38 protein-coding genes (1 of these 38 running past the window's edge) are annotated in these 57671 nt (G+C 46.7%); 34 read left to right on the top strand and 4 right to left on the bottom strand.

Annotation, left to right across the window (positions count from 1 at the left end):
* The 5 genes from WMO65_RS09195 to WMO65_RS09215 all read left to right on the top strand — a co-directional run.
* A partial coding sequence (locus WMO65_RS09195; protein WP_343310041.1) for an RpnC/YadD family protein occupies nucleotides 1-725 on the top strand: 725 nt, incomplete at its 5' end.
* 92 nt (nucleotides 726-817) lie between these two features.
* Entirely contained in the window at nucleotides 818-1018 is a 201-nt protein-coding gene (locus tag WMO65_RS09200; RefSeq protein WP_148392044.1) for a hypothetical protein, read from the top strand.
* Nucleotides 1019-1055: 37 nt separating this feature from the next.
* Complete coding sequence (gene pyrG / locus WMO65_RS09205) at nucleotides 1056-2687, top strand: CTP synthase (RefSeq protein WP_148392043.1); 1632 nt, start codon at nucleotides 1056-1058, stop codon at nucleotides 2685-2687.
* Nucleotides 2674-7215, top strand: a complete 4542-nt coding sequence (gene gltB / locus WMO65_RS09210; RefSeq protein WP_148392042.1) for a glutamate synthase large subunit — start codon at nucleotides 2674-2676, stop codon at nucleotides 7213-7215. The genes pyrG and gltB overlap by 14 nt, the downstream gene beginning before the upstream one ends.
* Before the next feature lie 3 nt (nucleotides 7216-7218).
* Complete coding sequence (locus tag WMO65_RS09215; RefSeq protein ID WP_033140690.1) at nucleotides 7219-8703, top strand: glutamate synthase subunit beta; 1485 nt, start codon at nucleotides 7219-7221, stop codon at nucleotides 8701-8703.
* A gap of 148 nt (nucleotides 8704-8851) precedes the next feature.
* Here WMO65_RS09215 and WMO65_RS09220 read toward each other — a convergent pair whose 3' ends face one another.
* On the bottom strand, nucleotides 8852-10117 hold the full coding sequence (locus tag WMO65_RS09220) for a uroporphyrinogen decarboxylase family protein (protein WP_033140689.1): 1266 nt from the start codon (nucleotides 10115-10117) through the stop codon (nucleotides 8852-8854).
* Between the two features lie 210 nt (nucleotides 10118-10327).
* Here WMO65_RS09220 and recQ point away from each other — a divergent pair, with 210 nt between their 5' ends.
* The 24 genes from recQ to ftsH all read left to right on the top strand — a co-directional run bounded on the left by recQ (nucleotide 10328) and on the right by ftsH (nucleotide 46998).
* Nucleotides 10328-12646, top strand: coding sequence for a DNA helicase RecQ (gene recQ / locus WMO65_RS09225; RefSeq protein ID WP_349064031.1), 2319 nt, complete (start codon nucleotides 10328-10330; stop codon nucleotides 12644-12646).
* A gap of 349 nt (nucleotides 12647-12995) precedes the next feature.
* Complete coding sequence (locus WMO65_RS09230) at nucleotides 12996-13409, top strand: prepilin-type N-terminal cleavage/methylation domain-containing protein (RefSeq protein ID WP_148392040.1); 414 nt, start codon at nucleotides 12996-12998, stop codon at nucleotides 13407-13409.
* Nucleotides 13410-13572: 163 nt separating this feature from the next.
* On the top strand, nucleotides 13573-13887 hold the full coding sequence (locus WMO65_RS09235) for a hypothetical protein (protein ID WP_033140688.1): 315 nt from the start codon (nucleotides 13573-13575) through the stop codon (nucleotides 13885-13887).
* A 167-nt stretch (nucleotides 13888-14054) separates the two neighbouring features.
* A complete protein-coding gene (locus tag WMO65_RS09240) occupies nucleotides 14055-14834 on the top strand; it encodes a prepilin peptidase (RefSeq protein ID WP_033140687.1) in 780 nt (259 codons plus the stop codon).
* Nucleotides 14835-14849: 15 nt separating this feature from the next.
* A complete protein-coding gene (locus WMO65_RS09245) occupies nucleotides 14850-16049 on the top strand; it encodes a type II secretion system F family protein (RefSeq protein ID WP_148392039.1) in 1200 nt (399 codons plus the stop codon).
* 14 nt (nucleotides 16050-16063) lie between these two features.
* Nucleotides 16064-17542 (top strand): hypothetical protein, encoded by a 1479-nt coding sequence (locus WMO65_RS09250; RefSeq protein ID WP_148392038.1) that lies wholly within the window; start codon nucleotides 16064-16066, stop codon nucleotides 17540-17542.
* Nucleotides 17539-18240: a hypothetical protein gene (locus WMO65_RS09255; RefSeq protein WP_148392037.1), complete on the top strand. Its 702-nt coding sequence runs from the start codon at nucleotides 17539-17541 to the stop codon at nucleotides 18238-18240. Before WMO65_RS09250 ends, WMO65_RS09255 begins: the two co-directional genes overlap by 4 nt.
* 11 nt (nucleotides 18241-18251) lie before the next feature.
* Nucleotides 18252-19937: a GspE/PulE family protein gene (locus tag WMO65_RS09260; RefSeq protein ID WP_207727852.1), complete on the top strand. Its 1686-nt coding sequence runs from the start codon at nucleotides 18252-18254 to the stop codon at nucleotides 19935-19937.
* An 11-nt stretch (nucleotides 19938-19948) separates the two neighbouring features.
* On the top strand, nucleotides 19949-21013 hold the full coding sequence (locus tag WMO65_RS09265; RefSeq protein WP_279238048.1) for a type IV pilus twitching motility protein PilT: 1065 nt from the start codon (nucleotides 19949-19951) through the stop codon (nucleotides 21011-21013).
* 83 nt (nucleotides 21014-21096) lie between these two features.
* Complete coding sequence (locus tag WMO65_RS09270) at nucleotides 21097-30876, top strand: prepilin-type N-terminal cleavage/methylation domain-containing protein (RefSeq protein WP_148392036.1); 9780 nt, start codon at nucleotides 21097-21099, stop codon at nucleotides 30874-30876.
* A gap of 27 nt (nucleotides 30877-30903) precedes the next feature.
* Nucleotides 30904-33081: a hypothetical protein gene (locus WMO65_RS09275; RefSeq protein ID WP_148392035.1), complete on the top strand. Its 2178-nt coding sequence runs from the start codon at nucleotides 30904-30906 to the stop codon at nucleotides 33079-33081.
* Nucleotides 33082-33105: 24 nt separating this feature from the next.
* A complete protein-coding gene (locus WMO65_RS09280) occupies nucleotides 33106-33774 on the top strand; it encodes a hypothetical protein (RefSeq protein ID WP_033140682.1) in 669 nt (222 codons plus the stop codon).
* The gene (locus WMO65_RS09285) at nucleotides 33737-34108 is read left to right on the top strand and encodes a hypothetical protein (protein ID WP_033140681.1); all 372 of its coding nucleotides are present in this window, start codon (nucleotides 33737-33739) and stop codon (nucleotides 34106-34108) included. The genes WMO65_RS09280 and WMO65_RS09285 overlap by 38 nt, the downstream gene beginning before the upstream one ends.
* A 36-nt stretch (nucleotides 34109-34144) precedes the next feature.
* On the top strand, nucleotides 34145-35320 hold the full coding sequence (locus tag WMO65_RS09290) for a pilus assembly FimT family protein (protein ID WP_033140680.1): 1176 nt from the start codon (nucleotides 34145-34147) through the stop codon (nucleotides 35318-35320).
* 206 nt (nucleotides 35321-35526) lie between these two features.
* On the top strand, nucleotides 35527-36858 hold the full coding sequence (glnA, locus tag WMO65_RS09295; protein WP_033140679.1) for a type I glutamate--ammonia ligase: 1332 nt from the start codon (nucleotides 35527-35529) through the stop codon (nucleotides 36856-36858).
* A gap of 18 nt (nucleotides 36859-36876) precedes the next feature.
* Nucleotides 36877-37428 carry an ANTAR domain-containing response regulator gene (locus WMO65_RS09300; protein WP_033140678.1) on the top strand — a complete coding sequence of 184 codons (552 nt, stop codon included), beginning with the start codon at nucleotides 36877-36879 and terminating at the stop codon, nucleotides 37426-37428.
* Nucleotides 37429-37475: 47 nt separating this feature from the next.
* The gene (locus tag WMO65_RS09305; protein ID WP_148392034.1) at nucleotides 37476-38690 is read left to right on the top strand and encodes an LL-diaminopimelate aminotransferase; all 1215 of its coding nucleotides are present in this window, start codon (nucleotides 37476-37478) and stop codon (nucleotides 38688-38690) included.
* A gap of 84 nt (nucleotides 38691-38774) precedes the next feature.
* Complete coding sequence (gene aspS, locus WMO65_RS09310; protein ID WP_148392033.1) at nucleotides 38775-40106, top strand: aspartate--tRNA(Asn) ligase; 1332 nt, start codon at nucleotides 38775-38777, stop codon at nucleotides 40104-40106.
* 18 nt (nucleotides 40107-40124) lie between these two features.
* Nucleotides 40125-40421: an Asp-tRNA(Asn)/Glu-tRNA(Gln) amidotransferase subunit GatC gene (gatC, locus tag WMO65_RS09315; protein WP_033140675.1), complete on the top strand. Its 297-nt coding sequence runs from the start codon at nucleotides 40125-40127 to the stop codon at nucleotides 40419-40421.
* Nucleotides 40422-40434: 13 nt separating this feature from the next.
* Complete coding sequence (gene gatA, locus WMO65_RS09320) at nucleotides 40435-41904, top strand: Asp-tRNA(Asn)/Glu-tRNA(Gln) amidotransferase subunit GatA (protein WP_148392032.1); 1470 nt, start codon at nucleotides 40435-40437, stop codon at nucleotides 41902-41904.
* Nucleotides 41904-43370, top strand: a complete 1467-nt coding sequence (gatB, locus tag WMO65_RS09325; protein WP_033140673.1) for an Asp-tRNA(Asn)/Glu-tRNA(Gln) amidotransferase subunit GatB — start codon at nucleotides 41904-41906, stop codon at nucleotides 43368-43370. Before gatA ends, gatB begins: the two co-directional genes overlap by 1 nt.
* Nucleotides 43371-43526: 156 nt before the next feature.
* Nucleotides 43527-44309, top strand: coding sequence for an RNA polymerase subunit sigma-70 (locus WMO65_RS09330; RefSeq protein ID WP_148392031.1), 783 nt, complete (start codon nucleotides 43527-43529; stop codon nucleotides 44307-44309).
* Between the two features lie 15 nt (nucleotides 44310-44324).
* Nucleotides 44325-44990 carry an MBL fold metallo-hydrolase gene (locus WMO65_RS09335; RefSeq protein WP_103732290.1) on the top strand — a complete coding sequence of 222 codons (666 nt, stop codon included), beginning with the start codon at nucleotides 44325-44327 and terminating at the stop codon, nucleotides 44988-44990.
* A gap of 136 nt (nucleotides 44991-45126) precedes the next feature.
* On the top strand, nucleotides 45127-46998 hold the full coding sequence (ftsH, locus tag WMO65_RS09340) for an ATP-dependent zinc metalloprotease FtsH (RefSeq protein ID WP_033140670.1): 1872 nt from the start codon (nucleotides 45127-45129) through the stop codon (nucleotides 46996-46998).
* A gap of 175 nt (nucleotides 46999-47173) precedes the next feature.
* Here the strand turns inward: ftsH and WMO65_RS09345 are convergent, their stop codons facing one another.
* Nucleotides 47174-48505, bottom strand: a complete 1332-nt coding sequence (locus WMO65_RS09345) for a uracil-xanthine permease family protein (protein ID WP_148392030.1) — start codon at nucleotides 48503-48505, stop codon at nucleotides 47174-47176.
* A 287-nt stretch (nucleotides 48506-48792) separates the two neighbouring features.
* Between WMO65_RS09345 and WMO65_RS09350 the strand changes: the two genes are divergently transcribed.
* Nucleotides 48793-49749: a 3'-5' exonuclease gene (locus WMO65_RS09350; RefSeq protein WP_033140667.1), complete on the top strand. Its 957-nt coding sequence runs from the start codon at nucleotides 48793-48795 to the stop codon at nucleotides 49747-49749.
* A 75-nt stretch (nucleotides 49750-49824) separates the two neighbouring features.
* On the opposite strand, the gene WMO65_RS09355 is transcribed toward WMO65_RS09350, so the two are convergent.
* A complete protein-coding gene (locus WMO65_RS09355; protein WP_148392029.1) occupies nucleotides 49825-51342 on the bottom strand; it encodes a response regulator in 1518 nt (505 codons plus the stop codon).
* A gap of 20 nt (nucleotides 51343-51362) precedes the next feature.
* Nucleotides 51363-53105: a cache domain-containing sensor histidine kinase gene (locus WMO65_RS09360; RefSeq protein WP_148392028.1), complete on the bottom strand. Its 1743-nt coding sequence runs from the start codon at nucleotides 53103-53105 to the stop codon at nucleotides 51363-51365.
* Between the two features lie 294 nt (nucleotides 53106-53399).
* On the opposite strand from WMO65_RS09360, the gene WMO65_RS09365 reads away from it, so the two are divergent.
* From WMO65_RS09365 to WMO65_RS09380, 4 genes are all read left to right on the top strand, one after another.
* Nucleotides 53400-54728 carry an ABC transporter substrate-binding protein gene (locus tag WMO65_RS09365; protein WP_148392027.1) on the top strand — a complete coding sequence of 443 codons (1329 nt, stop codon included), beginning with the start codon at nucleotides 53400-53402 and terminating at the stop codon, nucleotides 54726-54728.
* Between the two features lie 82 nt (nucleotides 54729-54810).
* Entirely contained in the window at nucleotides 54811-55698 is an 888-nt protein-coding gene (locus WMO65_RS09370) for a carbohydrate ABC transporter permease (RefSeq protein ID WP_148392026.1), read from the top strand.
* A complete protein-coding gene (locus WMO65_RS09375; RefSeq protein WP_018595299.1) occupies nucleotides 55699-56541 on the top strand; it encodes a carbohydrate ABC transporter permease in 843 nt (280 codons plus the stop codon).
* A 4-nt stretch (nucleotides 56542-56545) separates the two neighbouring features.
* Nucleotides 56546-57671, top strand: partial view of a glycoside hydrolase family 65 protein gene (locus tag WMO65_RS09380; protein ID WP_148392025.1) — the 5' end (the start) only. 1214 nt of this gene lie beyond the right edge of the window; the window shows 1126 of its 2340 coding nt (coding positions 1-1126); the start codon lies at nucleotides 56546-56548; its stop codon lies beyond the right edge, outside the window.

The raw sequence follows: 57671 nt of genomic DNA on the forward strand, positions 1-57671 counted from the left end.
TACATTATGCCATGCCGGTCCGCTGTATGCTCTATGATGCAATGGATTATACAAGGCAGGTAGAGCGTATGGTAAAAAAGAGAAGAGAGGAGGGAAAGCTGGAAAAGGGAGCAGAGTATCTATCCGGAATGAAGAGGGAAGACAGGCTGCTGCCGGTAATCACGATTGTATTTTATTATGGGGAGGAACAGAGCTGGGATGGGCCGCTGTGTCTTCATGATATGCTGGATATTCCGCCGGAGCTGGAACCGTGGGCAGCGTGTATCCAGGATTACCGGGTTAACCTGGTATGCAGCGGTACGGTGGAGAGCAGTCATTTCAGGACCGGACTTCGGGAGGTCTTTGAACTGCTTCCGCTTCTGAAGGATAAAGAAGGGATGAAAGAATTCCTGGAGACCAGAAAAAGGGAGTTCATACATCTGGATGCAAAAAAAGGCTGGCTGGTGTCAAAGTTTCTGAATGTTCCTGCTTTGAAGGAGTTAAAAGAAAATGAGAAGGGAGAGGTTAATATGTGTACTGCAATTGAGGAGATGCTGGAGGAAAGAGAAACGCAGGGAATTGAGAGGGGAATTGAGAGGGGTATTGAGCAGGGAGAAATACGAGTGAACCAGTTGATTGAAGTATTGCTGCGGCAGTCAGAACTGGATGAGGCTTATAAGCAAATCAAGAGGGCTGTTACGGATCGGGATTATCAGAAGAAGCTGTTTGATAAATATGGTATATAGGAGGATTTATATCCGGACCCACACGGGCTGTATGTCAAAAGGCATCTGCAAAATGAGAGGAGGCTGCAGAAAAGTCCTCCGGAGACCCTCTGATGAAAAAAAATAATTTGGGGATTTACAAACGCGGAGAAATGAGATATAGTAATTCCATAATTTTTGCAGTGTTTCATTTGAAACAGGCAAAAAGGAATGGAAGAAGTAAAAAGCATATTGGAAAAATAACGACAATGGCGTCGGTAAACCTTATATATCAAGGTTACCGGCGCCTTTTTGATGTGTGGAAAATGTTGTAATTATTCCATAAGTCAGGCAACGCAGGAGGAAAATGTGATGGCAGTAAAGTATGTATTTGTTACAGGCGGCGTGGTGTCGGGATTGGGAAAGGGGATTACAGCGGCGTCACTTGGGCGGCTTTTAAAGGCCAGAGGATATCAGGTGACCATGCAGAAATTTGACCCCTACATCAATGTGGACCCCGGTACTATGAATCCGATCCAGCATGGGGAGGTTTTCGTAACAGATGATGGGACAGAAACGGATCTGGACCTGGGACATTATGAACGGTTTATAGATGAAAGTCTGGATAAGAACTCCAATGTGACCACGGGTAAGATATACTGGTCGGTTCTGCATAAGGAACGCCACGGAGATTACGGCGGCGGGACAGTGCAGGTGATTCCTCATATCACCAATGAGATAAAGGGATGCTTCTACCGAGCTAAGACACCGGATGAAGAGAGAATCGCTATCATTGAGGTGGGAGGAACGGCAGGTGATATTGAGAGCCAGCCTTTTTTGGAGGCAATCCGGCAGTTCCAGCATGATGTGGGACATGAGAACGCGGTTTTGATCCATGTTACCCTGATTCCCTATTTGAAGGCTTCCGGGGAGCTGAAGACAAAACCTACCCAGGCAAGCGTGAAGGAGCTTCAGGGTATGGGACTGCAGCCGGATATTCTGGTGTGCCGGTCAGAATATCCTATTTCCCGGGAAATCAAAGATAAAATTGCGCTGTTCTGTAATGTACCGGGAAGTCATGTACTGCAGAACCTGGATGTGGAATATCTCTATGAAGCACCTCTGGCAATGGAAAAAGAAAATCTGGCTCAGGTGGTTTGTGAATGTCTGCGCCTGCCCTGCCCTGAACCTGATCTGGATGACTGGAAAGCCATGGTTGAAGACCTGCGGCATCCGAATACAGAGGTTGAGATAGCCATTGCAGGTAAATATATACAGCTTCATGACGCCTATTTAAGTGTTGCGGAGGCGTTAAAGCACGGTGGTATCGCAGGGCATGCCAGCGTGAAGATCCGTTGGGTGGATTCTGAAGATATCACGGAGAACAGTTGTGAAGAACTGCTGGGCGGTGTGGATGGAATCCTGGTTCCGGGCGGTTTTGGAACCAGGGGGACAGAAGGAAAAATACTGACAGTGAAATATGCCAGAGAGAACAAGATTCCCTTTTTGGGAATCTGTCTGGGAATGCAGACCGCGATCATTGAATTTGCCAGAAATGTGCTCGGTTATCATGATGCCAACAGCATGGAGCTGAATCCTGATACCCTGCATCCGGTCATTGCGCTCATGCCGGAACAAAACGGAGTGGAGGACCTGGGCGGGACCCTGAGACTTGGGTCTTACCCCTGCAGGCTGAAAATAGGAACAAAATCCTATTCCCTGTATGGGAAGGAGGAAATCACAGAGCGCCACAGACACCGCTATGAGGTAAACAATGACTACAGGGAGAGGCTGGAGGAGAAGGGAATGACATTGGCAGGCCTTTCACCTGACGGAAGGATCGTGGAGATGATTGAGATCACGGACCATCCATTTTTTATCGGAACACAGGGACACCCCGAATTAAAATCCAGACCGAATCATGCGCATCCCCTTTTTGCGGGACTTGTGTGTGCGGCTGTTGAATATAAGAAAGCAGAGGGATTTGACTATGAGAAAAGATGAAGGACTGTATCGGCAGCAATTTGAACACGACAACTGCGGTATCGGAGCCGTAGTGAACAGCAAAGGCGTTAAGAGCCACAAAACCGTGGAAAATGCATTGAAGATTGTGGAAAACCTGGAGCACAGGGCAGGAAAGGACGCAGAGGGAAAGACCGGTGACGGCGTCGGTATTCTGCTTCAGATTTCTCACAAATTCTTTGAAAAAGCCTGCAAAAAAGAGGGGATTGCGATTGGAGGAGAACGGGAATACGGAATTGCCATGCTGTTCTTCCCCCAGGATGAACTGAAATGCAACCAGGCAAAGAAAATGTTTGAGATCATTGTGGAGAAGGAGGGGCTGGAGTTTCTGGGATACCGCAAAGTGCCTGTATGTTCCCGGGTCCTGGGTCACAAGGCACTGGAGTGCATGCCGAATATAGTGCAGGCATTTATTAAAAAACCGGATCATGTGGAGAAAGGGCTTCCTTTTGACAGAAAACTATATATTGCCCGCCGTGTGTTTGAGCAGAGCAATGACAATACATACGTGGTGTCCATGTCCAGCAGGACCATTGTGTATAAGGGCATGTTTCTGGTAAATCAGCTTCGCACATTTTTCTCGGATCTGCAGGATACGGATTACGAATCAGCCATTGCCATGGTGCATTCACGTTTCAGTACCAATACTAACCCGAGCTGGGAGCGGGCACATCCGAACCGGTTTATTGTGCATAACGGGGAGATCAATACAATCCGCGGAAATGCTGATAAAATGCTGGCAAGAGAGGAGACCATGGCGTCAGATTATCTAAAGAATCAGCTCCACAAGGTGCTTCCGGTGGTGGACACCAGAGGATCTGACTCTGCCATGCTGGATAATACACTGGAATTTCTTGTGATGAACGGCATGGATCTGCCGCTGGCAGTCATGGTGGCTATTCCTGAACCCTGGGCTAACAATAATACGCTTTCCCAGGAGAGAAGGGATTTTTACCAGTATTATGCCACCATGATGGAGCCATGGGACGGTCCGGCTTCTATCCTCTTTTCCGATGGCGATGTGATGGGCGCCGTTCTTGACAGAAACGGGCTTCGCCCGTCCAGATATTATATTACAAAAAACGGGGATGTTATTCTCTCCTCAGAGGTGGGGGTCATGCCTGTGCCGGAGGAGGAGATCGTACTGAAGGAACGTCTGCATCCCGGCAAAATTCTGCTGGTCGATACGAGAAAAGGACAGATTTTCAGCGATGATGAAATAAAGGAGATTTACGCAAAAAAACAACCTTACGGTGAGTGGCTGGACAGTAACCTGGTGGAACTGCACGACCTGAAGATTCCCAACATCCGGGTGGAGGAGTATGAAGGGGAAGAGCTCACCAGAATGCAGAAGGCATTTGGATATACTTATGAGGACTACAGAAAATCTATTTACAGCATGGCCCTGAATGGTTCTGAGGGGATCGCGGCAATGGGAACAGATACACCACTTGCTGTGCTCTCGCAGAAGCATCAGCCTCTGTTTAACTATTTCAAACAATTGTTTGCACAGGTGACAAATCCGCCGATTGACGCTATTCGTGAAGAAATTGTCACCAGCACCACCGTATATGTGGGAAAAGACGGAAACCTGCTGAAGGGGCAGCCGGAAAACTGCCAGGTATTGAAGGTTAACAATCCGATTCTGACCAATACAGATATGCTGAAGATCAAAAACATGAAGGTGGACGGCTTCAAGGTAGCAGTGGTGCCGATCACGTATTATAAAAGCACCCGTCTGGACAGAGCCATTGACAGGCTGTTTGTGGAGGTGGATAAGGCGTACAAGGATGGTGCCAATATACTGGTTCTCTCCGACAGAGGAATTGATGAGAATCATATGCCGATTCCGTCACTTCTGGCAGTCTCCGCAGTGCATCAGTATCTGGTAAAGACAAAGAAGAGAACGTCCCTTGCCATTATTCTGGAATCCGGTGAGCCGAGAGAGGTGCATCATTTCGCAGCACTTCTGGGGTATGGAGCATGTGCGGTCAACCCCTATCTAGCACAGGATACCATAAAGGAGCTGATCAATAATAAGCTTCTGGATAAAGATTATTATGCGGCTGTGGATGACTATAACAATGCCATTCTGCATGGGATTGTCAAGATCGCTTCCAAGATGGGTATTTCCACCATTCAGTCTTATCAGGGATCTAAGATATTTGAGGCGATTGGTATATCAGAGGAAGTGATCGGGAAGTATTTTGCAGGGACTGTGAGCCGCGTGGGCGGAATCACGCTGAAGGATATTGCAGATGATGTGGAGGTGCGCCATTCCAAAGCGTTTGACCCGCTGGGACTGCCAACGAATCTGGAGCTGGAGAGCATGGGAATCCATAAGATGAGGAGTGAGGGGGAGAAGCACCGCTATGATCCCCAGACCATCCATATGCTGCAGGAATCCACAAAACGCGGTGATTACGAAATGTTCAGACAGTATACGGAACTGGTAGACAGGGAACAGAGCGGATATCTGCGGAGTCTGATGGACTTTCGGTATCCGGAAAAGGGAATTCCCCTTGAGGAAGTGGAAAGTGTTGACGATATCGTAAAACGCTTTAAGACAGGTGCAATGTCCTATGGATCTATTTCCGAGGAGGCACATGAGACCCTTGCTGTTGCCATGAATATGCTGCATGGCAAATCCAACACCGGTGAGGGTGGAGAGAGTGATGAGCGTCTGGACAGTGCGGGAAGTGCTGTGGACCGCTGTTCCGCGATCAAACAGGTGGCATCCGGGCGTTTTGGCGTTACCAGCCGTTATCTGGTAAGTGCAAAGGAGATTCAGATTAAAATGGCGCAGGGAGCAAAGCCCGGCGAGGGAGGACACCTGCCTGCAAGGAAAGTCTATCCCTGGATTGCAAAGACCAGGCATTCCACGCCCGGCGTAAGCCTTATCTCTCCCCCGCCGCATCATGATATCTATTCCATTGAGGATCTGGCAGAGCTTATCTATGACTTGAAAAATGCCAATAAATATGCCAGGATATCCGTGAAACTGGTGTCTGAGGCAGGTGTGGGAACCGTGGCAGCAGGTGTGGCAAAAGCCGGTGCGCAGGTGATCCTGATCTCCGGATACGACGGCGGTACCGGAGCAGCGCCGCAGAGTTCTATCCATAATGCAGGGCTTCCCTGGGAGCTTGGTCTTGCTGAGACTCATCAGACACTTCTTAAAAACGGGCTTCGCAGCCGGGTTGTGATCGAGACGGACGGCAAGCTGATGAGCGGTCGTGATGTGGCAGTGGCAGCACTGCTGGGCGCGGAGGAGTTTGGATTTGCAACTGCCCCCCTGGTGACCATGGGATGTGTCATGATGCGTGTCTGCAATCTGGATACATGCCCTGTCGGTGTGGCTACACAGAACCCGGAGCTGAGGAAACGTTTTAAGGGCAGACCGGAATACGTGGTAAACTTTATGCGTTTTATAGCAGAGGAACTGCGGGAGTACATGGCAAAACTGGGTGTCCGTACACTGGATGAAATGGTAGGACGCACGGACCTGCTGAAAGTGAAGGAGAATGCCGAGAATCCAAAGGCTTCTCAAATTGATTTAAGTGCAATTTTGAATAATCCGTATATGAAAAAAGGCGCAAAGGTCACATTTGATCCGGCACAGGTGTATGACTTTAAGCTGGAAGAGACAAAGGATGAAAAGGTGCTGCTGAAAAAGCTGGGAAAAGCGGTTGAGAAAGGTGAGAAAGCCGGTGTGGAGATCCAGGTGACCAACACGGACAGGGCATTTGGAACTATTCTGGGTGCGGAGATCACAAGGCAGCATAAGGACGGACTTCCCGAGGATACCATAACTGTTTCCTGTAATGGAGCCGGAGGGCAGAGCTTTGGAGCATTTATTCCAAAAGGACTTACCCTGACGCTGTGCGGGGACTGTAATGACTACATGGGCAAGGGTCTGTCCGGTGGAAAAATTGTACTGTATCCGCCGAAAAAAAGAAACTATAAGGCAGATGAAAATATTATTACCGGTAATGTTGCACTCTATGGGGCGACCAGCGGAACTGCTTATATCGGCGGTGTGGCAGGGGAACGTTTTGCGGTCCGAAACTCAGGTGCCTGTGCTGTAGTAGAGGGCGTGGGAGAGCACGGCTGTGAATATATGACCGGTGGACGTGTGGTCGTGCTGGGAAAAACGGGCAAGAACTTTGCTGCAGGAATGAGCGGTGGTATTGCCTATGTGCTGGACGAGAAAAATGATCTGTACAAAAATTTGAATAAAGAAATGATTTCCATTGAAAAGGTGGAGACAAAGCCGGATATTCAGGAGCTGCACCATATGATCAAAGCTCATGTGGAGGCTACCGGCTCCGGGAAGGGACAGGAAGTGCTGGCGCATTTTCAGGAGTATCTGCCTAAATTCAAAAAGATCATTCCGGATGACTATAAAAAGATGATCACTCTGGCTGCGAGAATGGAAGAGCAGGGTATGTCGCCGGAACAGGCAAAACTGGAAGCGTTTAACGAGAATTTTAGTCAGAAAGGGGCAGAGTAAGTCATGGGAAAGCCTACAGGATTTTTAGAATATAACAGAGAAAATGCCCGGATGGAGGAGCCAAAAGAGAGGATTAAGCATTTCAGAGAATTTAAAAAATATCTGTCCAGAGAAGAACAGCAGAAACAGGGGGCGCGCTGCATGGAGTGCGGCATTCCCTTCTGTCAGTCAGGTGCTATATTGGGAGGTATGGCTTCCGGGTGTCCGCTGCACAATATGGTGCCTGAGACAAATGATCTGGTATATACGGGAAACTGGGAACAGGCATATCTGCGCCTTTCAAAAACACATAGTTTTCCGGAATTTACGTCCAGAGTATGCCCTGCGCTGTGTGAAGCTGCATGTACCTGTAACCTCAACGGGGAGCCTGTGGGGACTAAGGAAAATGAACACGCCATCATTGAGACGGCATATGAAATGGGATGGGTAAAGCCACAAATTCCAAAAGTGAGGACAGGAAAAAAGGTGGCTGTCATCGGAAGCGGGCCCTCGGGTCTGGCGGCTGCACAGCAGCTCAACCGGAGAGGACATCAGGTGACTGTGTTTGAAAGGAACGACAGAATCGGAGGGCTGCTGCGCTACGGCATTCCGAACATGAAGCTGGATAAGTCTGTAATTGACAGAAGAGTGAGGCTGATGGAGGAAGAGGGCGTTGTCTTCAAAACGGGCGTGGATGCAGGGAAGGATATTAAGGCGTCCGAGCTGCAAAAAGAGTATGACAGGGTTGTGCTCTGCTGCGGGGCTTCCAACCCCAGGGATATAAAAGTTCCGGGAAGAGATGCGGGTAATATTTATTTTGCGGTGGATTTTCTTACTTCCGTGACAAAGAGTCTGCTGGATTCTGATTTAAGAGATAATAAGTTTATATCTGCAAAGGGAAAACATGTGCTGGTGATCGGCGGCGGCGACACGGGAAATGACTGCGTGGGAACAGCCATCCGTCTGGGTGCCAAATCTGTGACACAGCTTGAAATGATGCCGAAGGCGCCTGATACAAGGGCTGACAGCAATCCCTGGCCCCAGTGGCCCCGCGTCTGTAAGACGGACTATGGACAGCAGGAGGCAATCGCTGTGTTCGGGCATGACCCCAGGATATATCAGACAACAGTGACGGAGTTCCTTAAGGATGAAAAAGGGGATGTGCAGAAGGCTGTGACCGTTAAGCTGGAGAGTAAGAGAGATGAGAAGACAGGCCGCATGAATATGGTTCCTGTTAAGGGGACAGAGGAGGTAATCGAGGCACAGCTTGTCCTGATCGCAGCGGGATTTCTGGGGAGCCAGAAGTATGTGACGGAAGCCTTTCGCGTGTCTGTGAACGAGAGGAGCAATGTGGCCACAAAGCCGGGCGAGTATGAGACCAGTATACCCGGTATATTCACTGCGGGGGATATGCACAGGGGGCAGTCCCTGGTCGTCTGGGCTATCCGGGAAGGACGGAAGGCGGCGGAGGCAGTGGATGCCTCGCTGATGGGGTATTCTAATCTGTAGATAGTATGTAAATGATTCTGTGAAACGCCGCACCGGGAACGGCAGTATACCCGGTGCGGCATTATATTTCTGCAGACTGCAATTTTCTCATTTTTTTATTGTATCAGCGGGCCTGCTGTGTTATGATAAATGCATCTGAAAGGACGTTTTACTTCTTGCCGTAGGTAAGTACGGTGTCATACATCGCTTCTATATTTTCGCGTTTCGCATTGTCAATACTTCCATTTGTATCAAAAATATACCCGCCGCCTGGGGCACAGGTGTCTATGAGTGATTTGCAGGCGTCAATGACCTGTTGCCTGGTTCCGTGTTCCAGCAGATAAATGGACATGTTGCCGGAGATGCATGCTGTGCTGCCCAGAACCTTTTTCGCCTGTGCCATATCCACACTCTCAAAGTGATAAATAACCTTGCCGGCCGGAACGTCCGCAAGCTGTTCCAGGCGGCTGTTGTATTTTCCTTCTGTGTAGATAAAAGGCGTGACACCCATATCTATGAGAGCGAGCATGATCTTTTTCAGCGGATTCCAGTAAAGTTTTTCATATTGTTTGGGGCTCATGAATCCGTCCATGCCTTTGTGGAGCGGGAAGAAGACACGTTTCACAGGGAGAGGAGCAGTTTTAAAATACCCGTAGGAGGCTATCTGTATGTCTGCCAGCATATCACAGGCCTTTTCTATCATGTCCGGGCATTCAATCTGGTCCGTAAGCGCTCCCAGGGTCCCCCTGTAATAATCCCCGATAATATCAAAGGGAGCTTCCCCGACTCCTGTCATCATAGGAGGGATTCCCATGGCTGCAATCCGGGCTGAGAGGGCATTGCTGGCCGCAGCAGCTTTTGCATCCTCTTCCCCAATCTTCGCCAGAATGGAAAACGCCTCCTGTACATCCGGGGAATAGAAGGAAGCCAGGGGTGTGGTGCTCAGTACAATGGAAGGAACAAAGTGAATGCCGGAAAGGCCTTTCAGATTGGGAAACGCGCGCGGGATGTATTTGCGCAGGGTAAATCCCATAAAATCATTGATAAACTCCGGATACTCGTCCTGAGACATATATTCGTGTTCGATCACCTGATGGGTGGAAAAGTCAGGCACTCTTGTTCCGGGCCTTCCGGGCCAGTCAATCATGGTGGAACCGGCAAGTTCGTTGGACCTGCCGCTGGTGAATGCCAGGTGGATGTCTGCATCGGGCTGGAAATCCTGATAGAAGCGGAGAATACACTGAGATGCTTTTTCGTAGTCATACATGCTGTCACGGAAGGTGCCGCCATAGAGGAAATAGGGAAGTGCGCTGTTGAAGGGGGCGAATGGAACCCTGTCACCTTCCTGCAGTGCAATGGCATCGTCTACCCTTTTGATACGTTCCCGGAACAAGTCCTGAGGGTTTTGTGATGATGAGGGTGTTTCATTAGTCATAGAGACTCCTTTCCCACATTTTATCTGCTTTTTGTGGAAAACCATGTCCATTTGGCAGTAGAATGTGTATAAACAGGTTCCGTGCAAAGTTTATAACTTTATTATAATAAATTGTATGGAAAAGTAAATGGAAACAGGCGTTTTTGCTTGCATTTTTATCGGCTGAATGATATGGTTTGCGGGCATGTACAGATAACAGGAGGATACAGTATGGATAAATATCAGATACTGAAAAAATATTTTGGTTACGATACATTTCGGGAGGGGCAGGAGCCGCTGATCGACAGTATTTTGTCCGGAAGGGACGTACTTGGGATATTGCCGACAGGTGCCGGAAAATCACTCATATATCAGATTCCGGCTATGCTTATGGATGGCATTACGTTGGTGATCTCGCCTCTGATCTCTTTAATGAAGGACCAGGTGGGGTCTCTGAATCAGGCGGGGATTCATGCGGCCTTTCTGAATAGTTCACTGACAACCGGTCAGTATTATAAGGCTCTTGAATTTGCCAGGCAGGGGAGATATCCGATTATTTATGTGGCACCGGAGAGGCTGGTGACAGAGGAATTTCTGGATTTTGCCCTTCATGCAAAGATAGCTATGGTGGCTGTTGATGAGGCGCACTGCGTTTCCCAGTGGGGGCAGGATTTTCGACCAAGTTATCTGAAAATCGTAGAGTTTATTAAGAAACTGCCCAAAAGGCCGGTGGTGAGTGCCTTTACTGCTACGGCCACCAGGGAGGTGCGGGATGATATTATGGATATTCTGCTGCTGGAAAATCCGGAGGTTCTGACCACGGGATTTGACAGGCCCAACCTGTATTTTGGAGTGCAGTCTCCGAAGGATAAGTATGGAGTGCTGAAAAATTATCTGGAGATGCATCCGGGCGAATGCGGCATTGTGTACTGTCTCACCAGAAAAGGGGTGGAGGAGGTGTGCGGGAAACTTAAGGAAGATGGATTTTCCGTTACACGGTACCATGCAGGCCTTGGGGACGCGGAGAGAAAGAAGAACCAGGACGATTTTATATATGACAGGTATCAGATCATTGTGGCGACAAACGCGTTTGGTATGGGAATTGACAAGTCCAACGTGAGATTTGTAGTGCATTACAATATGCCGAAGAACATGGAGAGCTATTATCAGGAGGCAGGACGTGCCGGGCGTGACGGGGAGCCGGCGGAATGCATTTTACTCTATGGGGGACAGGATGTTGTGACAAACCAGCTCTTTATTGACAACAGCCAGGAGAACCAGGAGCTGGACCCGGTGTCCCGGGAGCTAGTGGCAGAGCGGGACAGGGAGAGGCTTCGTAAGATGACATACTACTGTTTTACCAATGAGTGTCTGCGGGATTACATACTGCGGTATTTTGGAGAGTATGGGGAAAATTACTGTGGGAACTGCTCCAATTGTCTGAGCCAGTTTGAGTCCGTGGATGTGACGGAGATTGCCAGAGCGCTTGTTGGATGTGTGAAAAGCAGCAGGCAGAGATATGGGGTAAACGTTATTATTGACACTGTACACGGTGCGAATACGGCAAAAATCAGGAATTACAGGATGAATGAAAATCCCAATTACGGGGAACTGGCAAAAGTTCCGTCATATAAATTGAGACAGGTTATAAATTATCTGCTGCTGAATGAGTTCCTCACGGTTACCAATGATGAGTATGCGATCGTGAAGCTGACGGCAAAATCGGAAGAGGTTCTGGGTGATGAGGCGCAGATCACTATGAAAATGGCAAAGGAACAGGAGCATCAGGCAAAGGAGAAGAAGGAGAAAAAGAGCAGAAAAGGAATTGCAGCCGGGCTTGCCGGAGCTGATTTTACCGAGGCAGACGAACAGCTCTTCGAGGTGCTGCGCAGTCTTAGGATGGAGATAGCAAGGGAGGAGAAGGTGCCGCCTTATATTGTCTTCTCTGACAAAACATTGACGCATATGTGCATTGTAAAACCAAGAACCAGGAGTGCAATGTTGACGGTTACCGGCGTTGGAGAATTTAAATATGAAAAGTACGGGGAGCGTTTTGTGGCATGTATCAGGGAGCATGTGCCGGATGACGGCGAAAATGAAGATGTGACAGGGGCAGGAATTGTTGGAGAGGAAGCGGGAATCTTTATAGAAAATGGTATGAATGATGAGGGGAAAGGTACCGAGAAAAAGAAGGGGAAGGCAAAAGGAAAACAGGAATTTTCTCTGACAGAAGATATGGAGCAGGCGTTTCCGTTTGCCGATAAGATGACACTCAGCGAGCTGGTTGCTAAGTTGAATGAACTGCGTGATGAAAGCACCATGAAGCGTCTGACAAATAAGGCGGTGCGGCAGAAACTGCTGGATGAAGGATATCTGGAGACATTTGGATTCCGGGGGATTCCCATGCAGCGTGCTTCTGAGAAAGGAAAAGAAATGGGAATCACTGCCGAGAGACGTGTAAGTGAAAAGGGAAATGAATATGATGTGCTGTATTATTCTGCAGAGGCACAGAGAACATTGCTGGATATGATAAAGAAGGGGTTAAAGTAAAGGGTGAAAATACGTTTTTTGTGATTGGTTTGAGAATTTAATTAAGTTTGTTTAACCTGTTTCGCAAACAAATGACATGAAAGTATAAGAAATAAAGTGAATATTACAAATTTGCAAAAATTAAGAAATAATTAATTTGATTGTTAATGGTTTTGTTGACAAAAGTAGTCAAAAATTATATAATAAATTAATGCAGAAGTTCAGGTAATTGCGGCATATAAGCAGCATTTAACACAATATATATAGTACAGCCAGTTAATGCAGTTTTGCTGTTTTATCCGCGGATTTCACCCATAGTAAGGTGCAAGGTATGTGGGTGGCAAATAAAAAAAGATGGAGGGATTCACGGATGTTGAAAAGATTAAGAGAAAATCGAAAGAGTAAAAAGGGTTTTACTCTGGTGGAATTGATTGTTGTTATTGTTATTATTTTGGTTTTGGCGGCGGTTATGGTGCCGAGTGTAACGAAGTATGTTGCGAAGGCAAATAAGGCAAACTGTAAAGCTGATGCAGCTACTACATTAACACAGTTACAAGTAAATATAACAGATAATTATACAGAGGGTACAACAGCATATACACTTCCTAATACAATAGGAAATGCAAGTAAGGCAACAGATCATATTACAACTGCTTCTGGTAATCCGACATATTTTGCTACACTTGATTCAGAAGGTACTGTTACAAAATTTTCTTATCAAAATGGTAAATATACTGCAATTTGGGAACCAGAGGCAGGCTGGACAGGTACCTGTATGGATTAATGATAGGATATTAGGAGGTTTCATAACATAAATGCATATAGATTATGAAACACTCACCCGCAAAACAAATTTCCGCAGACTACTAAAGATTTCCCTTCTAACGCTCCTAATCAGCATAGCTGTTCTTGCACCAGCGCTATGGTATTGGGAACAATCGATTCAAATGCGGTCTGCATTTAGAAGCGCCAAAAATGTGCTCCTGAACACAGAATTGCTCTCCATCCAATATAGTGGTTTGGAGGAGCCGCTTTTAGACAGTTCCCGTGAAAGCGGTATGTCAAAGGAAGCGGAAGAGGAAGTGAAGAGTTATTCCGGAGTGGAAGGTGAAATACATCTCATCTCCTGGGATAAGGCCAAATGCCGTGTGCTGAGCATGACATATCAGGAGGGAAAGTATTTAGTTATCTACGAAGCAGATGACAAGGATTCCGGAACATGGACAATTTACCGGAAGACCCGACAATATGAAAATCAATAACAGGAGGGGATTTCGTTTGGTATAAACCAGGTGAAATCCCTTTTTGTCATTTACAGGCATATAGATGCGATTTTGTTCGGAATTGTCTTTTTAGGAGGATGAATATTGATGTACAATAAAAATAACTTCGTCCTTCTAAAAAAATAATTTGGAACAAAGAGGCTGATATGGATGTATATAATAGTTATCCGGCAATGATTGCTGTAGTGATATTCTTTATGGGAACCTGCATATTTTCTTTTCTGAACGTGATCATCTACCGTGTTCCCAGAAAAATGGATTTTGTCAAAGGACATTCCTTCTGTCCTTCCTGCCGTCACCAGTTGGGGGCTTTGGATCTGATTCCTCTGTTCAGCTATATTTTCCTGGGCGGAAAGTGCCGTTACTGTAAGAAGAAAATAGGTGCCAGGGATACGCTCATTGAACTGTTCGGCGGCGCGGCGGCCCTGTTCTGCGGCTGGTATTATAAGGAAAAACCGGCTGCCGGATTGACCGTGTTCCTGTTTTTCTGTATTCTGACTGTAGTAACATTTATGGATATGGACACCATGGAAATAGAGGATGGGTGCTGGATTGCCGTATACATACTGGCAGCGGCAGCCTGTTTTACAATGCCGGAAACATCTCTTATCTCAAGGCTTATAGGAATTGTCTGTGTAAGCGTCCCCATGCTTCTTCTGACTTTAGCCATACCGGGAGCTTTCGGCGGCGGAGATATGAAGCTGATGGGTGCCTGCGGCGCATTTCTGGGGTGGAAGATCACACTGATATCCACAGTGCTGGCTGTATTGGCTGGTGGAATATGGGGAATCTGGCTGCTGATAGGTAAGAAAAAGGACAGGAAGGACCATTTTGCATTCGGCCCGTTTCTGTGTATGGGAATGGCTGTGGGAGTTTTGTATGGGGAACAGATTATTTCCTGGTATCTTGGATTTTTAATTCTGTAAATGGGAGGCCGCGTTATGGCACAATACAAATATAAGGCAAGAACTTTAGAGGGCAAGGTAATAAAAGGTATCATGACCGTGGCGGATGACACGGAGCTTCAGCAGAAACTGCATGAGCAGGATGCCTTTCTGCTGTCCGCCAAAGTTGTTAAGAGTTCAAAGGGGATGCGGCAGTTTAAGCCAAAGGTTCTGGCGGATTTCTCCAGACAGATGGGGACTCTGATTGCGTCCGGTGTTACTCTGGTCAGGGCTTTGAATATTATGGCGAACGGCGAATCCGTAAAGCCCAAGGAGAGAGGCGTTTATGAGGATATCCTCAGACAGATTCGCCAGGGTATTGCCCTTTCCGATGCTATGGAGGCACAAAACGGGGCATTTCCGCCTCTGATGATATATATGTATCGTTCCGCAGAGACCAGCGGTAATCTGGATAAAGTCTCCATGCAGATGGCGGAGCACTACGAGAAAAGCCACAAGCTCAACGCCAAGATTTCCAGCTCCATGACATACCCCAAAATACTGGGGGTTATGGTGGTGGCAGTTGTTCTGATCTTGACCAAATTCGTTCTGCCCCAATTCGCAGAGCTGTTCGCCCAGATGGATGAACTTCCCTTATCCACCAGGATACTGATGGGATTCAGTGACCTTCTGCAGGAACACTGGATTCTGGTATTGATAGCTGTGATCCTCCTGGTGGTCGGAGTCAGAGCGCTGATGCTCATTCCGAAAGTGCGTATGAAATGGCATAGATTCAAGCTCTGGGTGCCTCTGTTCGGAAAGCTGCAGAAGACAATCTGTACGTCCAGATTTGCCAGAACTTTAAGTTCCCTGTATTCCGCAGGTATCCCTATTGTATCGGCACTGCAGATTGCCAGAAAGACAATCGGAAATGATTACATAGATGCCCAGTTCGACCAGGTGATCCCCTTTGTGCGGGCAGGAAATAATCTGAGTGACGGCCTGGACCTGATTGATGGATTTGTAAGAAAATTATCGGATTCCATAAGAGTGGGTGAGGAGACAGGAAGCCTGGATTCCATGCTTTCCTTTACTGCGGATTCCATGGAATACGATGCAGATATGGCTATAAGCAAAATGGTCTCTTATGTGGAGCCCATCATGCTCCTGATCATGGGTGTAGTTGTGGCATTTGTTATGGTTTCCGTATTCAGTGCCCTTTACGGTTCTTATGACTCCATTGCAGGCATGTCTTAGAAAGGGGAAACAAAATGCTGACAGTCTATTTATCAAACAAATATATCAGAATCGTCACAGGCGAATCCACCTCCGGAAAGGTCAATATCCGGGGGATGTACTATACAATAGATACCACAGGATGCCTGGTAAACGGCTCCATTGTGGATGAAGAAGCCCTGCTGGATATCCTGAAGGAACAGTGGGAAATGCAGAACCTGCCGAAAAAGGATGTGTATCTGGTGCTGGACAGCAGCCAGTTCAATTCCAAAGTTGTTCAGGTTCCGGTGATGAATGAAAAGAAAATGATGGAATATCTGAGCCGTGAATTTACGGATGTGGGGAGAATCTCCAATCCTGTTTACGGCTATTTCCCGTTGAACGGGACGGATAAAAAAGCGAAGATCAGACAGATATTTGCCATGACAGTGCCCAGGGACTATGCCCTGCAGTTCTCTCAGCTTTTCGCAAAGCTGGGGGTAAAGCTTTCAGGCATTGAATGTGCCAATGGAGCCATGATAAGGCTTCTGGAAAAAATGGTACAGTTAAAGGGGAAGACCTGTATTGTCCAGTTTGTGGATGAGATGAACCTGACCAATGCGCTGCTGGTAGATGGAAAATATGAGACCTTTAACAAAAAACGTCTCTTCTCAGAACCGGGAACTCCGGGATACGCAGTGGAGACTGCCAGGGCAGCCAACAACCTGATGCAGTTCGCAAAAGCTCAGAATATCCCCCAGAAAATTACGGACGTGTACATTGCCGGACTGACAGATGAGGATTATGGGGTCTATGAGGACGGGATTGCTCAGATCAACCCGGAACTGGGCGTGGAACAGTTGGAGACGGGCGGAAGTTTTGTCTACTCAAAGACGGATGACCCGTATATCAGCTTCGCAAATTTTGCGCTGGCCATAGGCGGTATGCTGAAAACAGACCCCAAGGGCAATATTATCACCCAGCTAAAATATACGCCGGAACAGATAGAAAAGAGAAAAGCGAGAAGAAAGATCACCATACCTGTGGGAGCCGTTGTGGGTGTGCTGGTACTGGCGTCCCTGATTTTTCTGGTGAGAAAGATCATGCTGGGCAGTGAACTGAAGGCGCTGGAGGAATACAATCAAAGGGAATCCGTACTTGAGGCCTGTGAGGAATATGATGCGGCTCAGGAGAGAATGTCCGCCATTTCTGCCATTCATACAGGCATGGAATCTCTGGGAGATGAGATCGGTGAGTATCCCCTTGTGGACAGCTCTGTAGAAGCTGTGATCACATCCTGCGCGGAAGGGCTTGTCTCCGCGGAGATCAGTTCTTATGATTCCACCACAGGAATTCTAAGCTTTAATACCAGTGCCGGGAATGTAGAGCAGATCAACCGGTTCATTGAACTTCTCATGGAGGAGGAGATATTTGCGTCTGTGGATTACACGGGATATTCACAGAACCAGGACGGAGACTGGAGTGTAAATGTAAACTGCACCATGGCTCCGGTACAGGGGGAGGCGGAAGAATGACACTGAAAGTGACGGAGAGAGATAAAAAAATTCTGATCGTGCTGGGAATCGTTCTCGTTATCCTTGGCCTGACAATCGGCGTTCTTATGCCGCTTGCGGAGGATACCCAGGAACTCAGTGAGAAGATCACAGAGGCAGAGATAGAGAAACAGGAAAAAGAGATGAAGGTGGTCTCGCTGCCGGGAATCAGAACCAGGGAGGAGCAGTCCCAGAAAGACCTTACAGCTATGCAGGACAAATACTACCCGGTGATGAAGAGTGTGGAGATTGACCGTATGATGACCAATACTGCAGTGAACTGCGGCATTCAGGTCACCAATATGGACATTAAAATGCCGGATTTTACTGCTTACACCACGCTTCCCAATTACTCGGATCTTGTATACGGAACAGAGCAGGAAAACAGTGAAAATACCGCATTTGACGGCATGTATACAGCCAGCCTGACCATGAATATGACCGGTTCCAGAGAGAACCTGCAGGCCATGCTGGATGTGACGGTCAGCCAGAACCCCAGACAGAGAGTAACGGATTTTTCATGGCAGAAGAATCAAAAAGAGGGCAGCAGCGAATATACATTAAGTATGTCAGTTGAAATATATATGTACGAGGACGTTGAGACGTATGTGCAGAAACAGCTTTTAGGCGCTGTTCTTGGAGATGCGGAGGCAGAAGAGAGCAGTGAGACTGAGGAATAGTAGGAGTTAGCATGGACAATAATATCAGAAATGTTCGTATCGGAGATGTTTTAAAAGAATATGGATATGTCACAGAAGAACAGATAGATGCGGCACTGGCCTATCAGAAGGAACACAAGGGAGTGAGGCTGGGAGCTGCCCTGACAGATATGGGATTTATTTCAGAGGAGCAGCTTTTGGAGGCGCTTTCCACACTTCTGCAGGCGCGTATTATTGATATTTCCACCATAGAGGTGGATGTGGAGGCAGTACAGAAGATTCCGAGGCAGCTTGCGGAAAAATACGATATGCTGGCTGTAAAACAGGCCGAGGGCGTGCTGACCATTGTATTAAATGACCCGCTGAACTTCTACGCTATTGAGGATATCCGGCAGCTCACAGGCATGCAGCTTGAAATCTGTTTAAGCGGACTTTCCAGCCTCAGAAATGCCATAGGATACTATTACAGTGAGGTGGAAGCCAGAAAAGCAGCCAGTGTGGCGAACGAACAATTTGAGGATCTGGCACTCACGGATGAATTTAATATTGAGGAGGAGGGGGATGACGATACACCGATCATCAACCTGCTCAGCCGGCTGATCGACAGGGCGTATAATACCAATGCATCGGATATTCATATTGAGCCGTTTGAGGATAAGACCACGGTTCGTATGCGTATCGACGGTGTCATTGTTGAGTTTGTGACTCTGCAGAAAAACCTTCATGCTTCTCTGATCGCTAGGATCAAGATTCTGGGAAATATGGATATTGCAGAGAGAAGGATTCCGCAGGACGGGCATTTCCGTATGAAGGTTGCAGGGGAATATGTGAATATCCGTGTTTCCGTGATCCCTACCGTATTTGGGGAGAAGGCAGTGCTTCGTCTTCTGGCGAACAATTCCAACATTGATTATCCGGAGACCTTCGGTATGCATGAGGAGGATTATAAGAAGCTGAAATCCATGCTGGGGTCACCGAACGGCATCATTTATTTTACAGGCCCAACAGGGTCAGGCAAGACAACGACCCTTTATATGATACTTTCGGAGCTGTCAAAACGGGCGGTGAATATTTCAACCATAGAGGACCCGGTGGAGAAGAATCTTCCGAAGATCAATCAGATGCAGGTAAATAATCAGGCAGGACTGACATTTGAGGCAGGGCTTCGGGCGCTGCTCCGTCAGGACCCGGATATTATCATGGTCGGTGAGACCAGGGATGTGGAGACGGCATCTATTTCCGTGCGTTCGGCCATCACAGGACATCTGGTATTTTCCACTTTACATACAAATGACGCGTCATCCTCTGTCATCCGTCTGGAGGACATGGGACTGCAGCCCTATATGGTGGCAAACTCCCTGGTTGGTATTATAGCCCAGAGGCTTATGCGAAAAGTATGCCCCGACTGCGGGGAGGAGAGCATTCCCACAGCGGAGGAGAGGAGAATACTGGGAACGGATATTAAAAAAATCATGCACCCAAAGGGCTGTCCCCAGTGCAATTATACAGGTTACAAAGGCAGGGTTGCAATACATGAGGTTCTCATGATAGACAGACAGGTGCGGCAGATGATCATGGACGGTGCCTCCGCGGAGGCAATCCAGGATTACGCTGTGGAGAACCAGAATATGAAGACATTGAAGGATGCCGGCCTTAAGATGGTGGAGGACGGAGTCAGCAGTGTGGAAGAGTTGAGAAAAGTGGCTTACTATAAATAGCAGAAATGAAAATGGAGGATAAAAGAATGTACGACCTGAATCAGCTGATCATGATGGGAAGGGAAGAGAAGGCTTCTGATCTTCATATTTCTGCGGGAATGCCGCTTATGATGCGTGTCCACGGTAAACTGGAGCAGACATTGGTCCAGCCGGATGAACAGGAGACAGAGGTTATGCTGTACGGGCTTCTGGATGAAAACCAGAAGACACGTCTGGCAGAAGGGTATGATATTGATTTTGCCCTGGAGACACCGGACCACAACAGGCAGAGGGTCAATGTTTTCAGGCAGCAGGGAAAGATTGCCGCCACGATCCGTCTGCTGAACTGTCACATTCCCACATTGGAAGAACTGCATATGCCGAAGCTTCTGTACAAACTGGCTGAGGAGCCCAGGGGGCTGATTCTGGTCACAGGACCTACGGGCAGCGGTAAGTCTACCACACTGGCCGCTATGATCGAACATATCAACCAGACCAGGGCAGAACATGTGATCACGATTGAGGACCCTATCGAGTACACGTATCAGAGCAAAATGGCCCTGATCCATCAGAGGGAGACGGGAAGAGATGTTGTGGATTTTGCCTCTGCACTGCGCAGTGCGCTGCGTGAGGACCCGGATATTATCCTTGTGGGTGAGATGCGTGATTATGAGACCATTATGGCAGCGCTTACTGCCGCTGAGACAGGACATCTGGTTCTGTCTACGCTCCATACAACAGGTGCGGCGCAGACCATTGAGCGTGTCATTGACGCCTGTCCGGCAGGCAGCCAGAACCAGGTAAGAACGCAGCTTGCCGGTGTTTTGAAAGGGGTTATCACACAGTGTCTTATGCCTGTGGATGACGGGACAGGAAGGATTGCGGGAACCGAGATCCTGCTGGGCACAGATGCCATCACGAACCTGATCCGTGAGAATAAGAGCCACCAGATGGGAAGTATGATGCAGTCCGGCGGTGCTACAGGAATGCATACGCTGAATATGGATTTGATGAGACTGGTGCGTGAAGGATATATAAAGAAAGAATCAGCGCTTCAGTATACGAATGATAAGAGGGATTTGGAACAGTATTTCTAGAGCGTGTTTCAGACGTATTTCTGCACATGTGGTTCCCGGTGAAGACAGCGGGGGCGGGTTGGAATAAGGAATGAGTGGATTATATGGAAAAAGGGGTATTGCACGGGAATATTGATAAAAACAGAAAAGGCGGGAATAAAAACCAGAGTGGATATACGCTGGTTGAACTTATTGTGGTCATTTGCATTGTGCTGATACTGGCTGGAGGGGCAGTGTTTGGTGTGATGACGTGGATACGGTGGTCACAGTTCAAGGAGCAGAATGAGTATGCGAAGACGCTTTTCAGTGCGGCGCAGAATCAGTTGACAGAGTACAGTGAGAATGGACGTCTTGATAAATTCCGGAGAGTGCTGGCCTCAGACGGCGGCTATAAAAACAAGGTTAATGTAAAAGATTTGTTTTACAGTGAAGAGGAAGGCAGTGAAGCCTATGAGAAGAGACTGGATCTTCTCTGGCCTGCAAGTGCCGGCAAGACAGACAAGGAAAAATACAGAGGAGAAATCTGTTATCTGAAGGGCAACGGGGAAACCTATAAGCAATATCAGGAGTATAAGGCCGGAAAGGGAGAAAAACCGGATGAGGAGATTCTTGCGCTTTACGACATGCTTCTGCCTTATGTATATGACTCGTCTATTTTAAATGCAGCAGTCTGCGTAGAGTTTACTCCGGAAGAAGGTCAGGTTTTTTCTGTTTTATATAGTAATCAAAACGATGATTTTGAATATAACAGCAGTAATCATGCAAAAAGGGGAACTGTAGATATCACCAACCGTGAGACGAGTGTGAGAAAAGAGCGGATGGTAGGGTATTACGGTGTGGATTCCCTGGCCGTTGCAACTACGCCTAAGGCGGAACAGCCGTCAATCAAAAAGGTAAAGCTTAACAATGAGGGGACCCTTAACCTTTCCTTTATGGTAACGAATAAAGATGGAAATGCTGTCACGAATATGGATTACACAATCCTGGTGCTTGACAAAGATACAGACAATGATAAGGAAACACAGCGGCTTAAAATTGTACTGGATGGCAGAAAACTTACCAAAAAAGAGAATACGTCGGAACCTATAACATGCAGTGTGACCCGGTATGATACTGACGGGAAAGAGTGGACTACCAGTGATTACCCAATGCTTGCCTGGCTGGAGAATGAAAACACGGTACGTCTGATCCTGGACGCCGCAGATTTAAGTGCTGCCACCTATTATTATAATGAGCTTTATGGCAGCTACCAGGATAACCCGAAGACGACCCCGATTTTAGATGATCTGAAAAATACATATAGTTTTCACAGATTCTGTGTGGATACAGAAAACATACTCTGTAAAGTGAAGGGAGTAGGAAAAGATTATAAGCCTACGGCTGTGAGAAAAAGCAATGTATCCCATACATATTTTGGGGAATACACAAAAAAAAGCAGCAGTGGGACTGACAAGGTTACATATACGCTTAAAAATGCACGACATCTTTATAACGTACGCTATGTGGAGGATTTTACTCCTAAAAAAGCTGTGAGTGGTGCAGCAGACAGGGAGTGCACCTATCAGCTTGCAGAGAACATAAACTGGCAGAAATTTATTAAGGACGGATATCTGTACGATACAGATAATATTTACAAAAAGAAGGATTGGAATTCTCTCACGGCACAAGTGGCGCCTGTCAAGGATACAGCCACGCCTTTTCCGTCAGTTGGGACCTTGAAAAGCACATCTGTTTTAGAAGGTGCAGATGAGAAGACCAATACAATCAGCGGACTGATCATAAAGGAAGATGCGAACAGCAGCACAGCTGTTTATGGTACTGAGATTAATAATGGCAAAGACGGCAAGAGTACAATACAGTATATAAAAAATGGTCCGGCTGGTTTGTTTGTAAAGAACGAAGGTAAGATCACCAATATGGTACTGGACCAGATCTCAGTGGAGGGAAGTGCTTCTGTCGGTGCTTTCTGCGGAGAAAACAAAGGCACTCTTGTGGATTTAACGGTTGCCAATTCGGATGCAAAAAATATGCCAAGCACTGTAGTGGGCAAAACAGATGTAGGAGGCATCGCAGGAAAAGATACAGGGTCTTTGCAGATGCAGTATAAAAATCTGGTAAATCGCGCATCTGTCAGAGGTGTAACTTATGTAGGCGGTATAATCGGGCAGTTGAAAGTGGAGAAGGACGATAAGACTGCTCTTATAGAATGGTGCAAAAATTATGGTGCAGTGGAAGCTGCGCCTGTTAACCTTGAGAAAAACCAGGATAAAAAGAAAATGCAGGAAATGCTTTCTCAGGCGAAATATATCGGAGGAATCGTGGGATTATGCAGCAACAAAACGAATAAGGCCGATAATCTGCAGGTAAGCAACTGTGTCAGTTCTCCTCAATATTTACAAGAAGACATGGAAGAGCTTTTTGCAGCAGATGAAAAGCTTCTGGAAAAGCTCAATGGCGTCTATGTGGGCGGCATTGCAGGATATAATGAAAACAGTAAGATCATCAATTGTAACACGGAACAGGAAAAAAACAAAGAAGGTTATATATTTGGTTATCAGTATGTGGGGGGAATTGTAGGGTTCAATGAGAGCCTTGCAGAGGCAAACCTGGATGGTAAGGATGAAAGTAACTGGGGGGAAAAGAACACAAACGAAGCGAATGTGATCGGCTGTGATTATGTGGGAGGAATCTGCGGAATCAACGCGGCACGAAGCGGGGAAGATAACGAGTTTCATGTAGCAAATCCGGATTATACTCGAAACGAGGAAAAGATTGTAGCGAACTGGATAAATGAAGGTATTGTTGCAGGGTATGGGAACTACGTGGGAGGTATTACGGGACTGAACACAGGTATTGTGGAGAACTGCAGCAGTGAGGTAGCTGCTGATGATACCGCAAGGAATATTACAGATGCGGCCAGTCTGAAGGGAGATTATGTAGGCGGCATTGCGGGATATAATAACGGTAAGATAACATCAGGTACCGTTTCCGATTATCTGAATACAACTATTCGTATGGTATGCTACATAACAGGCAGGAATTACGTGGGCGGAATCGTGGGTTACAATGACGTGGACGCGTCTGTGGAAAATTATGAACTGGAAGGCGGATTTATCAAGGGTACGGGTGTCTTTGTCGGAGGATATGCCGGATTTAATTCTTCTGTTGAACTGCTCAGAAATAAAACGTTGAAATCCAATCCCAATGAGGTGACCGGCGGCTATTGTGTCAGCGGTACCATTGGAGGGAATATTATTTCTACAGATGACCGGATCAGCACAGAGTTTACAACAGATAATTTCCTGGGTAAGGTGTATGCAACAGCATTTACCGGTGGTTTTATTGGATATAATAGAATTTTACCTGATTTAGATGTTGACGCAAAGTCTTTTATTACAAATTTATCTTCCCTGATTACGGAAGCAGTTTCAGAGGAAAAAAGTCTCAGTGAAAATGTTAAATATATAGATGATAGTGATTATGACCCTGAAGGAAATAAGAGTGAAGGTACGTTGACTATAAAGGGAATCCAGGAACATGAAACGGAACAGTCCATGCGTTTCGGCAGTCTGACAGGGGACATCTACGTGGGCGGCGTCATAGGCTATAATTCACCGTATACCTCACTGACCATAAAGAATGTTGTGAATAAAACGCCTATAACAGCATTAAGTGCTATTGAAAATGATAAAGAATCCCAGAATGAGGATCAGTATGGTTTCTTATATTCCTATGCCGGCGGTGTGATCGGCAGATCCGGAATATGGGTCGAGATTGATAATTGCCGAAACATGGATGTGGGAGATGTTGTGACCCAGGGCACTTATCTGGGCGGCATTTGTGAAGTCAACGAAGGTCTGATCAAGAACTGCAGTGTATCCAGTATCGGAACTGCAGGGCGCAGCTATGTGGGTGGAATTACAGGGTTTAATAAGGGAGAAATAAAAAACTGTTCTTTTACAAACAAAACCATAACCGGAAATGATTATGTAGGGGGAATAGCTGCCCAAAATTACGGAACCATAAGCGGCACCTGGTTATTCGGTGGAATCGTTAATGCATCCGGTTCTTATGTAGGGGGAATTGCAGGGGCAAACAGTGCAGAAGGGAGCATAATACTCATACAAGACGGTGATTCCGTATCTGATACGAGTATGGCAACTGCAAACGCGGAAATCAAAGCTGGCGGAACTTACGTCGGTGGTATTACTGGTTATAACGCCGGTCAAATTCAAAATAAAAGGAATGTTAATGATAGTGAAGATTTTGAATTCTTCACATTTACAGGCAGTATAATAGGCGATAAAATGGCAGGCGGATTTGTGGGGGAGAGTGTAAGTGAAAATCAGGTTATACAGAATGTGAAAAATGCTGCTATTGTAGTTGCCGGGAACGGAAATGCCGGGGGGATAGTTGGGATAACTTCAGGCGGGATTGACAATTGCTGGAACGCCGGGAATATTTCTGCAGCAAGTGAAGGTGATGCAGGTGGAATTGTGTCTGTAAATTATTCAGATATTAAGAACTGTTCAAATACAGGAACTGTTTCTGCAGCAAATGGCATGTGCGGAGGAATCACAGGAGAAAACAGCGGTATTATAGAGGATTCTTTTGTACTGGCAGGGAATGAAACGCTTATTTTTGAAGGTATGAAATGTGCCGGAGGAATTTCAGGTATTAATAAGGGTACCATATCCGCATGCAAGATTACCGGAAAACAGGGAATGCCCGTTATAATATCCAATACGGTAAACAGCAAAGTCAGTGATGTGGGTGCGGTGACCGGAATTAACTATGGTGATATATTGCTGACAGAAGACGCCGTGGTCTTATGTGAAGTGAGAACCTACACCTCAGGAAGCAGCATAGGCGGTATTGCCGGAAGTAATTTAGGAACAATTGCAAATTCGGGCATCAAAGATATTGAAAGTAATTCGGCAGTGGTCCGTGATACAAAGATTAGTTTTGCAGGAACAAATGCAAACTATGCTAATATTGGCGGTGCTGCAGGAGTAAATGATGGCAGTATAAATCGTTGTAATATTTCTGCAGATATAACAGGAGACCTGGGAACAACTGACACTGGATATGGAGGTATAGCAGGTGTAAATAACAGCAGTATATCAAAATGTGCCTACAGCGGAAATCTTCTTACCAATGGCTCAGCAGATAATATTGTAAATCTGGGAGGTATTGCCGGAAGAAATAACGCAGGCGGAAGTATCAGCAATTCCTATGTTGGATTCCGTGATAATACCCTGATTGAGACGGATAAAGACGCAAAAAAAAGCGGCGTCGGCTATGCAGGAGGGATTGCAGGTTGGAATGACGGGTATGTGGCAGACTGTGATAATTACTCCAATTCAACGAAGAATGTGCAGATAAATAACCGAAGCGGCCACACCGGCGGCATTGTGGGATACCAGACCAGCGGCGCGGCAGCTACGGGAAGCAGTGAGAAGGATATACTGTCTACAGGAGAAAACTGGAGTGTGAAAACGACAGCGTACTCCAATGATTTCGGAGTCGGCGGTATTATCGGGTACAGTGCCTCCGGTGTCAGTATGCAACATGTGGCCAATTATGCGGTAGTAGTGGCAGGAGGAAATTCAGAGAATGTTACAGCAGGGGGGCTGATAGGGCGTTTGGAAAATAAAGACAGCAGTTCTATGACTGTCAGCGATTTTTACAACTATGGAAATATAAGCGGTAAGCTGAGTGCAGGAGGAATCGGCCGGTTAAAGTATAAGGGAATCGCTATGTCCAACTGTACCAACTATGGTAATATCCAGTCTAATGGCTCTGCAGCGGCGGGTATCATTGCAACATTTTATCAGACGGACCAAGGTGCAGCCGTGGTGTTTGATTCCTGCAAAAATTATGGAAATATCAGTGCCGGAAGTAATGCCGGTGGAATAGTGGGGTATGCCCATGATACAGCAGGAAATATCAAAGGAATCTATACAGACTGCGTGAATGAAGGGTGTATAACAGGTGGTACGGCAGGAGGAATACTCGGGAACGGAGATAAGCAGGATGCCAGTTTTTACCGATGCAGAAATTATGGAAACAATGGAAACACCAACACAAAAATGGCGGGAATTGTAAATAAGAAGTATACTTCTATGTTTGACTGCATCAGTATAGGTGATTCCAAGAATGTGGCAAATAGTTCATCAGGAAATATTACGGACTCTTACTATCTCGGAACAGGTGAACTGGAACCACCGCCAGTAGATGATAAGACGGTGTACATCAGCGAGGTATCGTCAAATTCTGCAATCAATAACTATCCGTCAGATAATCTTTGGAAAGAGATGGACGGAGAGGCTGCTGGTCAAAGAAGATTTAAATTTAGTAAAGTGAATAATAATAAGTTAACATTTAATTTCTACAAGGGATATCCTTTGACTAATTTTGGAGTATATTGGGCTAATGATGATACGAATGCAAACCCCAATATAGTCAGACAATATAAATTTAAAATATCCTGTAATAATGGGGCTTACTATTTGGGGCAGGATGGTAAATGGATCGCAGGAGAGAATAACGGCTGCGAGTTCATCGCTTATGGACAGAATAAACCAAATGCATCCTACTGGAGCACAAACTTAGATGGAAATACCATCATAAAAAATATTAGATTTGAATTTACAAGAATTATGGATGGTACAATAAAAGAGGGGGTTTTTAATGCTGAGGGCACTGAGAAAAATTATATCTGTGTTTACGCAGTAAGTGCATCCCAAGGAGATACAAGCGAAAATGGCTTTACTTCAACAGTGGATAGCTATCTTGAGAGTCTGAAAGGATATATCTCTGCTAAAACAAAACTGGAAGAGTGTCAGAAGGAAGAACAGGATGCAAAAGATGAATGGGGTAGAATGCAGGAGTATCTGAAGGACTGGACGGTTCAATCCACAACGCTGGACGGGAAAAAGGTACTGGAGGAAAATGGGACGTATATATTTAATAATTTAAGTAAGGACGTCAGCGGGCAGGACAGAAAAAGATATATCTTAGATAATAGATCCGGAGGAAATGGATTTTTGATAAAACTGTCACCGCCTGAATCTGGTGCGGAAAAAATAGACAGTCTGAAAATCCTGTGGGCAGGAAGCAGTAGTTTAGAGGACGACTATAATAGCGCCAAAGCAGAAGTACGCCAGTATTCTTACAAGGTAAAAATTAATTACAAAGACGGGACCTTTTCCGGAGATTCAGATAGTGACAGAATAAGCCTTGGAGATTTCTACGATCCCAACAAAGAAGTGGACCTTTCCGATTTGCTGACTAAAGAAAAAGAAGTTTCTTCAATAGAAATTATGATTTCAAAAGTGACCGGGAATAATAATGTCAAAAAAGGATTTGCATGTCTTTGGTATGTGGCACTCGGAAACACCGATTTTGTGGGAGAAGGGAACTTTACTGAGGAGAAGTATCAAGAGGCAAAAACCCAATATGAGGAGAAGGCAGCAGCCAGACAGAAAGCACAGGATGATTTCAATAAAGCATCCGAAGATCTTGAGAAAAGTCCAATATTTACAGGAAGTATAAAGAATGCCGGTCTGTGCAGTAAAAAATCAGAGACGGAAGATTCTGGAAAAGAGGATTCTCTTTTAGGATATAAGTCAATCGTTATCCAGAATGAGGATGGAACATATGAAATAAAAGGAAGTGAAGCTGTTTCCGAATCGCCGTTTAATATTACTGGTTTGAAACTTAACCCTGCCAGTGGATGGAATGATAAATCTTCGGATAAATCTCAAAACAGATATAAAGTGTACGAAGAAGTAGACCCTAAAATAGTGGAGTATTATCTTAATAAAACGCCGGAAAATCCCGATGATATAAAGGGCATCAGCATAGATAATACAGGGGGTGAACTGAAGATTACATGGGGCCATACCGGCAGGAAATACTATGCCGATCAGTTTGTATTTAGGGTGACAGATAAAAACAATGCGATTGTATCTGATACATTTAATAAACCGGAGGAAATTTCTTATGGCATAGAAAAGAAAACCATCAGAGTTCCTGAAGAATGGGTTGGATGCAAAATAGAAGTCTATATCAGGTCAATAGGCCGTTCCTATGTTGAGACAGAATATACGGAGGAAAAATATGGACCGGAAGTTATTGGGGTTATCCAAAAAGGAGCTTCTGCATGGGCAGGCAGCAGCAGAGAACTGCTCATGCCGCAGGCTGCACCGAAGATACATCTGGAATTGGGAGCCTATGATGTGAATGGAAAGGCAGGCTGGGATAAATTTGTTGCAGTTCTGGAGAATAAGGATGATTACAAGGATGACAAAGCAACAAAGATAAAGTTAACTATATTGAATAAAAATATAACGATTGATACTGAAAAAGGCATTTCAGAAGGCTTTGTCATTTCGAGCAATGGCAACCAGGTAATGACCTCATACGCTGAAGCAGTACCAGGTAAGTATGAAAAATCTACATCTGTATCTGTACAGTCGGCAATTTACGGTTGGGAGGCATTAAAAGATAATGACTATGTGAAAACAACCTTTCATGACTTTTATGGTGATCGTCCGGGAAGCCTTTATAATCAGGTGATGATGGAGAAAATAGGAGATGTTACAGAACTGTACATGAATTCCGAGCTTCTTGTAAATGCTCCATTTGATTTAGAGAATGGAGAAATATTCCATTGCAATTTGACCCTGGCTTCCGGCAATTCTCATGTTGCAAGTAATGGAGTAGAGATGACCAGTAAGCTGAATCATCTTCCCGATAATTTATTGGACTATGACAGTATTACGGTTCGTACTTACCCATGGCGCAGCCAGTCCGATGTATGCTGGTATGGACATCAAGTTGCAGAAAATATAACAGAAGAGGAATTGCTCCGGTATATAAAAGACAGAAATTCAGAGGATAAGAGTCTCTGTCTCAGGGACACTTCCAGAAATGATGAACCTGTTTTCGGCGAGGATGGCCTTGCAAATGGATATATACTGCGGCGGGATACAGACGGAAAATACGAAATTATTTACAGCAGTATCCTGGCATACGGCGATGAGCAGCATTACCTGAAACAGGTAGATCAGAAGAAGTACACCGTAGACCAGAATGCATGTAAAGTAACCGCTGAATCCTATTCTCATGATATACAGCCAAAGCCCGTTATAGAGAACATCATGCCGCTTCAGGAAGACGGGGTAAATTATACATTTACCTGGGATGTCGGTATTGGAGAGCAGGATGCGGTATACGACATTACATTAAAGGGGTATACCTCTAAGGAAGACAAAACAGGAGTTCTGCTTGGTACATCCACAGTAGATAAGAATACTCCCGGCAGTTATCAGGAATCGGAGAAAAGCTGGAGTGTCTCATTTAAAGACAAAGAGAGGACCTGGAATTATCCGAGAGTGAGTATAAGTATTGTTCGTGCAGGCACAGCCAATGCAGTCAGTGGGTCAACGATAAAGTTCCCTTCTGGTTCTGAAATGGAATTTGCAGTTCCGTTAAGGCTTTCCCAGATTTCAAAACCAGTCCTCCAGCTCCACACAAAGGAGGAGGGAACGGAGAAGAATTCTTTATTGTATGACACAGTCTGGAATGCGGTTCTGAAAGAAGAGCGTCCTTATACAGCCGCGTATGAAGTCTGCGTACAGCGGGCAGAAGGTGATGAAGGTGCGGTCAGCAGCTATACGGAAAAAGCAGGATTAGATGCCGCACTTGAAACAGCCGGGAAACTTTATGGAAAGAAACCGGAAGTAGATGTTACAGAAGGGGAACAGGAAAAAGTCTATAGCTGGGTGGAGAATGTTGACGGCAATAAAGTTGAAAAAACCATGGCTCTTATCTGGACTACAGAGGACACCTATACATTAACAAAAAATCTTACGTAAATATGGACATTTGTTTCAGATGATGAAATGAGAGACAGCGATACATGGAGCAGAATACTTGATTTGAATGACTATGAAAGAGGTGAAATGATAACTGTTTCCGTACGGGCATGTGCGGACGAGACAACAACAGAATACCGTGACGGAATAGACGGTGTAGCCAGAGAAATTACACTTCCGAATCGTCTGACAGTGCCGGATACAGCAAATTTAACTGCATCACCGGAGTATATGCCTCATGAGGATGGAGTAAGAGATACGTTTGTCACTCTTCAGGAGTTTATCAGAGACGGAGTCACCTTGTCTATGTCAGATACAGGAGAGAATTATTACAGAGGAAAATACCAGATAGCAGCAGCAGTATTTGACGAGAGAGAGGCAGACGATGTGAGCGTAATGCCTGCCGGTGATGCGCCTTCAGAAGAGGATGCGGGAGGATACTGGAATTCCGGTGCAGTGGCAACACTGAAGGGCAAGGCAGCAGAGACTGCTATGACCGGAGATTTTGCAGACAGTACTTATACACTGGAAAATATCGATCCCGCATATGCCGGAAAATGGCTGAAGATCGCGCTTAGAAGTGTTTCAGACAGCAATATCAGTTCCTGGTGGTCAGACGAGGATGATACAACGGAGAATACGGTGAACTATCAATGGATCCGCATACCGCGTATCAGGGTGGAAGAACCTAAAATAACGGAAGGTGCAGCATCTGTCTATTATGATCTTACCAGTGGGAATTGTACACTGGAGTCAGTGCCGGAGTATGTTCCTGCCGTGCAGACAGAGCTGGATTTCAAACTGCAAAGTTATTCAGATGGTTACAGGATTCAGCGTATCCGCAAGGCCAAGGAATCGAACACGGATGAACTGAATGCTTACCGATATGATGCGGACTGGATTTATCTGGAGGACGACAATAACGGCGGTTATAATATTTTCTGCAGTACATCTGCAGATACACCGCTGGATATACAGTCTGACGGGGAAGAACCTGTATGCAGGGAAGATGAGACTGCAGTGTTTGTGCAGAATATTCAGGCAGGAGACACAGCTGTACTGCCTGTAAAAGAAGAGACAGTACAGAACATACTGGATAAGCCGGTATCCACACAGATGATTCTCTCCTGGACGCCGAAGGAGGAGGAAAAGGAAGCTTACTTCCGTTTGATTCTTCCGGATGCGGAGACGATCATGGACTATGCAGATGAAGCCAATCTGTTTACTTCACAGGCATCTGTCCAGGCAGTCATACTGGGAGATGACCCGGAACAGGAGCGGCTGGCAGGTTATGAGAGTTCTGAAATTTCCAGTTGGTACAGGTATAAGCCGACTCAGATTGAGCAGGCAACCGAAGTCACAACGCTTTATGATTATTCTGACGCTGTTGAGGTGCAGAGTGGTGTATCTATAGAGGCCTCTGTATGGAAAGACACCGCCTATAAGCTGACTGAAAAGACAGCAGACGGATACAGTATATATCAGGTTAAAATTCTGGACAGTGATCAGGAGAGGGTGCTGGATCTTCGTAACCTCAGCGCTTATTATGATATAAGCAGTGAGACAAATATTCTGGCTCTGAAGGATGCAGTTTATGCACAATATGCAGGAAAATGGATCTCATTCAGGGAGGCCAGGGTTACAGAGGCCAATGGTGGAAATATCAGCAGATGGAGTGACTGGACAGTGCCCATAGTGCTGCCGAAGCTGATAGTCGAAAGTCCTGAGGTGACAGAAACTACGGCGCAGGCAGAATATATCCTGCATCGAACACAGGGAGATGATGTGCCGAAGCAGTTTGATGCCAGACAGTATAGCTGGTTATGCGAGAGAGGGATTCATGACAAAATAGAGGGATATCAGATACAGATCGGGCAGGGAGAGGATTCTTTCTATGCAGAGATTAAAAGAGACGAAGACAATATCTGGTATTACACCAGTCCCACTGGCGAACAGATTGCTGTGACGGATACTCTTACTTTACTTCAGACAGAGAGTACGGTACAGGAAGGTGCGGAAACGTATACATTGTCAGCCGAAGTGATACTGAATCTGACACAGACAGAAAATGGCTGGCAGTTTACTGTGACAGTACCTGTACAAGAGATAAGTGTGAAGGAAGAGAACAACCGACTTAGTTTTACATTCGAATGTAATATGATTTTAGAGCCAATTCCGGTAAACGATAATTACGAAACAAATTAATGCAGAACGAAGAGGAAATCAGATATGAGAAAAAAATCTTTAAAAAACAAAGAGGGATCCGCAATGCTCATTGCAATAGCTATTATGGCTGTATTGGTCATGCTCGGGCTGGCTTTGCTTCTGGTTTCCTTTTCTCTTCATGCAACGGCAAACCGAGAGCATGATGCGGCTCAGTGTAAGGAGATAGTCCAGACACTGAGCCGGGAATTGGAACGGCAGATAACAATCACAAGAGAGGATGCCTATGAGAAGGGAGCAGCCGAGAAGTACCCTTTCTGGTTCTACATCCGTGATAATGTGTGGCGGGAGGAAAAATGGCCTCCTTATGGCGAAGCAGAATACCTGAATGACCGTGCATTACGCCGTCTGCAGCTTGGGCAGAATAGTTCTGAGACCGGTGAAGTGGTAGAGAATGCGGCTGAATTACTGAAAAATACATATGTGGAAGCATACTGGACAAGGGAAGATAAGCTGGCGGACAAAGGAGAGGGGACTACTTTGGTGGTGACAGTTTCCTGTTCGGCCGGCAAATCTGAGAGTTCCATGACAAAGACCTATGTATTAAGCGTTGAAGAGATAGAAGGCAAAGCGCTCTCCGATGGGGAATTTGTACCAAAGAATCCAAAGATAGATGAAAAAGAAGGGTGGCAGTGGGATGAGGGAGATGAACTGCAGGAAGATTCAGGAGAATAAAGACGGCTCCACGATGATTGAAACACTGGTTGCCTTTCTGGTTGTTGTACTGGTGATTCTCATGTTTTCCAAGGTAGTATCTGTATCTTCGCAGGTACTGAACCGCACGCGGCAGATTATGAAGGAGAATGAAGCATTTAACGCGGAATATTATAAACTGGACAGTTCCGGCAAGGGAACCCGGCGTACCCCGGTGAAAAGTGATGTTGTCCTTTTTGAAGCAGATGAGGACGGGAAAAAAACAGGAGAAGAAATATCTCTTGGTAAAGATTCGGGTATGCAATATTATACAGATGGGAAAAGATACATGTATTCGTTTAAGGTAGCTGAGTAACGGTTCCGCGCAGATAACAAGAGGGGTTCTGGTAATATGAAATGTAATAAGGACAAAAAAGAGTACAGAAAAATACTTAACAGCAGACAGGGGGTCACGTTAATTGAACTTATAGTTACGTTCGCACTTATTAGTCTGTTTGTCATTCTTACCAGCCAAGCTATCTCATCTGCTATGAATGTATATTATCATATTCAGGGGATTAATATGGGCCGTCAGGTATCGGACACCCTGATGGATAAAATAACAGGCCAGATTTCAGGTGCACAGGCTACAGTAAATAAAAAAGAAACAAATGTTATTATTTCAAATGGTGAATATACAGAAAAAGAGAGTAAGAATGAAGACTCCTCATACTTATCTGTAGCAGAGGGTGAAAAGGGGACCATGGTTGATTTCTATAACCAGGGAAACAGCCATGTGACCATTAAAACAAAGGCGTTTAAGGATGAGTCTCCGGATGAAAAAAAACTTGTTATTTACTATTACCCGGTACGTGCATATGAGGAAGTTGACTGGGAATTTGACCAGAAAATGTATATGGGATACAGTATAAAAGATTTATCTTTTTCATGGGCAGACAGGAGTGAATACCCTGAAAATATTATGAAAGTAGAGCTGACGATTTCCGGGAAATACGGGGATTATTCTACTGTCAGGTATGTAGAGTGCTATAATCTGGACAGCGGAAGTGAGTCGGAAGAACCGCCGTCTGGTGGTGGTGATGATGGAAAAGATGATGGAAAAGACGATGACGAGGATTACGAGGATGGAAACGGATCTATTCATCTGAAAAAAAACGGTAAAGATGTTCTAAATATAAAAGCAGGGAAAAAGAAGTACAAAGATTACTATCAAGAATTTTTAGATAATGGTAAAAAGGGATTTACGCTGCCGGCAGGTGTATTTAAAACCGGAGGCGAATACTATATCATCCCTAAACCTGTAGAAATATATGCTGATGATATGCCCGATAGTTTAGAGAAATTTATAACGCGGTATGGAAAAGATAAATGTTTGTATGTGAAGAAGAATGCTGAGATCTATACTACTGATAATTGGGATAATAGAGTAACACCGGGTTTGGGAGACATTTATTTTTATAATAACCGGTATTATCTATGCTACAATCAGGGTCCGACAAAAGATCCGGTTACAAATGTGGGGGCTTGGGCGGATATCACTGATTTTGTGAAAATAGGTAATAAATAATAGTTTCCCATATTGACAACCCCAACAACCCTTGCTATAATACCAACCATAAATAAAAGAACAAGGGCGTTCTTATTCGGAGGGTACTCTGGATAAACACGCCCTTTTTTCGTACCCAAAATTACACAACCACCCGCCCCCGCCTTCTACCAGGCGCCGGCCCCCGGGTTTCACCTTATCATCCTATCAAGAGAGGAGATACCACAATGCAAAATTACACCAGGGAAGCAATCCTGCGCATGGCGGAGGAAGAGGACGTGGAGTTCATTCGCCTGCAGTTCACCGACATGTTCGGAACATTGAAAAACATTGCAATCCCATCCAGCAAGCTGGAAAAGGCCATGGATAACCGCTGCGTCATTGACGCGTCTTCCATCGGCGGCTTTATCCGGAATGAGGAGGCAGACATGTATCTGCATCCCGATCTATCCACGTTTACAATCCTGCCGTGGCGGCCGCAGCAGGGAAAAGTTGCCCGTTTCATATGTGATATTTATCAGGAAGACGGTACACCCTATAAAGAAAGCCCGCGTTTCATTCTCAGCCGCGTTGCGGCCAAAGCTGCAGATATGGGCTATTCTCTGATGGTAAACCCGGAATGTGAGTTTTTCCTTTTTCACACAGATGACAACGGCATGCCCACAACCACAACACATGAAAAGGCCGGATACATGGATTTAAGTCCCGTGGATCTGGGTGAGAATGCCAGACGTGATATGGTGCTGACCCTTGAGGAGATGGGATATGAAATCGAATCCTCCCATCACGAAATATCCCCCGGACAGCATGAGATTGACTTCCAGTTCTCCGACGCATCGGAGACAGCTGATAAAGTAATGACCTTTAAGGTGGCTGTGAGAACCATAGCCAAACGCCACGGCCTCCATGCCACTTTCATGCCGAAACCGAAAGCAGGCGCCAATGGCTCCGGCATGCATGTAAACATGTATCTTATGAAAGACGGAAGAAATATTTTCTCAGACCCGGAAGATGAGCTTGGACTGAGCAGGGAGGGGTATTCTTTCCTGGCAGGAATCTTTGCACATATCAAAGGTATGACAGCCCTCTGCAACCCTCTTGTGAATTCCTATAAAAGACTGGCACCGGGATTTGAGGCGCCTTCAGACATTACCTGGTCGTCCAGGCAGCGTACTGCGCTGGTGAGGGTTCAGACCCAGCGGGAAGAGGGGGCAAGGCTGGAATTGAGAAGCCCCGATTCTGCCTCCAACCCTTACCTGGTATTCGCGCTGTGTCTGGCAGCGGGGCTGGAGGGAATGGAAAAGAATCTGCAGGCGCCAAAAGAACTGAAAGAAAATATCCGTAAACTCTCCAGGGAGGAGAAGGAAAATGCAGGCATTGATACCCTGCCGGAAAACCTGAGTGAGGCGCTGGAGGAATTTAACAAGGACCCGCTCATGAGAGCCGTACTTGGTGAGGCTTTTACAAAGTGTTATGTGAAGGCGAAGAAGAAGGAGTGGAAGAGCTACATGGAACAGGTTTCTGAATGGGAGATCGAACAGTATCTGTACCGTGTATAGAGGAACAGGAGGCAGTGCATGAGCATCATCATTATTGTTTTGCCAAAACCGGAAGATGCAAAGAAAATACGGAAAATCCTCATGGAGCATGGATTTGAAAATACCGTAGCATGTACAACTGCCGCTCAGGCTTTGATGGAAATAAATAAGTACCCGGCAGGGCTGGTCATCAGTGGTTATAAACTGCCGGATATGTATTATCGGGAACTGGCTGGCTCCCTGCCCAGGTTTTTTGAAATGCTGCTCATAGGCTCTGCAAATGTGGTAAGTTCCGCTGAGTCAGGAATCATGGCAGTCACCATGCCGATTCGCATTTACGAGCTGGTAAATACTGTAGAAATGCTGCTTTACCAGCTTGAGCGAAGGCTGAAAAGGGAAAAGAAGAAGCCCAAAGCCCGCAGCCAGCGGGACCAGAACTATATTACCAACGCAAAACTCCTTCTGATGGACAGAAACCATCTCACAGAGGAGGAAGCGTACCGTTATATACAGAAATGCAGCATGGACAGCGCCACCAGCATGGTGGAGACAGCACAGATGATACTGACACTTATCTATGATGAAGTATAGTAACTGTTCGGCAGCCTGAACAGTTAAGTATAAAGGAGAAATGTGATATGTTTACGATCAATGATAATTATTTGAAGCTTCAGGGAAGCTATCTGTTTTCCAACATAGCGAAAAAGGTAGCTGACTATCAGCAGAAAAATCCAAATGCGGACATTATCCGACTGGGAATCGGTGATGTGACACAGCCCCTGGCGCCGGCAATTATCCGGGCTCTTCACAGCGCAGTGGATGATATGGCAAATGCGGAGACCTTCCATGGCTATGCGCCGGACAAAGGATATGATTTTCTGAGAAATGCCATAGCTGACAATGACTACCGAAACCGGGGCTGCGATATTGAAGCGGATGAGATATTTGTATCCGACGGCGCAAAGTGTGACTCCGGAAATATCCAGGAGATTTTCGGTCTGGACAATAAGATTGCTGTGTGCGACCCTGTGTATCCGGTATACGTGGACACCAATGTGATGGCAGGCAGAACAGGAAATTATAATCCAAACGCGCAGAATTATGACGGCATGATCTATATGCCCTGTGTGGAAGAGAATAACTTCGTTCCGGAGCTTCCGAAAGAGACACCAGATATTATTTATCTGTGTTTTCCCAATAATCCCACAGGCGCAGGTATTACAAGAGCTGAACTTCAGGAATGGGTAGATTACGCAAACCGCGTCGGCGCAGTGATCATTTACGATGCGGCATATGAAGCATATATAACAGAAAAAGACGTGCCGCACAGTGTGTACGAATGTAAAGGTGCGAGGCATTGTGCCATTGAACTTCACAGTTTTTCAAAAAATGCCGGGTTTACCGGTGTCCGACTCGGATACACAGTAGTGCCCAAAGACTTAAAATGCGGCAGTGTGTCTCTGCATGACCTCTGGTCCAGAAGACACGGAACAAAATATAACGGCGCTCCCTATATTGTGCAGCGTGCAGGGGAGGCCGTCTATTCACCGGAGGGAAAAGAGCAGCTCAGGTCCCAGGTGGATTATTATATGAAAAACGCGAAGGTGATTTATGAGGGTCTGAAAACTGCAGGATACTCTGTCTCCGGCGGTATCAATGCCCCGTATGTGTGGCTGAAGACACCGGGCAGGTTAAGCTCCTGGGAGTTCTTTGATGAACTTCTCCGAAAAGCAAACGTGGTTGGAACACCGGGCAGTGGTTTTGGTGCACATGGAGAAGGCTACTTCAGATTATCAGCCTTCGGAACCTATGAAAATACAGTGAAAGCGATTGAACGGATCACAAAGATGTGATCAAGAATATCCTGTCCCGAGGTATCTGGATTTGTCTGGATATCCCCGGGACTTTTTTATTTCTGGAAAAAGGAGAGATGTGATATGGAATTTGTGGAAGGCATCAGAGAAAAGGATACCCTGGAGCTTAGGGAACTGCTGAAAAAGCAGGAGACAGACGGTGAAATCCTGGTGGAGGGAACCGTGCACAGCATTCGGAAAATGGGTGAGATCGCGTTTGTAATACTGAGAAAAAGAGAAGGCCTGCTGCAGACCGTCTGGGAGGAGGGAAAGACAAATATATCAATTTCGGATTTAAAAGAAGGAGACTGTATCCGGGCCGCAGGCACAATACGCAGAGAAGCGCGTGCGCCTCATCAGAAGGAACTCCGCCTGTGTGCAGTCCGAATACTTTCATCACCTGCAGCGCCCCTTCCCCTTGCCATAGACAAGTGGAAGCTGAATACCTCCCTGGAGACAAAACTGAACCTGCGTCCCATATCACTGCGGAATATAAAAGAGCGTGCCCGTTTTAAGATCCAGGAGGGCGTGTGCAGGGGATTCCGTGAATTTTTATATACTCGGGGATTTACAGAAGTACACACACCGAAAATCGGAGCCAAGGGGGCAGAGGGCGGCTCCAACTTGTTTAAACTCAGTTATTTCCATAAACCTGCAGTTCTGGAACAGAGTCCGCAGTTTTATAAACAGATGATGGTGGGGGTTTTTGATCGGGTATTTGAAACCGGCCCGGTGTTCCGAGCGGAGAAACACAATACAAGGCGGCATTTGAACGAATATACCAGCCTGGATTTTGAGATGGGGTATATTGATGGTTTTATGGATATCTGTGCCATGGAGACCGGATTTCTGCAGTACACAATGGAATTGCTGAAAAGGGAGTATGCGGAAGAATTGAAGATTCTGGGGGTGAATCTGCCGGAGACAAGGAAGATTCCTACCGTTCGTTTTTCCCGGGCAAAGGAGCTGGCAGCAGAAAAATACGGAAGGAAGATTAAGAATCCTTTTGACCTGGAGCCAGAGGAGGAAGCGCTGATCGGACAGTATTTTCAGGAGGAATACGGTGCGGATTTTGTATTTGTTACGCATTACCCATCGAAAAAAAGACCGTTTTATGCCATGGATGACCCGGAAGATGAACGTTTTACCCTTAGCTTTGACCTTTTGTTCAGAGGACTGGAAGTGACAACAGGCGGACAGAGGATTCATGATTTCCATATGCTCACAGAAAAAATGGAGAAAAGGGGGATGATCCGGGAGGGAATGGAGCAGTATCTGGATACATTCAAGTATGGCATGCCGCCCCACGGAGGCCTGGGCATCGGTCTGGAAAGGCTCACTATGCAGCTTTTAGGCGAAGATAATGTAAGAGAGGCCTGCCTGTTTCCGAGAGATATGAACCGCCTGGAACCGTAGATAGAAGGAGAAAAGATTATGGCAAAACAGATTATAGATGACACAGTCATGGAAAATATAGAGATTCTGGCAAAGCTGGCCCTAACCTGCGAAGAACGGGAAAAGGCCAGAGAAAAAATGCAGGAAATGCTGGATTATATAGATAAATTAAACGAGCTGAATACGGAAGAAACGGAACCTCTTGCCCATACGTTTCCTGTGGAAAATGTGTTCCGGGAAGACGTTGTGACAAACGGTAACAGCCGGGACGCTATGCTCGCCAACGCGCCGAAGAGCAAAGACGGCCAGTATCAGGTCCCCAAAACTGTGCAGTAAGGAGGATAGACAAATGGAAATCAGAGAAATGACAGCTCTTACCCTTGGCTGTGCCATAAAAAGCCGTCAGGTAGGTGTCCGGGAAGCGGTAAAAGCCTGCCTGGATGAGATTGAAAAAAAGGACAGTACGCTCCACGCTTTTCTGGAGACAGATGAGAAGAAAATATATGACAGGGTAAAAGAGGTGGAAAACGGTATAAAAGCAGGGAAATACACAGGCCCTCTGGCTGGTGTTCCCATTGCGGTGAAAGATAATATCTGCACCAGAAACAGAAAAACTACTTGTGCTTCCAGAATTCTGGAAAATTTTATTCCTCCGTACGATGCGGAGGCTGTCCGCAGAATAGAAAGTGCAGGAATGATTGTTATGGGTAAAACCAATATGGACGAATTTGCCATGGGAAGTACCTCTGAGACATCTGCATACGGTATTACCAGAAACCCCTGGGATACCGAAAAAGTACCGGGGGGCTCCTCAGGAGGTTCCTGTGCGGCAGTGGCGGCAGATGAAGTGTTTGCAGCATTGGGAAGCGATACGGGAGGCTCCATCCGGCAGCCTGCTTCCTACTGCGGCGTGGTCGGCATGAAGCCCACATACGGTACCGTATCCAGATACGGACTTATAGCTTATGCCTCGTCCCTGGACCAGATAGGTCCTGTGGGAAAAGATGTCTCTGACTGCGCGGCACTGCTGGAAGCGTCTGCGGGATATGACGCTAAGGACAGCACGTCTGTGCTGCGCAAGGACCTGCAGTTTACCCGGTATTTGAGGCAGGACCTGCATGGTGTGAAAATCGGTATCCCCAAAGAGTATCTGTCAGAGGGACTTGACGAGGACGTGAAAAGATCACTGGCGGACGCAGTGCAGTTAATGACAAAAAATGGCGCTGTAGTGGAATTCTTCACCCTGGGACTGGTAGATTATGTGATTCCGGCCTATTATATTATTGCCTCTGCGGAGGCCAGTTCTAACCTGGCCCGTTTTGACGGCGTGAAATACGGTTACAGGGCAGAGGAGTTTGAAGGGCTTCACGATATGTACAAAAAAACAAGGGCGGAAGGATTCGGGGAGGAAGTCAGGCGCCGGATACTGCTTGGCTCTTTTGTACTGAGCTCAGGATATTACGATGCGTATTATCTGAAGGCGCTGAAGGTAAAAGCCATGATAAAGAAAGCATTTGACGATGCATTTTTAAAATACGATATGCTGATCGCTCCCGCAGCTCCATCCACGGCACCCGCTGTGGGAAGCAGCCTTGCTGATCCGCTGAAAATGTACCTGAGTGATGTCTATACTGCAGGTGTCAATCTTGCAGGCCTCCCTGCCATAAGTGTTCCCTGCGGCCTGGACAGCAGCGGTATGCCTGTGGGACTGCAGTTTATCGGGGATTGTTTTCAGGAAAAGAAGATCATACAGGCAGCATATGCTTATGAGAAAATCAGGGGAGAGTTCCCCAAAGCATACGGAAAGGGGGTAAAATAATGGCTAAGCGATATGAAACAGTCATTGGCCTGGAGGTTCACGTGGAGCTTGCCACAGCCACAAAAATATTCTGCGGCTGTTCCGCAAAATTCGGAGGAGCACCCAACACCCATACCTGCCCCGTATGTACTGGAATGCCCGGCTCTCTCCCGGTTCTGAACAGACAGGTGGTTGATTATGCACTGGCCCTTGGAATGGCTGCCAACTGCCGGATAAACCAAACCTGTAAATTTGACAGAAAGAATTATTTCTATCCTGACAATCCCCAGAACTACCAGATTTCCCAGCTCTATCTTCCCATCTGCCATGACGGATTTCTGGAAATCAGGACTGCATCAGGGAAAAAGAAGATCAGGATTCATGAGATGCATATGGAGGAAGATGCCGGTAAGCTGATTCATGATGAGTGGGAAGACTGTTCCCTTGTGGACTACAACAGAAGCGGTGTTCCTCTGGTTGAGATCGTATCCGAACCGGACATGAGAAATGCGGAGGAGGTTATTGCCTATCTGGAAAAGCTGCGTTTGATCTGTCAGTACCTGGGCGTTTCAGACTGCAAGCTGCAGGAAGGCTCCATGCGTGCGGATGTGAATCTGTCTGTCATGGAGGCAGGAAGCGGAAAACTGGGAACCAGGACGGAGATGAAGAATTTAAATTCCTTCAAAGCTATCGCCAGGGCGATTGAAGGGGAACGGGAACGGCAGATTGAACTTTTGGAAGAGGGAAAATGTGTGCAGCAGGAGACAAGGCGGTGGGATGACAATAAAGAAATTTCCTATGCCATGCGTTCCAAAGAGGATGCAAAGGATTACAGATATTTTCCGGACCCTGACCTGCCCCCGGTAGTGATCAGTGGGGAGTGGCTGGCACGGATAAAAGAGCGTCAGCCGGAGCTTCAGGAAGAAAAGGCAGAACGCTATGAGAAAGAGTTTGGCCTCTCAGCCTATGACGCCTCTCTTTTGACACAGTCAAGGCATTTGGCAGATTTGTATGAACAGACAGTCAGCCTGCTTCAGCAGAAGGAGGTTGCCGGTGCTCCGAAAAAGGCAGCCAACTGGTTTATCGGTGAAACTCTGAGACTGTTAAAAGACAGGGGAATGGAGACGGAAGACCTGCATTTTACACCCGGACATCTGGCAGATTTGATTGTGGTCTGCGAGAGAGGGGAAGTGAATAATCAGACCGCAAAAAAGGTGTTTGGGCGGATTTTTGATGAGGATGTGGAGCCTGTTTCTTATATTGAGGAAAATGGGCTGAAAACCGTTGTGGATACAGGAGTACTGGAGAGTATCGTGGAAAAGATCCTTGCGTCAAACCCGAAAACCGTGGAGGAGTACCAAAGTGGAAAAACAAAAGTTCTCGGCTTTCTGGTGGGCCAGGTTATGAAGGAGATGAAAGGAAAAGCAGAACCGCAGACGGTGAACCGGCTGCTGATGGAAAAACTGCAGCGCGGCCCTTCGCTATAAGACTTTACAAGTTTTTTCTAATCAATTATACTGTTTTTAAGACAATCCCCGGCAGTGAGCTCGTCTGCCGGGGATTTGTAATGGAACAGTTTGGTTGATGCATCTATTCAGAGAATGATTCGAGTCTTTGGATGGTGATAAAATAAGGAGGCAGATATGGAGATTAAGGAATTTCAGGCGAAGCTCAGTGAAGCACTGGGATTGGCAGTGGAAAATGGAAAGAAAATACATGCAGATACAGTGGAAGGGATTTTCGCAGGCAACGGCCTGACAGAAGGCCAGATGCAGAAAGTGTATGAATATCTGGCTATACAGGGAATCCAGGTAGACGGAAGAGGTCCGGGAAGCGCAGCGGCAGACGGCCAAACCGGCAGCGAAGCACCCGTCACAACAGCCGCCGGTATCCCGGCAGACAGCGAAGCAGTACCTCTCACCCAGGAGGAAACAGAGTATCTGGAAGAATACGAGAACACGCTGAAGGATATTCCTCCCGAAAAGCCGGGAGAAAGGGAAATCCTTTTTGAAAAGGCTCTGAAACAGGAAGAGTCAGCAAAAAAGCGCCTGGCCGAATTATACATGACAGAAGTGGTGAAAACAGCCAGAGAGCTGAAGCAAGAGGAGATTTTCATTGGAGATATGATTGCCGAAGGGAACATCGGTCTTCTGACAGCTATCGAAATGCTGCATGAAGCAGGAGATTATCACACCTTTTTGTGCGGCGAGATCAGAAATGCAATGCTTCTTATGGTGGAAGAGCAGACAGACCAGAAGCAGAGGGATGACATTCTCGTGGAAAAGGTCCGTGACCTGGAGACAAAAATAAAAGAGCTTCTGGAGGACGATGATGTCAAATACAGTGTAGACGAACTGGCCGCGTTCCTGGACATGGACGTGGAGGAAATCCAGGCCGTACTGCGCCTGACCGGTGAGGATAAATAGCACGGAGGTGCCCATATGGATATCACAAAGTATGAAGAAGGTTTTTACATTCTGGATGACGGCAGAGTGCGGGAATTCCTAATTACAGGTGAGGAGGAAGCCCTGCTCATAGATACGGGCTTTGCTGACTCCCGGACCGCGGAAGAAGCGGAAAAGCTGACAAACCTGCCGCTGAAAGCAGTTCTCACTCACGGAGATATGGACCACGCCGGAGGTCTGTCTGATTTTCATGAATGCTGGGTACATGCCGGGGATGCGCATATGATTCCACAGAATATATCTGTTCATGAACTGCAGGAAGGTGAGCATATCACTGCCGGCAATTATGATTTTGAGATCATTCACATACCGGGACACACTTACGGAAGTATCGCATTGCTGGACCGGGACAAAAGGCTTCTCCTTCCCGGTGATACAGTTCAGAAATCAGGTCCTATTTTCATGTTTGGTGAAAACAGAAACCTGGATCTGTATATAGAAAGCCTTAAAAAACTGCTGGGGTATGCAGACTGGGCGGAAGTGATTCTTCCATCCCATCACGGCTGCCCTGTTTCCCGGGAATATATCTCTTACTGTCTGGAAGATGCCATGGAACTGAGAAAAGGAACTTTGGAGGGAAAAGACCATCCCAGTCTGCCCTGCAGAAGCTACAGAGGAAAATGGACGGAGTTTTACTTCTGATATATGGAGCGGGTTTGGCAATTCATATATTTTTAATAGAATAAACAGACCTTCTTCATTGAATAATTGTCTGAAAAGTGGCATACTTAAAACAGAGATTTCCTGACAAGAGCAGGGAGTCACGGAGGAAAAATATATGGAAGTAAAAGACAAAAAACCAAAAAAACCAATCATGTTTTACTATGCTATCGTCATAGTTGTTCTGATTCTTCTGAACACGCTGCTGGTTCCTTCTATTGCGGAGAGAAGCATTAAGGAAGTCAGGTATGACCAGTTCCTGAGCGACTTAAAAGGCAGCAGGATAGATGAGGTAAGCCTTGATGATGATACGATTTATTATACGATAAAGAACGGTGAGAAAACCCAGGTTTACAAGACCGGAAGGATTAATGACCAGCAGGAAGTGGAGCGTCTGGACAATGCGAAAGTGAAGTTCGGCAAAGAGATTCCTAAAAAACAATCTCCCATCCTGACATTCCTTCTCTCCTGGATCATCCCGATCGCCATTTTCTTATTCATAGGCAATTGGCTGAGCAAGAAAATGATGAGTGGTATGGGCGGCGGAGCCGGAGCCATGAGCTTTGGCAAGAGTAATGCCAAGATCTATGTGAAATCTTCCACAGGCATCCGGTTTACCGATGTAGCAGGTGAGGATGAGGCAAAGGATCTGCTTACAGAGATTGTGGATTATCTGCACAATCCCGACCAGTACCGGGAAATCGGTGCATCCATGCCAAAGGGAGCCCTTTTGGTAGGCCCTCCGGGAACCGGTAAGACACTTCTGGCAAAGGCTGTGGCCGGCGAGGCCAACGTACCGTTTTTCTCCATTTCCGGTTCAGAGTTCGTGGAGATGTTCGTCGGTATGGGCGCGGCGAAAGTACGTGACTTGTTTAAGCAGGCAAATGAAAAAGCACCGTGTATCGTATTTATTGATGAGATTGATACTATTGGTAAGAAGCGTGACGGAAACATCAGCGGCAATGACGAGCGGGAACAGACCCTGAACCAGCTTCTGACGGAGATGGACGGTTTCGACGGATCAAAGGGTGTTGTGATCCTGGCGGCAACCAACCGTCCGGATTCCCTGGACCCGGCGCTGCTTCGTCCGGGACGTTTTGACAGGCGTATTCCGGTAGAACTTCCTGACTTACAGGGACGTGAGGAGATACTGAAAGTACACGCAAAGAAGATCAAGATATCCGACAATGTGGATTTCCGCGAGATCGCCAAGGCTGCATCCGGGGCATCCGGAGCCGAGCTGGCGAACATTGTGAATGAAGCGGCACTGCGGGCTGTCCGCGACAGAAGAAAATTTGCCACGCAGGCAGATATGGAGGAGAGCATTGAGGTAGTCATTGCTGGTTACCAGAAGAAGAACCGTGTGCTCTCCGAGAAAGAGAAACTTATTGTATCCTACCACGAGATCGGACATGCGCTGGTTGCAGCCATGCAGACGGATTCCGCACCTGTCCATAAGATCACCATTATACCGAGGACATCCGGCGCTCTTGGCTACACCATGCAGGTGGAGGACGGGGAACATTTCCTTATGTCCAAGGAAGAACTGGAGAATAAAATTGCTACCTTCACAGGAGGACGCGCGGCAGAGGAGCTGATTTTCCACTCTGTCACAACCGGTGCATCCAATGATATAGAACAGGCAACAAAGCTGGCCCGTGGCATGATCACCAGGTTCGGTATGAGCGATGAGTTCGATATGGTTGCCATGGAAAATGTGACGAATCAGTACCTGGGCGGTGATTCCTCCCTGTCCTGCTCCTTCGAGACCCAGACCATGATTGATAAAAAGGTGGTAGAGCTGGTCAGAACACAGCATGAAAAGGCATATAAGATCCTGAAAGACAATATCGGCAAGCTCCATGAGCTGGCAAAATACCTCTTTGAAAATGAGACTATAACAGGGGAAGAGTTCATGAAAATCTTAAGTACCCCGCTGCCTCAGATTCAGGAGAATCAGGAACCGCAGGCAATAGAAACAGCGGAATAGAGAGTAAAGAAAGGGCATATGCTCAGAAACGAAACCGGCCTTCGCCGTTTATACCCGGAGCAGCATATCTGCTTCCGTGGATATAACGGCAAGGGCCGGTTTTTATTGTCGATTCGTAACTGTTGGGCCAGGTCTGCGCATTTACTGCGCTGACCGTGCATAAGGGCAGTTACGTTTATTCTTCTTTCGGCAGTATGATATTCAGCAGTATAGCGATCAGCGTTGCCAGTACCACCGTGCTTTTGCCAAAGATCATAGTCACCCAGCTCGGAAACGTAGCCAGTGCTGCGGATGCCTGTGAGATTCCCATTCCAAGGGCAGCCGCCAGGCCGACGATGGAGGTGTTTCTGTAGTTCATATCCTCAGAGGTGATCAGCTTCATACCTGTCATTGCAATGGACGCGAAGACAGATACCGTAGCGCCGCCGAGGACGCACTGGGGAATCGTGGTGAGCAGCGCGGAGAATTTGGGTATCAGTCCGGCTACGCCCAGGATAATAGCTGCCAGTCCCAGCACGCACCGGTTTACAACCTTTGTGGTTGCCACGATACCTACGTTCTGGCTGTAAGTAGCTGTGGGAAGGCCGCCGAATACGGCACCGATGATATTCATGACACCATAGCCCACAATACCGCCCTGCAGCTCTTTGTCACTGGGTTCTCTTCCGAGACCGCCCACTGTGGTTGCCGTGAAGTCACCGATCGCCTGCACGGAGTTGATGGCAAAAAGAAGGCCGATCGCCACACAGGAAGATACCTCGAAATTGATTCCGAAATGCATAACCTGCGGAAGCTGGAATACGCTGGCAGAGGCCACGCTGCTGAAGCTTACCATGCCGAAAAAGGCTGAGACCACGTATCCCGCAACCATTCCGATCAGGATGGAAGCCAGTTTTACGATCCCTTTTCCAAAATGGTTCAGTACAGTTACAATGACGAGCGTAAAGATCGCCACAGCCCAGTTCTGCCAGGAACCATAAGTCTCGCTGCTGGTGCCCCCCGCCATATAGTTGATGGCTGTAGGGTACAGGGAGAGGCCGATGGTGAACACAACGGTCCCGGTGATCAGAGGCGGGAAAAACACCCTGATCTTCCTTACAAGCAGTCCGACTATGATGGCCACACAGCCGCCCACAATCTGGGATCCCAGTATGGTGGCGATGCCGTAGCCCTCTGCAATGGCCTGCATACTGGGCACATAGGCAAAGCTGACGCCCATGATGACCGGCAGGGAGGAGCCGATGTGGAATCCGCTCTTGCTGCCCAGCGGGAAAAGCTGGAGCAGGGTGGAGATTGCGGACACAAAAAGAGCAGCCTGGATGAGGATCACCTTGTCTCCCTGAGACATGCCTCCGCCGCTGACGGCTCCTGAAACAATGATGGCTGGTGTGACACAGCCGACGATCATGGCGACCACATGCTGCAGCGCCAGCGGCAGTACCTGACGAAACGCGGGAATGCCCTCCAGTTCAAAGATACTTCCTTTACCGATTTCCATTCCTTTCATTATGTAATTACCCCCATTTGATTTTCCGAAACATCTTGGCCCCATGGTCAAACTGCTGTCCCCGGAAACATTTTATGAAACACGGTATGTTAGATTACTATAATATTAGCAAATCAGCAGGATATAGTCAATGAAAATTACAAAAATTTTTAGATAATCTAAAATTTTTTGTATAACATGAATGAGAATGCCATGTTGCACCTTACAGAGAATAATGGTAAAATCAAAAAAGATGAAAAACCACGGGCTGCCGGGAACGAATATAAAGAGAGCTGCAGGACTTAATTATGAACTATATTGTATTTGATTTGGAATGGAATCAGTGCCCCTATGGTAAGGACAGGGAGAATAAAAGGCTGCCCTTTGAGATTATTGAGATAGGAGCCGTGAAGCTGGATGAGAACAGGAAAATGACAGACCAGTTCCATGAGATCGTCAAGCCTTCTGTGTACCACAGGCTGCACTACCGCACAAAAGAAATATTGCATATTGATAAGCAGACACTGGAAAACGGTGTTCCGTTCTCCAAGGCGATCCGCAGATTCCTGAAATGGTGCGGGGAAGATGTGATGTTCTGCACCTGGGGCCCCTCTGATCTGGTGGAGCTGCAGCGCAATATGAAATACTACAGGCTGACCTATCTGCTGGAAGGCCCGCTCCGCTACTACGATGTGCAGAAGCTGTTCGGAATCTCCTGTGAGGGTGACAAGACCAGCCGCTCCCTGGAATATGCCATTGATCACATGAAACTGGATAAAGGGGAAAATTTTCACCGGGCGCTCAATGACGCTGTCTACACCGCTGAAATCTTCGCCCGTCTGCCTATGGACACAGTGAGAAAGTTTTTCTCCATTGACTGCTATCAGAACCCCAAGTCAAAGAGTGAGGAGATCCATACGGTATTTGATGATTATTCCAAATACATTTCCAGGGAATTTCCCACAAAAGAGGATGCCATGAAGGACCGGGAGGTGGTCAGTACCCGCTGCTTCTTCTGCGGAAAGACCGCGAAAAAGAAAATACGCTGGTTTTCTCTTAATCCAAAGACCCACATGTGCCTGGCCTACTGTCCGGAACACGGATATTTCCGGGGTAAGGCAAGACTGAAAAGGACAGATGAGGGAAAGTATTATGTGGTCAAGACAGTGAAGCAGATCAGTGAGGAAGAAGCTGAGGAAGTAAGGATGAAGAGGGACGCGCTGAGAAAGAAAAGGCGTGCAAAGAGACACCAGGATTATTATTAGAGAGAAAAACCCCATCGGAAAGCTGCCGGAATCCGACAGCCTTCCGATGGGGTTTTATGCAGGATGGGGCCGGCCTCATCCCCGGAATTCTTTAGGGGTCATTCCCACATACTTTTTAAATATGGCGGAGAAGTAAGCCGGGTCATTGAATCCCACCTGTTCCGCAATCTCGTAAGTCAGTATGGATCTGTCCGAGAGAAGTTCCTTTGCCCGCTCGATCCGTTTCAGGTTGATGAAATCCGTTATGGTATGTCCGGTCTCCTTCTTGAAGGTCCGGCTCAGATAGGAGGGATTCACATGCACATGTCCGGCAAGCTGCTCCAGGGTGATAGGCTCCTTTAGATTTTCTGTTATGTAGGCAATGGAGTCTTTTACGGTTTTGCTGTAGCTTATTTCAGAGGCCAGGAGTGTTTCCCTCAGAATCTGGAGCAGGCTTTTCACAATACTTTCCAGCTCGAAAATATTGGACGAATTCTCAATGGAATGCAGCAGGTTGTTATCCGGCATTTCCAGGCCCTTTTCCAGCAGAATGTGGGTGCCGGTGTAATAAATGTGGATACAGAGATTCTTCACATCACTGGATTTGGCAAAATTACTCTGCAGTTTGATAAAAATACTGTTTAAAATCTGTTCCGCCGCGTCGAAATCCAGGCTGATGATGGCATTTTCCAGCTCATAGACAGACAGTGTCTCCCCGGCGGAGAGGGTATAATCCTCAGCGGTTCCCTGCTCCTGGTAAAAGGCAATGTTGTCCTGTGAGTAGAAGTTCAGCGTCAGCGCCCGGATGGATTCAAAGACCGCCACAGAATATTCCCCAGGACTTGTGTGGTGGCTGCTGATGCCGATGGTCAGTTTCTGTTCATAAAAGGAATCCGCCATGGCTGTGATGTCACGGCAGTTCTGCAGCAGCTCCCGGGGAACGGCAGGGCATCTGCCGGTGCAGGCAGGGTAAAAATAGATGGCAATGATCAGGTTGTTATATCGGTAGCAGTAACTGTTTGATTTAAGCTTGATTATGATCTCCTTCAGGGCGGATATATTTCCGGCATAAGGTATGAACTGAAAGGCAGCCACATAATAGCTTTCCAGGGATATATTATATTCTTTCAGCCTGGCTGCCAGTGTGTCGGAGCAGGAGGCATCTGTGAGCTCTTGGAGAAGCTGGTCTATCATGAAGGCTACATCAGACTTCTTTGCCGTGTTTTTCTGCCTGGAGGCTATGATCTTCTTCTGCGCGCTCTGTACAGAGGCCACGACCTGTTCTATGGAGATCGGCTTGAGCAGAAAATCACTTACGTTGTATTTGATGGCGGTTTTGGCGTACTCGAAGTCAGCATATCCGGTCAGGATTATGACCTTGATTTCCGGATAATGCTCCATCACATATTTGGCCAGGTCAAGGCCGTCGGATTCCGGCATGCGGATATCCGTTATAATAATATCTACCGGATTTTCTTTCAGTTTTTCAATGGCTTCCAGCCCGTCACTGGCGGTGTCCTGGATAATGCAGTCAATGGCTTCCCAGTTCACCACCTGGGTAAGTCCTTTTCTTATGGTGGTTTCGTCATCCACGATCATCAGGTGAAATATCATAATGTGTTTCCTCCGTACAGCTAATCAACTATTAATGGAAGTTTAAAAGAAATTGTGGTGCATACGTTCAATGTGCTTGTTATCTTCAGATGAGCCATTTCCCCAAAAAGGAGATACAGGCGCCTGTCCAGGTTGCGCAGCCCGATGTGGGTGTGTGATTCGTCTGAAGACGGACGGATATCGCAGATGTCGGGGATGGTCTCAAAACCGATTCCGTTGTCCGCCACAAGGATTTCCATGCAGTCCTTATGTTTGATCACATTGACCACCAGCTTTCCCTTGCCTTTTTTCGGCTCCAGGCCGTGGACAATGGAGTTCTCAACAAGGGGCTGGATACAGAAGCAGGGGACTTTGTAGTGCAGCAGGGAAGAGTCTGCCTGTATTTCCACGGATATTTTTTCCTCAAAACGCATTTTCTGCAGGTAGGTATAGAATTTCACATAGCGCAGTTCATCTTCCAGTTTCACATAGGTGAAATCCTTGGACACCACATTGGCCTTCAGCAGTTCTCCCAGGGAGATGACCATCTGGTATATCTCAGGATTGTTGGTCATCTGGGCTTTCCAGGCTATAGTGTTCAGGGTGTTGAACATAAAGTGCGGGTCCATCTGGGACTGCAGTGCTTTGATCTCCGCGTTTTTCAGCAGGAGCTGCTTCTCCAGATTATCTTTATAGTAAGTGTCCAGTTTATCCAGCATATGGTTGAAGGCATCCGCCAGGTTGTTGAACTCCGAATACATCTCCAGAGGCGGGAGGCGGTCCTTTTTGCCCTCGGCGATCTTATTGATCTGATAGATCATATTGTCAATGGGTCTTGTGACTGCGCGGCTGATGATGATGGAAATACACAGCACCAGTGTGACAATGACAGCCAGAACCAGCATGTAAGTCCTGAGTGTGTCATTGAGCTTTTCCAGCACCTGATTCCTGGGCGCGGCGACCACGGAGGTCATGTCCAGATTGGGCAGCTTCTCCGCTGCAGTCAGATAGGACTGTCCGCCGGCATCTATTTCTTCCAGATACGTTTCATTATTCAGAAAATCCAGTTTCCCGGAGATCTCATCCGCGCAGGGCAGACTCTGGCTGTCGGTGATCAGATTGATCTCATCATTGTACAGATAGATGAACCACTCCCGGTCAATGCCTGCGTTGTAGAAATCGATCAGGGTGTTTTTATTTACATTGATAATAATGGTAGCCACATACTCACCGGTATAGGAACTGAAAATATTTCTGACAAAATAGAGTACGGACGGTGTGGAGTCCTCCATCTTTATGTTCAGATTGGGGTCTGAGGTGGAGATGGACTGCAGGATATCCTGATTTGCCTTGATATTTACGGTTCCCGGCCCGGATGTGGCAAGGTAATATTCGGAGGGGTTTTGAAAAATGCAGACGCCGTTAATATAGTTCTGTTCCCACATATAAGTATTGATCAGAAGGAAACTCATCTGCTTTTCGATATCCAGCTTATTGCGGGAATCATCCACGGAAGGCTCTATGGCTTCTCTTATAATGGTGTTGGAGACAAAGAGCGCGTTCACATAGTCCAGATTGTTCACCTGGTCTGTGATGTTCTGGTTGACCTGAGAGAGCTCCTTCATGACCTGTTGTTTCTGGTTTTCAATCAGTATATTGGCAGTTTTTTTATAAAAGAAGATTCCGCTCAAGATCAGGGAAACAGCCAGTATGACGGTTATCACCAGGGTGATGTACATTCTCAACGTGCCTTTTTTCTTATTGATAAACAGGGGAATTGCCATAAAACATCTTCTTTCTGTAAGATTATTATTTAATATTATATCATAAACCACCCCGGTATTTTCGTGCTCCTGTAAAATGAGCAAAAATTTACAAGAATAGGTAAAAAATATTATAGATTAGCAGAAAGTAGTAGATTTTCTGTAATGATAGCAGATATGATGACAAGAAAGAGTAAAAAATAATGATGGAACGGGTAATTGTAGTCTATTCAGAAAAATCAGAAAATTTTATATAATTTTTACATCAGGAAGCTGAGTAAAAAACGAGTTCAGCGAAAAAAGGAGGAACTGTTTATGAGAAAGAAACTGGTAAGTGTGCTGCTGTGTGCAGGTATGATAGCATCTATGGCAGCCGGATGCGGCAGTAATGAGGGCGGAAACAGCAAACAGGAAGAGAGAAAGTCATCCGATGGTAAAGTGGTGCTCAACGTGATCAATTACCACGTAGGTACAGACTATGCGGCTGAATATTATGATTACCTCTTCACGGAATTCCAGAAGACAGAAGAGGGCAAGAATGTAGAATTCAAATTCGAGGAGATTCCCACAACAGATGCATACAACCAGAAGATCAAACTGCTGATCTCCAGCGGTGACCTTCCGGACATTGTATTCAACGGTGGAAACAATATCATCAATCTGGCCGTGGAGTCAGGAAAGGTTCAGGATCTGACATCGTACTTTGAGGAAGACCCGGAGTGGAAAGCCCAGTTTGATGAGAGTTCACTGGAATTTAACTCTGTGGACGGCAAGATTTACGGTGTTCCTGTGTCAAAGGAGATTTCCTATATCTACTATAACAAGGATTTATTTGAGCAGGCAGGTCTGGAAGCTCCTGATGTGGCGTATGAGACCTGGGATGACTTCTTCAAGGCATGCGATACCCTGAAAGAAAAAGGAATCACTCCTCTCGGAATGGATACCGCGGACCTGGGATGGCTGACAAACCTGTGGTACAGCGGACTGATCGGAACTGCAGGGGATACCGGCAATGAGTTCATGAATGCCATGTATCCTACAGATTATAATACTCCTGAGGTTGAAAAAGCCACCACAGATTTACAGAAAATGCTGGCTGAATACACCACAGCAGACGCAGTGGGCGGCAAATACGATACCATGGCAACTCATTTCTTCAACAGTGAAGTTGCAATGTTCCCCAACGGACCGTGGATGATCCCGGATATCAGAAGTGAAGAGAAAGCACCGGCAGGCTTCTACGACAAGGTGGGCATTATGCTCCTTCCGGAATACGGTATGGAAATGGTTCCCACACCGGGCGATATGGTGGGCGCAAAAGACCCAGAGAAAATTGAAGCGGCAGTTGCATTCCTGAAATTTGAGACATCCATTGAAAACCAGTTAAAGGGACTGGAAATGGCCGGCCTTCAGCCCGTATCCAGCCAGGTTGAAATCCCGGATTCCCTGAAGGATTCCGATCCTCTTATGGCGGAAGTCCTTGAGATCCAGCCAAAGGCAAAATGGACATATGGACAGAACCAGGCGTACTGGTACCAGAATGTTATTGACACATTCTCCACAGAACTTCCGGAGCTTGCCTATGCAAATATCACCCCTGAAGAATTCTGTACAAAACTTTCCGAAGCAGCACAGAAAAATTAACAGGAAATAAATAGCTTAAAATGGGGTTGTTGTACAAAATCTTACAAGGTACAGCAGCCCCATTTTCAGAAAGGGGATAACTATGAGCACAAAGAATAAAAAAGTATGGATTGCACTGTTTATTGTGCCGTGCATGATTTTATTCGTATTGATCTATGCAGCACCCATCATTACGGTTCTGTACACGTCCTTATGTGAGTATACGGTTTCCACAAGCCCGGTACTGAAAGGACTGGAAAACTTTAAAACCATTTTCCAGGACAAGGATTTCCTGGAATCCATCAAGAATACCCTGGTATGGGTGGTTCTGCAGAGTACCTTCCATGTGTCTCTGGGATTTATCATGGCGCTTGTACTGCGCAGAAAACCCAAAGGCTGGAAGTTTGTCAGAACAGCCTATATGATACCGAATATCATTCCCACAGCAGCCACTGGTGTTATGTTCACACTGCTTCTGAACCCAACCTTCGGCGTGCTGAAATCCGTATACGGCATTTTCGGCCTGGATGCCGCTCAGATCCCCAACCTGTTCGGCAATTCCAAGTTCGCCTTCTGGACAGTGACCTGCACCTGGATTCTGTACTCAGGTTTCAACACCATTATATTCCTGGCAGAGATGGGCGCTGTGGACACAGCCATCTATGAAGCAGCCAGAGTGGACGGGGCAAAGCCGTGGCAGATGGACCGCTATATCACCATCCCCCTTATGAAGAATATCTTCGGTACCTGCGTAGTGCTGGCATCTGTGGCCATGGTATCTCAGTTCGATATCATCTATGTGACCACAAAGGGCGGACCGGGCAACTCAACTTTGAACCTGCCCACTTATCTGTACAAAGTAGCGACTCTGGAAAATAACTATGGCAAGGCCAATGCAGTGGGTGTGATCCAGATTGCCCTGGGACTGGTTCTGGTAGTCTTCATCCAGGCGTTGTTCCGGGAGAAAAAAATGAAACAGGAGGGGAAATAAATGTATCATGAGTCAAAAGTGAAAAAAGGCCTTCTGGGTATACCGAAATATATCTTTATGCTGTTCTTCGTTCTGATCGCCGTAGGCCCCATGATCTGGGCTTTCCTAAGCTCCTTCAAGACTTATGCGGAGATCAATTCCTCCGCCATTGCGCTGCCGAAGAGCCTGAATCTGCAGAACTATAAAGACGCCTTCAAGTACGCGCCTATTGCAAAGTATTTCCTGAACAGTGTGCTGATCGTGGGTATCAGTGTTCTGGTGACGGTCTGTGTGGTTGCCATGTGCGCCTATGTGGTTTCCAGGTTCCGTTTCAAACTGAAGACAGTGATTGTGCTTATGATCTCCGCATCCCTGATGCTTCCGGCACAGGCTATCTCCCAGCCGCTTTTTGCTATTTTCAAAGCGCTCGGAATCTTCGATACAAAGCTGGGGCTGATCCTGGTGTATTCCGCAATGGGGATTCCCATGTCCTTCTTTGTCATGGTGAGTTATTATGAAACGATCTCCACTGCGCTGGAAGAGTCTGCTTACATAGACGGAGCTACATTTTTACAGACATTTCTGCATATTATCCTGCCGCTGGCGAAGCCGGGCCTTGTGACCATTGCGCTGCTGCAGTTTATCAATACCTGGAATGAGTTTTATTTTGCTCTTATGCTCACAAGCGGTGACAGCGCCAGGACCGTGCCCATTGCCCTGAACTATTATATGGGAACCTTTGCGAACAACTATTCTGCGCTGTTTGCGGCAGTGGTCATGACGGTTATGCCGACGATCTTAGTGTTTATTATCCTGCAGAGGCAGGTTATGGAAAGCCTGACAGCAGGTGCAGTGAAAGGATAAATGTATGGATACCAACAAAAAACCAATTTACCCGGTGGAGCCCTGGAACATTACGGAGACTGAGTTCAGGGTTGAGAATAACTACAGAAATGAGACTACATTCGCCCTGTCAAACGGATATATCGGCACAAGGGGAACCTTTGAGGAAGCCTATGATTTTGACATTGATACAGGGCTGGAAGGAAACTTTATCAACGGGTTTTATGAGAGCGAGGAGATCCGCTACGGGGAGGCCAATTTCGGCTCCCCTCTCCACAGCCAGTCTCTTTTAAATCTGCCCAACGCAAAGAAGATCAGGCTGTACGCAGGCGGGGAGGAATTCCATATACAAAAAGGCACGGTCAGTGATTACAGCCGTGTGCTGCGCATGCGTGACGGAATTCTGGAGAGAAGTCTGGTCTATACCACGCCCGGCGGCAAGCAGATGCGCATACAGATCAGCCGTTTTGTATCTTTCCGGTGGAAAAATATAATGGAGATTCGGTACTGTGTGACACCTCTTAATTTCTCCGGGGAACTCACTTTTGTTACCGGAATTGAGGGAAATGTGGAAAACCACACCAGAAAGACCAACCCTATTGTGGATTATGGTCCTTTTGGACGCAGACTGGAGCCGACGGCTGTGAAGGCGGACGGGGACAGCATTTACTATGAGGCAGTCACCAGGAACAGCCGTCTCACCGCAGCCTGCGGATGTATGCACCATCTGGAGGGGGCACCATATGAGGTCAGCGCCTGCAAAGAAGAGCTGGCTGTGTCCCTTACTTATACCGCTGCGGCAGAGCAGGGAGAGACGGTCTGTCTGGAAAAATATATATGCTACAGTTCCGACCTGGATATGGATAGAGAGGAGCTGGAGACGTATACCGGGAAAATGCTCCGGTGTGCCGCCGCTGCAGGATATGCGCAGGCGGAAAAAGAGCAGATCAGCTACATGAACCGATACTGGGAAAAGGCCGATGTGGCAGTGAAGGGGGATGAAGCCCTGCAGCAGGGAATCCGTTTTAACCTGTTCCACATCATGCAGTCAGCCGGGCGCGACGGAAGAACCGGAATGGGGGCCAAGGGGCTCAGCGGTGAAGGCTATGAGGGGCATTATTTCTGGGATACGGAAATGTATGTGTTCCCTG

Origin of the sequence: Blautia caccae (assembly GCF_040095955.1) — a bacterium.
GTDB lineage: Bacteria > Bacillota > Clostridia > Lachnospirales > Lachnospiraceae > Blautia > Blautia celeris.

What these genes read in the sequence shown, in the direction of transcription:
- WMO65_RS09200 (WP_148392044.1), top strand. Translation starts at nt 818, where the DNA reads ATGAAAAAAAATAATTTGGGGATTTACAAACGCGGAGAAATGAGATAT.
- pyrG (WP_148392043.1), top strand. Translation starts at nt 1,056, where the DNA reads ATGGCAGTAAAGTATGTATTTGTTACAGGCGGCGTGGTGTCGGGATTG.
- gltB (WP_148392042.1), top strand. Translation starts at nt 2,674, where the DNA reads ATGAGAAAAGATGAAGGACTGTATCGGCAGCAATTTGAACACGACAAC.
- WMO65_RS09215 (WP_033140690.1), top strand. Translation starts at nt 7,219, where the DNA reads ATGGGAAAGCCTACAGGATTTTTAGAATATAACAGAGAAAATGCCCGG.
- WMO65_RS09220 (WP_033140689.1), bottom strand. Translation starts at nt 10,117, where the DNA reads ATGACTAATGAAACACCCTCATCATCACAAAACCCTCAGGACTTGTTC.
- recQ (WP_349064031.1), top strand. Translation starts at nt 10,328, where the DNA reads ATGGATAAATATCAGATACTGAAAAAATATTTTGGTTACGATACATTT.
- WMO65_RS09230 (WP_148392040.1), top strand. Translation starts at nt 12,996, where the DNA reads ATGTTGAAAAGATTAAGAGAAAATCGAAAGAGTAAAAAGGGTTTTACT.
- WMO65_RS09235 (WP_033140688.1), top strand. Translation starts at nt 13,573, where the DNA reads ATGCGGTCTGCATTTAGAAGCGCCAAAAATGTGCTCCTGAACACAGAA.
- WMO65_RS09240 (WP_033140687.1), top strand. Translation starts at nt 14,055, where the DNA reads ATGGATGTATATAATAGTTATCCGGCAATGATTGCTGTAGTGATATTC.
- WMO65_RS09245 (WP_148392039.1), top strand. Translation starts at nt 14,850, where the DNA reads ATGGCACAATACAAATATAAGGCAAGAACTTTAGAGGGCAAGGTAATA.
- WMO65_RS09250 (WP_148392038.1), top strand. Translation starts at nt 16,064, where the DNA reads ATGCTGACAGTCTATTTATCAAACAAATATATCAGAATCGTCACAGGC.
- WMO65_RS09255 (WP_148392037.1), top strand. Translation starts at nt 17,539, where the DNA reads ATGACACTGAAAGTGACGGAGAGAGATAAAAAAATTCTGATCGTGCTG.
- WMO65_RS09260 (WP_207727852.1), top strand. Translation starts at nt 18,252, where the DNA reads ATGGACAATAATATCAGAAATGTTCGTATCGGAGATGTTTTAAAAGAA.
- WMO65_RS09265 (WP_279238048.1), top strand. Translation starts at nt 19,949, where the DNA reads ATGGAGGATAAAAGAATGTACGACCTGAATCAGCTGATCATGATGGGA.
- WMO65_RS09270 (WP_148392036.1), top strand. Translation starts at nt 21,097, where the DNA reads ATGGAAAAAGGGGTATTGCACGGGAATATTGATAAAAACAGAAAAGGC.
- WMO65_RS09275 (WP_148392035.1), top strand. Translation starts at nt 30,904, where the DNA reads ATGAGAGACAGCGATACATGGAGCAGAATACTTGATTTGAATGACTAT.
- WMO65_RS09280 (WP_033140682.1), top strand. Translation starts at nt 33,106, where the DNA reads ATGAGAAAAAAATCTTTAAAAAACAAAGAGGGATCCGCAATGCTCATT.
- WMO65_RS09285 (WP_033140681.1), top strand. Translation starts at nt 33,737, where the DNA reads ATGAGGGAGATGAACTGCAGGAAGATTCAGGAGAATAAAGACGGCTCC.
- WMO65_RS09290 (WP_033140680.1), top strand. Translation starts at nt 34,145, where the DNA reads ATGAAATGTAATAAGGACAAAAAAGAGTACAGAAAAATACTTAACAGC.
- glnA (WP_033140679.1), top strand. Translation starts at nt 35,527, where the DNA reads ATGCAAAATTACACCAGGGAAGCAATCCTGCGCATGGCGGAGGAAGAG.
- WMO65_RS09300 (WP_033140678.1), top strand. Translation starts at nt 36,877, where the DNA reads ATGAGCATCATCATTATTGTTTTGCCAAAACCGGAAGATGCAAAGAAA.
- WMO65_RS09305 (WP_148392034.1), top strand. Translation starts at nt 37,476, where the DNA reads ATGTTTACGATCAATGATAATTATTTGAAGCTTCAGGGAAGCTATCTG.
- aspS (WP_148392033.1), top strand. Translation starts at nt 38,775, where the DNA reads ATGGAATTTGTGGAAGGCATCAGAGAAAAGGATACCCTGGAGCTTAGG.
- gatC (WP_033140675.1), top strand. Translation starts at nt 40,125, where the DNA reads ATGGCAAAACAGATTATAGATGACACAGTCATGGAAAATATAGAGATT.
- gatA (WP_148392032.1), top strand. Translation starts at nt 40,435, where the DNA reads ATGGAAATCAGAGAAATGACAGCTCTTACCCTTGGCTGTGCCATAAAA.
- gatB (WP_033140673.1), top strand. Translation starts at nt 41,904, where the DNA reads ATGGCTAAGCGATATGAAACAGTCATTGGCCTGGAGGTTCACGTGGAG.
- WMO65_RS09330 (WP_148392031.1), top strand. Translation starts at nt 43,527, where the DNA reads ATGGAGATTAAGGAATTTCAGGCGAAGCTCAGTGAAGCACTGGGATTG.
- WMO65_RS09335 (WP_103732290.1), top strand. Translation starts at nt 44,325, where the DNA reads ATGGATATCACAAAGTATGAAGAAGGTTTTTACATTCTGGATGACGGC.
- ftsH (WP_033140670.1), top strand. Translation starts at nt 45,127, where the DNA reads ATGGAAGTAAAAGACAAAAAACCAAAAAAACCAATCATGTTTTACTAT.
- WMO65_RS09345 (WP_148392030.1), bottom strand. Translation starts at nt 48,505, where the DNA reads ATGAAAGGAATGGAAATCGGTAAAGGAAGTATCTTTGAACTGGAGGGC.
- WMO65_RS09350 (WP_033140667.1), top strand. Translation starts at nt 48,793, where the DNA reads ATGAACTATATTGTATTTGATTTGGAATGGAATCAGTGCCCCTATGGT.
- WMO65_RS09355 (WP_148392029.1), bottom strand. Translation starts at nt 51,342, where the DNA reads ATGATATTTCACCTGATGATCGTGGATGACGAAACCACCATAAGAAAA.
- WMO65_RS09360 (WP_148392028.1), bottom strand. Translation starts at nt 53,105, where the DNA reads ATGGCAATTCCCCTGTTTATCAATAAGAAAAAAGGCACGTTGAGAATG.
- WMO65_RS09365 (WP_148392027.1), top strand. Translation starts at nt 53,400, where the DNA reads ATGAGAAAGAAACTGGTAAGTGTGCTGCTGTGTGCAGGTATGATAGCA.
- WMO65_RS09370 (WP_148392026.1), top strand. Translation starts at nt 54,811, where the DNA reads ATGAGCACAAAGAATAAAAAAGTATGGATTGCACTGTTTATTGTGCCG.
- WMO65_RS09375 (WP_018595299.1), top strand. Translation starts at nt 55,699, where the DNA reads ATGTATCATGAGTCAAAAGTGAAAAAAGGCCTTCTGGGTATACCGAAA.